Below are 55,507 nucleotides of genomic sequence, written 5' to 3' on the forward strand. Positions count from 1 at the left end.
TCTGCTTTAGTCTTTCTCGCGTAGCCGTGTCCTGATACTTGATATGCTCTTCAAGATTCCAAGTTGGAAAACGTCTTAGCTCCTGCTTGTTGTTATCAGACATGCTCAGAATCGACAAGCGTTAGACAATTGTTCAGTTATTAACCAGCTTGCAAAGCTGTTATAGAACATAGTTCCAATTTGGACTCAATTTGTTTAGATTAATAGATGCTGTGACGTGCCAACTACTTTATCCGTTTCTCCGCATGGATACTTGATTCTGAAGACAGCCAAAGTATTATCCATCAGGAAATGAGGGTTAGCGCTTCAGGCGCTTTGCTCTTCCCTAACGATTCCTAATCTGACATCAAAAAGGCCATTTCTTGTTCTTTGGCTAGCTCTTTGCCAAGTGCGTCCGAATATGCTTTGTCCGCTCCTCAATGGCGATCGGCTTTTTCAAAAAACAAAAGTTCTTCAAGTTGGTGAGCGTTTTCTTTGCTTCTGATTCATAGATTTCAAATGCTGTGAGAAAGCAGATTTGCAAACCTGGATTCTTTTTCCACAGCGCTCGTGCTAATTCAAAGCCGTTCATTCCAGGCATCTTAATGTCTAAAAGTGCAAGGTCGTAGTCTGCAGGGTCATAGTTCTCGAGTGCCTCTTCCGGTTTGTTAAATACCGTAACATTAAACCCCTTTGATTCAAGGCCTCGTTTAAAAACCGACAGGATGTCTTTCTCGTCTTCTACAAGTAATATTCGACTAGCGGCTGCTGCCATGCCCAATCGCCAGAGTTGCTCTAAGGCAAAGTAACCGAGGCATTCCTTTTAGTAGCAACTCGCAGTATTTATCTTTAAAAAAGATTCAGACTTTAGGCAGCCATTCCGTCTTCAAAACTTCTTCTTGTTATCAGTGAGTACGCGCATTCAAGGTTGCAGCAATTGCAATCAGACTCAACACATGCTATTCGTGACTCATGGTCACACTGCTTGCATGGACATTTGGCGACAAAGCCTAAGTTAGCAATGGCATCGTTTGAGCAAACTGGTATATAATGAGTATAGCGATTCATGACCCACTTTTTCACTGTCAAATACACTGACTTTCGATGATCAGGTTACACTTACCCAGAACCGGTTAGCGCTTGAACTCCGGATCATGGCTGCCTTTTCACTAGATGAACGAGGAATCGGTTATTCCGTCGCCAGCTGCTTCTCTACAGTTTCTGCCAGCTGTTTCAGAGAGAGGGGCTTGTCCAAAAATCCGTCCACTGGCACGTCAGGAAGTACAGATTCAAATTCCGATGGATTGATCTCGAAAGCACTTGTCAGAACTACCTTGACCTTTGGATTTATCTCCTTGACCTTCCTGGCCAGCTGAAATCCGCTGAGCCCGGGCATGCGAACATCAGATATTATCAGCTGACATTCATTCGGAGAATATCGAAAATGCTCAAGAGCCGTCACTGGATCGGAAAAAGCATGAACATTATACCCGTCTCTTTTAAGGCTGGTACTAAAGACACTCAGCGAGTCCTCCTCATCGTCCACTATCATTACCAAGGCTTTCTTTTGCTGGTGTTCTTGTATCATTCATTCAAGTTGCGAGCTCCAAGTATATAGCTACTAGGAATTTTTTGTGCGTAGATGAAACAAATGTTTAGCCGCGATGGAAAACTCGCCGTTGTCTTACGATTGTGTGGTTTGTGTGAATCAGTTTGCAGAGCAAACACTTTATAAAACACCGTTTCCATTACTAGACGGATGGCTTCCAAAACAAGAAGCATCAACAGGGAAAGTCCGGGTTCTTCGGGGACTGGAACATTTCGCCTGGATTCTCGATTGCTAGATAGCCTGAAGGAAGAGGCAGAGCAAAAGAGGACAAGCCTCAACACCCTTGTCACGCAGGTGTTGCGTTCACACTCTGAATTTCATTCCCTTGCCGCGAAAAGTGGCATGATACCGATGCAAAAGTCTCTGCTGATCAGGCTCATGGACAGATTGAGCCAGCAGGAAGTAATCCAGCTCTCAGAGTATATCGCAAAGAACGAGCTCAAAGATACAATCCTTTTGATGAAAAGCAGGTACACTTCGGACACCGTAATGGAGTACATCGAGTCGTGGATTAGAGTGGGAGGTTTTCCATTCAAGCACCATATTGGAGACGACAAGTCAAGAAAGAAGCACCTGTTCGTCATGCAGCATGACATGGGCGAGCGTTGGTCGCTCTACTTTGTCGAGCTATTTCGCTTTGCGTTTGAGGAAACAGGCATAAAGATTGATCTTCAGCACACGGCAAACACAATCTCGTTTGAAGCCGAATATTGAAAATTAAGGCCTTCGACCAAGCCAAATGAACTAAGCTCTAGATGTCAAGCTGTTTTCGCTAACAAACTCTAACTATTGCACCCTTGAGAATAGCATAAGCCAACTGGCCGCGCCGAGCGCCTCTACCATTGCCAGATCCTGAAATAAATAATAAGGATGTGGACAAACCATTGCTAGTTTTGACCTCAGCACACGCTGTAGATGCAAAGCTAATGGTCGTAGACGATGAGAAGGATATTGTAGATCTGGTAGCAAAACATCTTAAGAAAAACGGCTTTGATGCCATTGGCTTTACCGACCCACTTGCGGCGCTTGAAGATTACAAAGCCCATGCCAGCAAGTATGCACTCGTAATAACTGACATCCGTATGCCGGGCATGAATGGCTTTGAGCTTGCGGCTACTATGCAAAAGATAAACCCAAGTGTCAAGGTGATAATAATGACGGCTATCGAGGTATTAATGCATGAAGCCAGAGTCCATCTGCCCGTCATAATTTATGACGACATTATACGCAAGCCAGCAAAACTGCCACAGATTTGCAGTAGGGTGAGACAGGCTCTTCAATGCTGACACTTTGGATAGACATGTAATACTACCCTGCCGCGCTGAAAAAATGCTTGCAATAAGAAAGCGATTTTATCCCCTCAGGCCACGATCACATCAGCATTAGGCTTCTGACCAACGTTTTGCAGCCGGCCATTTTCCTATTTTGTTTCCTTAAAGCAAACTTGGCCGCCTTTTCTTTACACAAAATGGGTTTTATATAGCGACAATTAGAGTACGCTGCAAGGATTGTCATATACCGAACCGGGCAACCCAAGACTGTTGCTTGTAGAAGACGAGCGGGACATCAAGTATCTGCTAGAAAGGTCACTGACCAATTCAGGATTTCATGTTGAAGCATTTCTTGACCCATCAGAAGCCCTTGCAAACTATGAGCCCAAGAGTTACGATGGCATTATCCTTGACATAAGGATGCCAAAGATTTCCGGCTTTGAGCTTGCTCGCAAGATATGGGACATAGACCCTAGCGCTAGAATTTGCTTTCTGACAGCATATGAGCATTACAGAGAAGACGCAAAATGGGCAGTACCGGGCGATAAATCGTTATGCTTTATGGTAAAGCCAAAGTCACCATCAGAAGTAGTCGAGCACCTAAAAAGCCACGGCATTACACCGGATAGTAAATCAAAAGACGCAAAGAGTCATTGCTAGTACCAAAGTTGTTCAGTATGCTGCGTATGCGTTCTGACTTGATAAATGGCACTCTATAAGGTGTCTGGGAGATGGTCGCCGAAACTTTGGACCAACTGTTGGAGCTCAAGCACTTTTTCGATGTTCTCCTGAAGAAAGGCCAAACTAATGGCTTCTTTTGCTCGCCCACGATACATCCTGGCTGTCAACCAAGAGGCAGGGATGCCATCCTTGAGCATTCTTTATCTACTCGTTACGTTTTTGGTCAACCTAATGCCAAAGGCTGACAAGGAGCATGTGGTAAGCGAAAAGAAATGGTCATTTATTACTCAAATCGACCCGAAGAAGCGGCAATTAGGAATCGACAAGCTCGGCCTTGAGATTTTATCATTGATGGTACGGCCGCACCATAACAATGCTTCAATTGCACGGGAGATTCGCAAGCCGCTTAGCACTGTTCAGAGAAGAACAAGAAAATTAATCCAAGATGGCTTTGTCAAGCCAGGCAACGAGCCGAACTTTTACGCACTTGGATTCAGGAAGGCTCTGATAATAGTATCGCTAGATATCGCTGATCCTGCAGCTATTTGCAACAAACTCGTGGAAATAGACGGAGTACTGGAGGCAAGTGCATATCTCGGTGCGGTAGAGGTTCTGGCAACTGCTATTTTCGTCGATACGAGACGCATGATGGACATAATTACTCAGATTAGAAGAATTGATGGTGTAAAGAACACAGAATGGGCAGAGCGAGTATACTCGGTACCCGGACCGTAACAGCATCACTCCGTAAGCTCGCTGGCTTACCGGGATATAGGCAGAGCCGGTTACAAGGGACTCATCCTTAGTCGAGAGACCAAAGGTCATGGAGTCTTAATCTTTGCCATCACATGCAGTTTTGTAATCCTGATAATAGGTCTGCTTAATGTTGTCTGTCAGGTCTCGAAGCTCATCCGGGTCGTTGAACTCGTTGAGATGTTTGGCCGCAATACCTAGAGATTCTAGCTCCCCTCTCAGATTGCCGATGTACTCTCTCCGATTCAAGTATTCACCTTTCCAGTGTCATTACAGATATGCCACTTAATGCTATTCGAAAACTATTCTGGGTAGGGGTTTTACAGCCAAGAAAGGCAATCGGACGGTAGAAGTTTGTGCCTAGTTGCCTGAGCGAACATACTTTTTTAAAGTGCCCTTCGATCGCAGATATTCCCTCACCGTTCTCCAGAATTCCTTCTGATCATGGAAACCAAGGTAGTCCTTAATGGCTTCCGTGTTGTCTGAGTTCTCCTTGGTCATATGGAACGATCGCAAGAATGTTAGTTAAAGGCTGCTGTATGTTTGAGCATGAATTATCCGAAAGCACGCCCATCTCGAACTCCCGCTCGCCGCCTTATTCAATGGTTAACCACTTTACAGACGGGGCCGCCTTTAATGATAAATAGACTGCAATCCTTTCAGTTATTGTACATTCGATGCTTACCTAGGCAGCCTTTGCCGAGCGCAGCTTGCTTCTAGGGTTAGAATACTTGGGTCTTGTCAACCGAAATCCGTCGTACCAAAAATTGTTAGCCTAAACCCGCTGACTCGTAGGCGAGTTTCAGTCGTTCTCGGTGGTACTTTCGCTCTGAAAAAAATACTGTCCGCGCTCGGCATAGGCTATATATGTAAACTATTAAAGAGCTGCATTACAGGTCGATGTCACGCTTAGGAGCTCTAAAGTCGCGAGCCGCGGTCTTTTACGGACCGGGAGACATTGCAGTCGAGCAGCGCGATTTTCCGGAATTCCATGACCCCTCTGCTCGGGGTGCTCGGCTCAGGATCAGGTGTTGTTCTGTATGCGGATACGACGCTCGAGTGCTCAAGAGCGGGCATAGAAAGGTAAACCCGCCTGTCGTTCTGGGTCATGAAATTTGCGGTGAGACAATTCACGATGTCGATTCCATAACGTCAGGCACACGAGTGGCGGTCTACCCGGTCGCCCCCTGTCTCCATTGTTCCTACTGCAAAATGGAAAGGTACAACCTGTGTTCGAATTTGAAGGAGATTGGTTCTTCAATCGACGGCGGATTTTCCGAATTTCTCGCAATCCCAAAAGAGATTATTAGTATTGGAGGGCTTGTCCCTACGCCGGACAGCATGACGGATTCAGAGGCCTCACTTGTTGAGCCTTTGGCCTGCTGCGTAAATAGTGTTTCAAATGTCGCTGCAATGAGGACCCGGGGCAGGATCGATACGGTGGCCATTATTGGCGACGGCCCGATGGGCATGATGCATGCCATGCTGACCCGCCGGATGCTTGGCGCCAAGACCGTGGTGGTTTTAGGCAGAATTCCAAACAGAATCGCGTTTGGACGGTCACTTGGGATCCAAACGCATTCGGTAGTGGATAGCCCGATTTCTGACATTTTGCAGCCCTGCGGCGATGAGGGCTATGACGTAGTATTTGTTGCTGCAAGTGACCCGTCGGCGCTGGAGCTTGCAAGGAAAATAGCCGCAAAGGGTGCGTGTATTAGTATTTTCGCGGGCATTAGCGGCGCTTCCGCTGCCATTGACCCGCATTTCGTCCACTACAGCGAGGTAACAGTCACCGGTACGTTTAGCAGCACTCCGGCGCATTTCCGAACTGCTGTAGAACTGGCATCAAGAAAAGACGTTGACCTGTCAAAACTTGTAACGCACACATTTCCTCTTGAATCCATAAGCGAGGCCTTCAAAGCGACGTCCGACTACCGAGGAATGAGAATATCTGTAAGGCCATGATTGCGTTAGCTAGAGGCGTTCGTTCTTGAAGGCGCGGTTCAAAGTGGCCGGGCTCTATTGCACGTCCTGCAAGGGCGTCATTGAAAAGTCTCTCAAGGACAACGTTGCTGTCAGGGAAATTTACATCGATCTTGTCACCGATTCTGTTATCGTTGATTACGATGAAACGGTCACGAACCCGGAGCAGCTCAAATCGGAGCTTGAAAAGTCAGGCTATCACTTTACCCGATTGGCGAATTGGCTTCCGGCGCCATGTCGCCAGCCTTTGCCGGGGAAAGCGGTTTAACGTCGTCCGAGAAATGAAGATACCGCTTCGGTTTGTATCTGCCCAACAAGAGCGAGTTTGCAACAACCGTTACAGAGCTGAGCGCCATCGCACCTGCCGCAAGGTAGGGAAGCCACTCGTAAACTCCGGCGCCGGCAAAAGGTACAAGCGCTCCGGCAGCAATAGGAACCAGGCCTACGTTATACGCAAACGCCCAGAAGAGATTCTGCCTGATTTTCGACACTGTCTTGCCGCTCAGCTCAAATGCCGTAACTACATCGCGAAGATCGCTTTTGAGCAGTATTATCCCTCCCGTCTCTTTGGCGACGTCAGTTCCAGAGCCCACTGCGATCCCAAGGTCGGCCCGCGCGAGTGCGGGCGCGTCGTTGACGCCGTCGCCAATCATTGCGACCGCCTTTCCGTCGGACTTTAGGTCTGCAATGATCTGCTCCTTCTGCGCGGGCAAGAGGCCGGCAAAAACCTTTTGAATGCCAAGCTTAGACGCCACAGCCATCGCTGTCCTCTCGTTATCGCCGGTGAGCATCACTATTTCTATCCCCTGCCGGTTCAGGTCAGCGAGTGCCTCTCGGGCGTGTTCTGCGGGCAGGTCGGAAAGAGCAATAATTCCTGCCAATCTTCCGTCAACGGATACGATAGTAACGGTCTTGCCCTCTGCCTCGAGCCGCTGCATCTGTTGCTCAATTTCGCCCGGAACTGCGGTGCCTGCCGCGCTGATCGCGCTCCGGTTTCCGATTATTACTTTGCTGCCGGCCAGGGTTGCAGTCAGTCCACGGCCGGGCAGCGCCTCGAATGATTCAGGCTTTTCGGCGCCGGCTCCAGTGTTTGCCGCTTCCCTCACAATGGCACGTCCGAGCTGGTGCTCCGAGGCAGATTCGACGGCTGCTGCAAGCCTGAGAAGCTGCTGCGAACTATAGGGCTGGAAAGGGACGACATCGGTCACCTGCGGTCGGCCCCTCGTAAGAGTGCCTGTCTTATCAAAGGCCGCGACTTTGACCTTTCTTGCAATTTCAAGGTACTCGCCTCCCTTGAATAATATCCCGTTTTCTGCGCCCTTGGCCGCTCCTATCATAAGTGCGGCAGGAGTTGCGATTCCAAGAGCGCATGGGCAGGCGATGACTATCACGGACACGAATACCAGAAGGGAATGAGCCAGGCCGATCCCTCCGATAAAGTACCATGCAAGGGCGGCCACAGTTGCGATGGATGCAATCGCCGGTACGAAATACTTGGCTATTTCGTCTGCCATGCGCTGCATTGGAGCCCTGCCGACCCTAGCCTGCTGGACAAGATCGATAATCTGGGACAGCACGGTGTCCTGACCAATCTTTGTGGCCCTTATTCGCAAGAGGCCGAACTTGTTTATGGTAGAGCCCATGACCTCAGATCCTGCCAGCTTTTCTACGGGAGCGGACTCGCCGGTCATTGCCGACTCGTCGACCCAGGAATGGCCGCTTACTACGACCCCGTCAGTCGGGATCCTTTCACCCGGCCGGACCAAGCAAACGTCATTTTCCGCGACTTCCTCGACCGGCAGTTCATGCCCCTGGCCTTCTCTTTCTACCCTGGCCATCGTCGGCTGCATCTCTAGTAGCTTTCTCACCGCATACGATGCACGTTCCTTTGTTCTCGTCTCTATCAGCCTCCCTACGAGAATCAGGGTTATGATAATGGCCGAAGTTTCAAAGTAAACATGGTCTGAAGTAAAGATTGCCGGGGCGATTGTTGCAGCGGCACTGTAGAAAAATGCAACGGAAGTGCCGACGGCTATCAGCGTATCCATGTTTGAGGATCTCGCCTTCAGGGCGTCCCAAGTGCCCCTGTAAAACCTCAGTCCAGCCCAGAACTGGACGGGGATTGTCAGAGCTAGAAGCACATAGTTGTTGATTGCCTGAGGCAGCAGCGTGAAATAGGATAGCAGGATAATAGGAATGGCAAGTGAAATGCTCGCGGCGACGCGCAGCTTGAGGCTCCGGAGTTCCCTCTCGGGCGCGGTGAACTCGTGAAGGCACTGGGTGGCGCAGAAAAAGTATTCCTGTCCGCCTACGGAGTGCCGTATGGTATCCGGCTTTTCTTCAACAAACATTCCGCAGACAGGATCTTTTGCCATTAGACGATGGTTTTACGTGCGCTCCATCTATATATTAACGGGGCAATTTCATAGTCAGACCGCTGAATAACACAACCCACAGCGGGTCGAAGAGCAAAGAGGCCAGGGGAGCGTTGATGAACCGGGCGAAACAGTTGGCAATCGCATATAGTGACAGTGACGCTCAGCCTGGCCCCGGGCTGGAGATTTGGGGTTCTCATCTGGAAAGATAAGTCTAATGGTATGTAAAACTAGTACAATGTTCGGGCTTATATCATCCCCGTCCTGCCGTGTCTCGTCTTCAGCTTTACTACCATAATCACCGATGCGGGAACCATCACCGCAAAGAGGATAACAGGAATTGGATTTGAGAAGAGCCTTGAAACGTTTGCCAGAATTGCTTGGGCGCTGAGCATTACCGAGACTACTAGGAGGACTATTCCGATAGCAAAGAAAGGGTACTTGGCCCGCCTGAACCTTCTCTGCGTGCTGGGCTTAAAAGCATGCCTTGCAATCTCGCCTGAAAAGAACAGGCAGAGCACGGCGGCGATCCCTACGCTGACCCCAAGATAATTTAGCGGCGGCGATTGGACGTAATGGAAGAAATGCGGCAGGTTCCCCGGCGCAAAGTACCAGATAATCACGGTCCCCACGGATACTGCGAGAAATATCCTATCAAGAATCTGGCCGTTGACGCCAAACCCGTAAACGCGCCTCCACGGTAGCGGATTGCATTCGTGCTGGTCCTGCAGGTCGGGGTCGGCTTTTTTCACAAGCCCCGGCGGATCTTCCTGATAATAATAGACTCGCCGGCCCTTTTCTATGGGCTGCTCCTCGCCCGTGCAATTGAACCTGCCGCGCTTCGCAAGCCTGCTCGCAGGGAAGAACCACTCTACACCCCTGTCCTTGACTGTGGTAAATGAGTCGGCCAGAATGTGCAAAAAAATTCCAAGCGAGAGATAGGGGCTGACCACGTAAATTAACGCCATCATGAACACGTTATGAAAAGCAGCCCTGTGGAGCTGGTCGTCGGAAAATATCCGCCGGGGTATGAACCAGTACTCCCTGTCGAGATCCGGAATGAGCGAGCCAAGCGCCACCAGGAAGGCAATCTGTGTGTTGTCGGTAAACACGAGGCCGGCGGCAAAGCCGAATGCAAAGTGCGTTGGCAGATCCACTGTACTTGTAATTCTGCCGCTTTTCAGATAAGGCTCTTCATCAGGGATTTGTCGCGATTTAAGAAAGAGGAAAAAGTTAGCAATGCAATAAAAGCAGATGCGGTCCTTGACTGACGGAATATTCAGGGTAGAGATTTATTCACTCTGATTTCATAGGACAGCAATTGGAGCACCCTGACGATATCAGCGCAGACAAGGGAAACTCGCATAAACATCACTCGAGGGCGGACAGTCATCACGACAGGCGGACGCGACACAAGGCCTTGGCAGAAGCGGCGAAGAAGCTGATCATTCTGGGCATCGCCCTCGGCGCATTCCTTGCTGCAAGCGGGCGCATTGTGGCCTTCTTTACAATAGACCCGCAATACGCGAGGTACATACAGATTGCGGCTATAATCGTCGTTGGATATTTTGCGGTAAGCGTGCTCAGCACCGCCGCCTTCAAGATAGCTTCACGCCAGTCAGAGCAGACTGCAAAGACCGTAAGGAGCCTCAACAGGATTCTTGGCGCTATCATAATTATCGCCATAGTCATCTCGTATCTCAGCCAGGATCCCGTTGTCGCCATTTCGCTGAGTACAGTAACGGGAATCGTGGTCGGCTTTGCAGCGCAGAATCTAATCGGAAACCTGATTGCTGGGATGTACCTGGTAATTGCCAGGCCGTTTCGGGTCGGAGACCGGGTGAATGCTTTCAACCAGTGGGGTATTCTGAGCAGCGTCGACCTCCTGTATTGCAAAATTATCATGGACAATGGCGACGTCATGCTGGCGCCAAACACAGGCATGGTTACAACAAACGTAATTGTCCACAGGGATTCAGTCCCGAGCTGATCTCTAGGAGATGCTAGAGCCTTCTCATCGGGAATTTTCTGTAAATGAAAAAGTCGAAATAGGTGTTCTTTGATTCTGCCGCCATCAGCGTATAGTACATGCTTTGAGGTACTTCAAAGAACTGGTAGATGTCGCCCCTATGCAGCTCCACTTCCAGAATCTTGCGGCCAAAGTCGTAGCCGACCGACTTTAGCTTGCCTGATCTGATTCTTTGTCGATACAATGTCTACCGGAACAATCGAAGTGTAGGGACGTTGAATAAATATCAGCTCCTAGGGTGCATGGTGTAAGTTGGAGCTGTAATTAACGTCTAGCTGACTATTCCCTCTGATAACACCATAATGCCAATTAACTAAACCTGGCTAAAGCCTAGTAACTATCCCTCATGTACTGACGTCACATCTCCGGGGCGGGGGCCAAGACTCCGCCACCCGGGGTTCTAAAACTTTTCATCCTGTTGTTAATCCCTTCGCAGTGCAACGATTGGATCGAGCCTTGAAGCCTTCCATGCAGGATAAATCCCTGCGAGCAAGCTCAGCGTCACAGACAGAGTCCAGACATACAGCAGGTCTCCCGCCAGGAAAACGGCCGGCTGCGACAGGCCTGCATTTCCGGTAATGCTGACTTTGAAGACATTCGTCAAGACATAGCCTGTTACCACTCCTATCGCTACACCAAGCGAAGCTCCTGCAAAACCGATGATCGTCGCCTCTGCCAGAAACAATAGGAGTATGTCTCTGTTGAACGCACCGATTGCCTTTATTGTGCCAATTTCCCTGATGCGCTCAGTCACCGACGTGTAAAGCGTGGTAATGATTCCGACCGCGCCTACAACCAGCGATACAAGGGCGATGGCCTGGACAAATGAGCTGAAGCCCGAGGAAAAGGCCTGCCTTGATTGAAGCAGTGCCTGGTTTGACGTTACTCCGATGTGGTTTCCGTAGATTTGGGTCACCTCGCCCTGCACGGTCTGGACGTCGTCTGCAGTGTTTGTCACGAGCAGGATTTCGTCATACTTGTTACTCTTGTGCATGAGTGCATTTGCAGCCTCGGGAGAAATGACCACTGCATTGTCAATGTTAAAGTTGCCGGTTACAGCAAAGACCCCACGTACAACGAATGACTTGGTTTCTGTGCTTGACTTGCGCGTAACTGGGTCGGAATAGGTGCTTGTAAGCTGTACGGTCTGACCTACTGAAATAAACGAGGGTTGGCCGGACGGGTTTGCCACAGAATCGCCGACATAAACCGCGGTCGCGTCGTTTAGCGTCGGGAGCGTACCCTGCGCCATTTGCGCGGTAGGCGCGACTTCAAGTAATTGCGAGAAATCCGCAGAGAACACCCTGGCCGAGTATGATGAGCCCTGCGATTCAATCGTGACGCCTCCTTGGTAAACCCCGATGACATCGCTCACCAGCGGCAGCGATTTCAACTTTGAAATTACTGCAGAGTTGAACACTATGGGCGCGACGGTAGTCGACTGGGTCTCTGCGGGCCGAGGACCTCCTCCACCCCCGCCGCCTCCAAAGCCCCCGCCGCCAAAGAAGGTGCGCTGGGATGTTGATAGCGTGAGCACGTTGGTCGCTAGGCTGCTGAACTGCTTCTGGATGAACGTGGAGAAGCCGGCGGTCAGGCCGTTTAGTGCGACCATGAGCGAGCTTCCGACTACGACCATCAATATCGTAAGTACTGACCTGATTTTCCGGTCCTTCAGTGCCTCAAACGCCAGGAGATAGATTTCGCCGATTTTCATTTAGCGGATCACTTGAGCCTGCTATCCTTTCTTGTCGAAGAGCCTTTCTCCGAGCCGGGTTCCTGAAGGATGTCTTCGATGTTTCCCTCGCCTCCAGTGCTGTTCGCAGCTGCCCTGAGTCGCCGGGCTTTTGCCTTTCTTCTCCTTATGACGACAAATGCAATGACTGCGGCAATGACGGCGATAATCCCAATGATTATCGGGATGGCGTAGTCGCTATATGGACCAAAGAACGCAAATGGTCCGGCGGCGCCTCTGTTGCGAAATTCCAGGCCGCTTGACTGCGGAAATACCACCTGTGTCACGGTCATCTGGTGGGGGTTTCTCAGACCGTCGCTGTATGTTATTAACAGCGTAACACGGAGCGGTGCCGCCGTCGTATTGCGAAGGTTATCCAGTGTTATGCTAAATGGCATGGGCGAATCGGCAGTCACGTCACCGAGGTACTGTGGCTGGAGCGCCTGAGACCCTCGTCCTCCGCCAAAACCTCTCCCGCCCGGCGCCTGTGTAGAGTTCTGCCCGCCGAATGCTCTTCCCTGCTGTCCAAAGGGCGGCTGTTGGTCCTGTCCTGCGCCAAACGAGCCCTGCTGTCCCGCCTGACCTGTTCCTGCGCCGAATCCGCCTTGCCTAAATCTTCCGCCGAGGCTGGTCCCGTTCAGATCCTGAACCTGGAGTAGCTGAACGGTGGTAAAGAGCGCTACAGTGTTACCCTTGTTCAGTATATTCCCGGTAAGCGTAGGGGTTCCTGCGCCTCCGCCTGCCGCATTTGTATTGCCTCCGCCGCCAAATCCTCCTCCCCCTCCGCCAATGGAGGGCGCGGCCCCAACGTAAGTAAGGGCCAGGCCATAGGTTGACAGATTGATGTCACCGTCGACATAGGTTCCGATTGTATACTGTTCTGTCTTTGACTGCCCACTTGTCAGGTAGTCAATAGTAACCGAGAAGTTGACGGGCGTGCCTATCAGCGATGGCGAAGCGTAGATACGGGTCGAGAGCGCTGCATTTGACTGGGCGCCTATCGAGTCGACGGTCCACTTGGTTTCGCCAAGGATTTGGACGCTGCTGGAGCCTGATGAAAGGGATACAACCGCATTAGTAATAGGGCTTGAACCCCTGTTGGAAACGACCAGAGTAAAGTTGGAGACGCTGCCGGCAACCACCCTGTTGTCCGACACATTGCCGTTTGTCCCTCCCACGACGCTAATAAGCGAAGGTGCGCTCGGCAAGACAAAAAGGGACAGAGAAGGATTCAGAGTCTGCGTGTTGCCATACGGGTCGTTGTAGGTCACCTGGAGAGTTACGCTCGTGGTAGATGAGCCCGCAGTGTTGCTTGGGAAAAGGCTGGCAGTCAGCGTAGTATTTGACCTTGGAGCGATGGTGCCAACGCTAAAAGTCCTTGCGCCAAAGTTAGTCACCCTGACATCATTGCCGCCATTGATGTTGACGCTGCTGCCTCCTGACGATGACGTGCCGCTAGTGGAAATGCCGGTAATAGAGACAACCACGCCTGTCGCCGGTGCACTCCCCCTGTTGATAATCTGAAAGTTTACGTCATTTGCGACGCCAGGAGTCAGGTTGTGAGTCAGCGCGGCCGTATCGAGTATTACTCTACCTGATAGCTGGAAAGGCACGTCAATTTGGTTGTGAAAATCACTTCCTACGGACAATACCTGCGAGTATTGAACATCGAGGCTGCCAACATAGGCACCTACGCTTGTTTTATTGGTAACATTAACGTCGAAGTACAGCGTGAACGTGTTGCCAGCAGTAACCAGGGTGTTGAAGGTCGCGTCTGCGACATTCGGGCCGAACCTTGCGCCATTAGGCATAAAGCCATAGGGCAAAGTCAGATGGCCCTGTATTGCCGTAATGTCGGAAAGACCCCTGTCAACAAGGACTACGGCAAGAGTGGCTGCGCCGTCGCCGGGCCCAACTTGCTTTCTGTTTACAGTTGATGTAGTCGAAGTGCTGCTGGAACTGGAACTCGAAGAGGACGAGCTACCCTGAGACGCAGACTGGTCAACCCAGTAAGCATTTAAAAATACTGGGCCGCTCAACGCCGTCTTTAGAATCTCGTTCTGCGTTGGCGCCCTCTGGTTGTTATCCGAAGTCTGTGAACTTACCGTCTGGGATCCTTGGGACTGAGCACTGGCATAAGAAATCGAGGGTACCAGCGAACCAACGAGTAATGCCACCAGCATCAATCCCAGGGCAACTGCTGAATTGTTGAGTTTTGCCAACTTACTGAGTTACCTCCTTTTCGACTCTGCCATCGCGGATGTAAATTGCCCGGTCAGTTGCTTCTGCGAGCTCAGGATTGTGAGTGACCATGACAATGGTCCGGCGGTACTTGCGAGTCAGCATCTGCATCAGCGCAAACACCTCGTTACCGGTCTTTGTGTCGAGGTTTCCTGTTGGCTCGTCTGCCAAGAGCATGGCAGGGTTATTCATAAGCGACCTCGCAATTGCTACCCTTTGCTGCTGACCTCCAGAGAGGTTTGTCGGGCGATAGTTGGCCTTGTCCTCAATGCCAAGTATCGAAAGTAGTTTGAGAGCCCGCTTCCGGCGCTCGTCGCGGTCTGTCATGGCAATCATTGACGGTAGCTCGACGTTTCTCAAAACTGTCGTCCTGTTTATGAGATTGTATGATTGGAAGATAAAACCAATGAGCTTGTTTCTCATCGCAGCTATTTCCTGATCGTCAAGCGAGAAAATGTCAACGCCATTGATTATGACTTTTCCAGAAGTCGGCCGATCCAGCGCCCCAATCAGGTTCAGCAGGGTCGACTTGCCGCTACCGGATGGCCCGACAATCGAAACGAATTCGCCTTTCCGGATTGAAAAGTTCACGTCGTTCAGAGCCACAACTCGCCCTGCCGCCGAATTGAAAATCTTGGTAAGGTGTATGGCCTGGAGCGCGATGTCATTTCCTGACGACGAAAAGGTATTGCCAGGCATGGCATCATTTGCAGTTGGGCTCACGGCGTCAAACTTATCCATTCTAAACTACCTCCGCGATCAGCGAACATGAAATGCACACATGGGTGAGGGCAAACCTTGCATTCACGCTAGCGTCGCCGACAGTCGTTACTACCGTCATTGTTGACTGAAACCCTAGAAGCTATATTAAGTATTGATTACCAAAGGGAAGTAACTAAGTTACTTCACACATCTCCCGGCGTCCGAAAACCTTGTATCAGCGTACCTGTTACTCGATTTTCTCAGCATCTTTATACTCTTATACCCCTTACCTAGCAGGAGCGCCAGTCAAATGACATCGCCAGCAAAAGAAAGCACGGGGAAGCAAGACAGTGCAACAGGTTCAGCGCAGGGAGATGTTAGTTACCATGTTGAACCTCACATCAAGGAGAGTAACTACATCAGAGACCTTGTGTTTGGATTTGGAGACGGTGTCAATACTTCTCTGGGAATAACCGCTGGCGTCGGCGGAGCTGATGTGTCTGCAAGCATTGTAATACTCGCCGCCCTTGTCGGCATGTTTACCGGCGCCAAGGCAATGGCTGTCCAGAATTACCTTGCCGTAAAGTCTCAGAGAGAGATTCTGCAGGCAGAGATAAAGCGCGAGGAACAGGAAATCGAGACTATTCCGGACAAAGAGCGTGCCGAGATCGAGGAGATTTACAGGGCAAAGGGTTTTGAGGGAAAAGAACTCGAGATGGTCGTAAACAGAATTACTTCGGACAAAAAAGTCTGGCTCAAGACCATGCTCACTGAGGAGCTTGGCCTGAACCTTGACATCCTCGGCAATCCTATCAGAGGCGCTTTGGTAATGTTCGGCGCGTTCCTCCTCGGAGGCATCTTGCCGATTATCCCGTACTTTATCCTTGGAAGCGGGTTTGTGTCACTTGGAATCGCCATTTCCCTGAGCCTCTCATCCTCGTTTGTAATAGGCGCACTCAAGGCCAGGATAGCAAGAAAGAACTGGGTCATCGGGGGCATCGAGATGGCAGGCCTGGGTACAGGAATTGCCTTGGTCGGATATGGTATCGGTTCGGAACTCGCGGCTTCTGGAGTCGTCAGCCAGCAGCTCTTGAAACAAGGGTCCGGCTAAACACGCTTGAACCGGGGGTAGACTTAATTAGTTAGCCTGCTAATGGTTAGGCATCAAAGTTATGCAGACAGGCCAATTCTACGACAGCAGCACGTTTGTCGTTCGCATGACATCCAAAGCCATCGAGCGAGCGATGGATATCGAACTGCGCCGGCGGTGCAACATGACTATCGGCCAGTCAAGAGTGCTTGCCTGCCTTTATGTTGTGAGAAACGGGATGAGCCAGGCCGAGATAGCTGACAAGCTCGGTATCGAGGCGCCGACCCTTGTGCCGATTATAGACAAACTTGAGGAGTCCGGCCTCGTCGAGCGCAAGCCCGATCCGATGGACAGGAGGACAAAGTTCGTCTTTCTCAGGGCGCCCTCAAAGGCAGTATTGACATCCATCATAGAGTGTGGCAGAAGCATCGAGTTAATTTCCCACAGGGGAATAAATGATAGCGCCATCAAGACCACGCTTAGTGTTTTGAAAAAGATGCGCGAAAACGTCGTCCAGCATATCGGCGACGAAAGGTGGTCAGCCGACGCCTCGCAAAAGACTGACGCCATAGCCAAGTCCGGCCGAAGGGCAGCAGCGGCGAATCATGCTCCCGGCAGGCATAAGATAAGGGCAGCGCGATAGAAAATGGAATCTGAAGACTCTCGCGCTCGAAAGGAGGAGTCAAGGCATGGCGGACGCGACGCAGGCGGACATCCAGACAGTGCCAGGCCTCCCGCGACATCTGAAAAGGTACCGCTTTCCGCCTGGAAAACCCTGGCTATTCTGAGCTCAATCGCGACCATGATAATGTATACTGAGACTATGCTGGTTCCTTCGCTCCCCAATATTATCAAAGAATTCAATCTGCCATACAGCGTTTCTCCGTGGATCCTGACTACCTATCTGATCGTAGGCGCAGTAATGACTCCGATAGTAAGCAGCCTGGCCGAAATGCATGGAAAAAAGAAAATTCTGCTGTCCGTAATGGGAATCTATTTCCTCGGCGTCCTTATCGGAGGGTTCTCGCAGGACCTCTACGTGTTTATCTTAGCAAGAGGACTTCAGGGAGTCGGCATGTCCATGTTTCCAATTGCATTTTCGATCATAAGGGAGCAGTTCCCAAAAAGCAAGCTCGCCATTGGCCAGGGCATCATTACATCCATGTTTGCCAGCGGTGCCATCGTCGGCCTTGTTGTAGGTGCCGCAATTGCCTCGGGCTCCGGCTGGAGGATGACTTTTCTTTCCATTATCCCCATCACCATACTGCTGCCATTTCTTGTTTGGAGGTTTACAAAGATTGGCGAGGTTCACTCTGACTGGGCTGCTGCCAAGTTCAGCCCAGCCTCAAGACAGGGAGGCGCTGCGGAGCCTCCCGCGGCCAGCAACTTCGCGGCAGGTCATCAAGGAAGCGACCAGCGTTCGGGACTCGCTGGGAAGACAGGCCTGGGTGCTCCGAAACCTCGCAGGACGCTTGACATCATTGGCGCAGGACTGCTTGCCATTGCCATCTCGACCTTCCTGATAACACTGACCCTCATTGAAACCACTCAGACCCAGACGACCGGGTCGACCACCATAAGTTCGTCGAACAATTCGGCGGAACTGGCTGCGTTTGCGCTGGCCTGTATTGTGTCCGTTGCCCTGTTCCTGCGGAATGAGAAGCGGGCGGCAAATCCGCTCATAGACCTGGGACTGTTGCGCAACAGGGTGTTATTGTTTTCAAATATCCTGATCCTCATCCTGGGGTTCTCGATGTTCATGGTGTTTCAAACGATACCCATACTTGCTGAAAGCCCGCCACCGGCAGGCTTTGGCGTGAACATAATCGGGGCAGGTCAAATTCAGCTGCCATTTGCGTTAATACTTTTGATTTTCGGGCCAACGTCCGGGTTTATCGTGTCAAGGCTTGGTTCCATTCGGCCTACAGTGCTCGGATATGCCATCAATGCAGGTGGGTTTTTCATGCTCACAGCATTTCACTCTCAACCGTGGATGGTGTCTGCGGCTCTTGCAACCATTTCCACGGGCATCTCGCTTGGAAGCGTTGGACTCATGAATATAATCCTGCTCGCAACGCCGTTTCAGAAAATGGTGACCTCGGTAGGAATGACAACAGTCTTGAGAATACTGGGTAGTGCTGTCGGGCCGGCAATTGCTGGAGTGGTTATGCAGTTGAACCTGACAACAGTGGCCGGCCACGCTGGAAGGTACCCGTCCATGGGTTCGTACACAATTATATTCCTGGCAGCGGCCCTCGTGTCAGTACTATCGGTCGTCATGGCCCTCAGCATAAGGCGGCACCTCATCAAGGGCCAGACTGCAGCGGAAGCAAGTCCCCGTTCTGACACGGCATAGACCTAGTGAATTGCGCGTGAATATCCGATAGACGCCAATGAATTAGTGCAATGGGAACAAATCCTGGAGTCGGCAAGATGCCAAACAGGGGGCTTGGCAGGCAGATCGGAACTGATGACCCTGAAAGGGACAGCCGTGATAAAGACACCAATGTCCAGGAGATATCGACGGACATGCACACGGGAAACAATCCCGGCGGAGGGACGAACTTCCAGCATCAAAGGAAGGACTCGTCTAGCTGAAGCACGCGGCCTTTCCCGCAAAGCGAAGTAGGCAACTTCTGAGCACGGTACTATTTTTGAAAATATGACAACGCCTCGTGGATATTTGAGACTTCAACGACCTTCATCCCGTACTTGGCAGTCGTAATGTCAGAAAGCGGCTTCAGTTCTGACTGGCAGGTTCGGTAAACTATTGGTCCCTGCTGGCTTTGCGAGCATGTCTCCGCAGGGTACGATGACTGGCCGGGGGGAACAAGGAATATTTTGGCGCCGTACTGCCCTGCAGCTTCGGCCTTTTGTTCCACCCCTCCGATCTGCCCGATTGAGCCGTCAGGATTTATTGTTCCGGTCATGAGCACGTCTCGGCTGATTGACTTGTTCTGGAGCTCCGAGGCAAGCAAGACAGTCATTGCGCCCCCCGCGCTGCCTCCATCAACCGACTGCAAGTCCGCAGCGTTTCCTCTCGAACTGATAGAAAAAATAATGTCGCGGTTTGACAGGTCTGTTCCTGTAATCGACTGGGCAACCTTTACCGCGGTCTTCGCCGACGACTGAAAATCAACCCCGGTTGGCACTGCAGTATTTACAAGCACCCTTCCTTCACCTCCGTCCTTAATGTCAACTACTATCTCCATCACGGTCCCCTGGTACTGCACTGATTGGAAGAAACCGTCGGTCACAGGTATGGTCTTTACAGCCACAGCAGTAATGGACTGGTGCTGGCCAGTTATCCCGGCACCCTTTACAGGTGGCGTCACTGTAACTGAGGGTGCTGAAGCGTTCGCGGCTTTGATAACAGTCTCGTTAGCCGAAGCCGAACTTGCTATCTGCTTTCGAAGGTTATCGTTATCTGCATGAGTCTTTGTCACTAGCTGTGCGAGGCTCTGTGCCTGCTGGTAAAGAAGCGCATTGGCGATAACTGAAATCACGAGCACGGCTGACAGGAGGACCGTGACAGTATTTGCCATGGAACATCCTTTCCTAGCTACCATTCGAAATTATTTATGTTTCTGCGCTATAGAATCCCGAAAGAGGTTCGGTCAGACTGAGGCGATACGCTTTATTTGTGTCCTCCCCAATGTTGCTTGATGACGTCCGACAGCATATCAGATCTTGCAGGCCAAAAGTACCTCAACGTCGAGACTTACCGGAAAAGCGGCAGGGCTGTTTCGACACCCGTTTGGTTTACCGTTGAAGGAGGCAGAATTTTCGTCGTAACAAGGTCGGACACCGGGAAAATAAAGCGCCTGAGAAATAACAGCAATGTGCGGTTCATGCCATGCGGTTCAAGGGGACAGCCAAAGGGCGAATGGAGAAATGGTACTGCCGCACTGTGCAATGCCGAAGAATTGGAGATTGCGGTCAGGGGCCGGAACAAGAAATACGGATTTCAGGCAAAACTGACAGGGCTCTTGTCAAGGTCGAAGGGCGATCTGGTGGCTTTTGCGATATCGCCAGCCTAGGTTTTTCGTTGGCAAGTTGTCTCGCATTATTGTGGTTTTGACCGCATACGCATAATTCCAAAGGGCAATCGCGCCTGCTGCAGTAGGAGTTTAAAAGAAAAAACAATCTCGGCAGCAGAAGCGGTATTAGGTGAAATCCAGCAGCATCAAGGCGATAGTAGTTTGTAAGATTCCTAGTATGCATAATAGACGTACGCGCCGCTTAATACAATTCATTCCATGAATTACTTTGATTACAATGGCTCTTGTCGGTTTTATTTCCGGGAGCGTTCTTTCGGAGGTAAATGAGTAGATGCCGAGGTACCTCGGTGTCATGATTCTGGCAATCGCCATAATGGCCATAGCCTACGTAGGACGAGACCACCCCGGCACGCTCCTTCAGGATTCGGTCAGCTACTTTAGTTCAATTGGAGCAAGCGCTGCAACTTCCTCTTTGACGGACAAGCCTGATGGCAGCCTTCCAAACCGGTTCGACCAAGGACAGGTGAAGCAGTACGTCCAGGAAAAGTTTACTCAAGGACTCGGTCAAGGCGCTGCTGGAGAGGACACGGTCTCTCAGGCAATTGCATCTGATTCAGCAGTCCTTTCGGCAACGGCGGATAACACCACATCGGCGGATCAGTCCCTGCTAAGTTCGCTAACGGGCACGGCCGGCTCACCTCCCAACGCACAAGATCAACCGGCGATAAACTCGTATATAGTGCAAAAATTTCACGAAGGTGAGGCTTCCGGTTCTGCAGGCGCAAGACACTCGCTGAACTAGCCTGTTGATGTTTTGACAATTAAATCCGTGGCCCCCCTCCCCCCAGGGTGCTTCATGCCTTATTACATGCCCGTTTCAGATAACTAGCAACCCCGCAGGCGCTTGATGTAGCCAACGCATTCTGATTGTTCAGGCCGCGGGGGTCCTCCCCCATTCCCGACAGGAATTGGAATGTCAACTCAAGCTCGATGTGCAAAAACTTGTCTATGTTAGATTGTAACCAAAGCAATACATAATACGTCTGACTCGAATCATGTGCAGCCGATGGCCCTGCTCGAACTCTTGCAGCCGCTCGTTACGGCGATCACTTCTTGGATATCAAGCCTCGGGTATATCGGGATCTTTGGGCTGATGGTACTTGAAAGCGCCCTCATTCCGATTCCAAGCGAAATTATAATGCCGTTTTCAGGTTACCTTGCTTCCACCGGCAGGTTCGAGCCCTGGGCAGTGGTGCTTGCCGGTACCCTTGGCAATCTTGTCGGGTCTGTCCTTACATACTACCTGGGATTAAAAGCGGGGAGGGCATTGATCCTGAGGTACGGGAGGTATGTGCTTTTCCGCGAGTCGCACCTCCGAACCGTCGAAGGCTGGTTTTCAAAGTACGGTGACAGGACTGCCTTCATTGGTAGGCTGTTGCCGGGTGTGCGAACCTATGTCTCGCTGCCGGCAGGAATTGGTGAAATGAGGATAGGCCGGTTTGTGGTATACACTTTTGTCGGCTCGCTTATCTGGAATTCGATGCTGACTTTTGTCGGCATGCAGCTTGGTGAAAACTGGAAGAATATTGACAAGTATTCAATCTACCTTGACCTGGCCGCGGCTGCAGCAGTTCTGGGCTTTGTCATATGGTTTGTCAGGGCGAGCAGAAGCTCCGGAAAAGACCCTAAGGCTCGACAACCGTCAAAGGAAAAAAGTCAGAATTAAAAAGAGAGGATATGCCGCCCGCCTGTCAAGGAGGGCAGAATATTTTCCTGCGTTCTAGTTCCTAGCCACTAGATGCACCTGTTTCTTCTGCGACCGTGGTTCTTATGAGGTGGTAGTCAAACAGCGAGTGGCTTCCTGCCAACTTTAGATCAAAGGTCTGCACGCCGGACCAGCCAGAGCTAATTACCATGCTGCCATCCAGGTGTGACGCCGGGTTCTTTATCGAGTGCGAGGCCACTGAGAGCAGGGTGATGTTCTGGGTCACAGGGCTGTTGTCAATCGCCGTTTCGGTTCCGTTTGTATTAGAAGCAGACACATGGGCGAGAGTTAAAGACACGGTGTCCGCCGACTTTTCAACGACTCCCAGCACCTTCACTCCGGGGACCAGACTGTAGCTCTGCTCCGTAAGGCCTCTCCATCTCAGGTTTCGTTCCGCTCTGTCCTCCATGGCCATCAGTCTCTTTATCTTGGCGTCAACGTTTGGTTTTGCATTCCCGCCTGTGGCTGCACCGGTTGTGCTCGTGCTGTTGTTCGTATTGTTTGCATTCTGCTGCTGGGCAAATGCCTGCCCCGTGCTAAGAGACGCGGCGGCAATTGAACCCAATACGGCGGCGACTATTACTGCTGCCAGCGTCGCCTTTCGTGCGTTCCATGTTTTGTTTGCTGACATTTTTTGTCGGCAACAGTAAGCTGCCTGCAGATTTAAGAAATTGCGAAACCTTGGAAACTAACATGGTTAATGGAGTTCGGCTCTATGTCGCCAAAGATTGCATGTAATTATCGTGACACCAGGAGACTCTTGCCGCAGTAGGGAAATCGTGCCCCGAGCGGTGCACCTATACAGGTTATCTCAATAGCTTGTATGTGCCGTATGCCATCCTAAGCGCAGGGTGGGCATGAGCGATGGATTCCGCAAGAATTCCCGCACGCTGCCGCACAAACTCGACGATACTGTCAAAAGTACCGAGGCTGCGCTGAAGGGCAGCAAGGCCAGCAGGCGTTATTATGAAATAGGTTCTCCTGATAATCCTCATGCGCCGCCTGTGGACGGTATCCACGTAGCCGTACAGCATAAGGTCATTGAGGATGGAAGAAAGAGCATACTGGTCCACTTCGACTAATTTTGACAACCGCTTCTCGGTTCTGGCCTGTTTTTTTAAAATTTTCAAGATGCGGAGCTGCAGTGCGTCAAGAGGCATTGTATTGTCCAGCTCAATCTCTCGATAGCTCAACGAGTCTTTAATCGCGCTCCTTGCTTATGACTATTTGCCATAGTTGCGGTTTGATCGGCCGGGCGATGATGTTTTGTCGAGTCTATGCTTCCGCTGCAAACTCGCTTTCGCGGGCGGCCAAGTCGTGGGAATTTTCAGGGTGAAGTATTGCAAGAGCATGCTCCAAGCCGCAGCATGAGCACTGGGACTCGATGCACGAAGTCCTGGAATCATGGGAGCATCCGCTGCAAGTGCAGTGATACACTCCGGAATTCGGGGTCTTTGAATTTTCTAGCATTGCCGTTGACAAACCAAGTGGTAAGTTGTCTGGAACGGATTTTAAGCTAATGTAGAATATTTCTTACTAAAATAATCAGTATTTTTTTACCTAACTTAGGCCGACCGTATGCGCCTGCAATACGGGCAAAGCGGTGGACGGGTCCCCGAAGAAGCACCAAAGTTTTCACAACGCTTTAGCCAGATAATGAGCTGTAGCTCTAGCTCCAGCTAACCCTTAGCTTTTATTTCTTAGCTGGCATTAAATTCATTATCGAGCTCAAGGTAAGCTGGATGGCGGGTTCGGCTCGGAGCCTTTGGAAGGGCAGCATTTCTTTCGGACTAGTCAATATACCGGTCAACCTATATTCCGCCACAGAGGACAGGAGTTTTTCCTTTAACCAGCTGTGCAAGAACGGCCACAGGATCCAGTACAAGCGCTGGTGTCCTGTAGAGAACAGGGAGGTCCCCTACGACGAAATAAGAAAAGGGTACGAGGTTTCTAAGGACAATTACGTGCTGATAGACAAGGCGGACTTGAGGGCCGTCAGGGTCGAAAGCACCAAGACAATCGATATCCGTGAGTTTATTGACATGGAGGAGCTGGACCCGATTTTTGTTGAAAAGAGCTATTACGTCGGCCCCGACTCTAGGAAGGGAGTCGAGAAGGCCTATTCTCTGCTCGTCAGCATTCTGGGGAACACGAAAAAGGCGGGAATAGGCAAGGTCGTCCTGCGCGACAGGGAGCAGATAGTTGCGCTGAGGGCTTACCAGCGTGGAATTGTAATGCATGTGCTTCATTACATTGACGAGATACGGCCCATCGACGAAATAAAGGGCATCGGTGAGGCGGCAAGCGAAAGGACAAAGACTGACGACAAGGAGATGCAGCTTGGCAGGACCCTCGTTGAGCAGCTCGCAGCAAACGGGTTCGATGCGAGCCAGTATACCGACGTATATAGTAAAGAGATTCAAAAACTCATTGAGGCAAAAGCCAAGGGCAGACAGGTCTTGGTCGCTCCCGAAGGTGAAGGCCGGCTTTCTCCTACCCCAGACTTGCTAGAGGCGCTAAAGGCGAGCATAAAAAAGACGTCGTCCGGCAGGGGCAAAAAATAGCGATTTCAGGCACCTGACTCCCTCAGGCGACGTCTGACGTCCCGACTAGCAGCCCGTAAAGATCCTGCCTGTGATCGAAAATATCGCGCCAGGGGTCTCCATAATTTTTCAGATAGTCCGGTGCCGTCAGAATGGTATAGTCTGTCGGAAGTCTTTCTTCGAGCCGGTTCCATGCCAGAGGCATAGATACCGTCGCATCTGCAGTGGGCCTGACGGACAGGACCGACGCGACCGTCTTGCCGCGCGCATTCTGGTTGTAGTCAAAGAACACCTTTTCCTTTCTTTCCGACACGTTCCATTGCATGGTCATTCCCCGGGTTCCGTTCGCCAAAAGCATTCTCCCGATCACCTCGGCAAAGCGCCTAGTCTGCTCAAAGGTATAGGACCGGACAACAGGGATGAATATGTGGAGTCCCGTTTTGCCGCTGGTCTTTACGTACGACACGATATGGAGGCTGTCGAGAAGCTCCTTCAGATCCAAGGCCACGTCAACCGTCGCCATGTAAGCCTTCTTGTTGTACTCGGGTTCCTGACCTGCACGCTCCTTGCCCGAATAGATGTAAGGGTCGAGGTCAAAAACGATAAAGTCCGGACTTGCGAGCCCGCACTTGGACTCGTCCAGCATTCCATCATCTGCCGCACCTTCCCGCTTTGCTGCTGCGTGGCTGGCACACGCAGACCTGTCAGAAACGTGGCTGTACCATGGATGCATTTCGATGCACCCAAGGTTTGCTAGCCAGAGAAGCGTGTCCACGTTATTGCATAAGATGTAGTTGATAACGTCTCCCCGCGAGTCAGAATAGACTGTCATGGAATCCACGAATTCCGGCCTTGACTGGTTCCAGTTCTTGTGAAAAAAGGACTTGCCATTAATCCCGTCTGGGTACCTCTTTAGGGAAAGAGGCCTGTCGCGGAGGTGAGGCAGAATATGCGTTGCGACGCTCTGGTAGTAGTCTATTAGGTCTTTTTTTCTAAGGCCCGCCGGATTTCCCGCGCCGGGTGCCTGCGGGAAAAAGACCTTGTTCAAATTGGTAAGATAGGGCGCTGCCCTTCCTTGGGCCGCATTAGCCGGCCGGGAATCTATCGATATTTCCCTTGCATCATCTTTGCTTTCAGCTGCATCCTGAAGGACTTTCTCCAAATCAGCTGGAGAATCAAGCGTGCAATCCCGGGGCTGCTTGTCGTCTCTGAAGCGGAGAAATATTGGCGCTCGCATAATGCCCTCCCTCGTCCAGCCGCTAAATTTTATCTCCGCGATAAGACGCGGTTTAAGCCAGACTGCCTGCCTGTTGACATGAGGAACGTCTCCTATTGGACACGCCTCAACCCTCAGAGCGGACATAACATTGAGCGCTTGTCGAAGCTGCTGCGTTCCAAAGCCGCTGCCGGAATGCCCGACAAAGCGGAATCGATTCAGTTTGCTGTCAAATGCCGCAAGAATAAGCGAGCCGAACAGTCCTTCCCGGTTTCCCTCGCCTTTCGTGTAGCCAATGACCACGCAATCCTGGGTCAAGACACCTTTTATCTTGAGCCAGGCGGAGGAGCGCGCGCCCTGTTCATAGGTGCTCTGTTTTCTTTTTGCAACCAGCCCCTCGAGTCCCTCCTCAACGGCGTTTCGGAAGAGCTGTCTGCCGTCACCTTCAATATAATCAGATATTCTGATAAGCGAATGACCGTTGGATTTGTGCTGAACTACTTTTGAGAGAATTTTACGCCGTTGCACAAAGCCCAGTTTCTGGAGGCTGCGGCCGTCCAGATAGAGGATGTCAAATACGAAATAGGTTGCAGGCAGCTGACGGGAATAGCGCTCGATGTCGCGTTCTGAGTCCAGATTCATCCTACTTTGATGGCTTTGAAAATCCGGTACTCCCCTGTCGTTGAGCACGACTATTTCGCCGTCCAGAACCGCCGAGGAATCGCAGTGGATTGAAGAATCCACTTCGCGTATCAACTCGGGATACCTGGATGTTATCTCCCTCTGGTTTCTGGACTGCAGTCTTACGACGCCCGCATCCTTGTCATAGAAAAGGACCGCCCTCACTCCGTCCCATTTTACCTCAAAGACCCAGTCCTTGCTGTCAAATGGCTGGTCTATTGCAGTCGCCAGCATGGGCCGCACCGAAGACGGAATGCGCGAACCAGGCTTACCGGAGTGCCTACCTTTTGAGCGTGTGCCAGCATTCTGACGCTGATGTGATTTATCGCGCCCGGCGGAGTCCCTTGTGTTGATTGAACCAGTCAGGCTCCCGGCGTCCGAGTCATTTGTATGCGCAAATTTATCTGCTGTTTTCACTATGAGCCACTGATTCTTGGCGCCGTCTGCGGAGCGTTTCATCCTAATCATGGAATACTCCCCCTTGAACCTTTGACCGTGCAGGATGAATCGGACTCTGCCGGTGGCCTGCTGCTTTCGTATCTCATCGCCGAGCGGCTCGTACTGTCCCGTGTCCCAGACAATGACGGTACCTGCCCCATAGTTTCCTTCGGGTATAGTCCCTTCAAAATTGATATAGCTTAGCGGATGGTCTTCAGTTTCGACTGCAAGGCGCTTGTCCTTCGGGTCAAGCGACAATCCCTTGGGTACGGCCCACGACATTAGCGCCCCGTCAGCGGTCTCCAGTCTAAAGTCGTAATGGAGCCTGCTGGCCGAATGCTTTTGAATTACAAAACGGAGAGGCGCTGATTTTTCCCGGAAAAGATTCCTGTCACCGCTGGGCTCCGGAGTATTTGTGAAGTCGCGTTTTTCCTTGTATTCCCTTAACATATCGCTTGGCAGACAGAAGCAAACCGCACGAATTCAAAATTAATGACAGCTATAGATTCTCACTAGCTTTTCCTCGGATTCACCAGAAAATGTGTCGGATATGGAAAGATCCGGCTTGCAAACCGGCAGGCAAAGGACAGAATAATCGCGGATAGGATATTGGTAAAGCATTGAAACGCGGTGGATTTACATGAGACACACCACAGCATTTTTCCACCCCAGATCCTGCTCGCTCATTAAACCGAAATAGATTACCCCTTTGTATATGAGCAAAAGGCTAACCTACCCATAAATACTCAATTTGGACCGATCCGCCGATGCAGAAGAATACGGCATATGTAATAGGCACGATTGCAGTTTTCCTAGCAGTAGCTGCAATGATACCGAAAACAACGACAATGAATGCAATGGCACAACCATCAAACAGCACTGGGGCAAATGTCACGGCCCTTTCCAACGCGGTTTCCAACGCCGTGAATTCGGCACAGAGCAGTAGCAGCAGCTCGCAACCAGTCTGTGGAGAGGTCATCAAGCACAATGTCATGCTGACAGCCAACCTGAACTGCAGCGGCGACGGACTTATCGTCGGAGCCGACGGCGTCACAATCAATCTCAATGGCTTCTTTATCACCGGTCCGGGATCTGGGACCTCAACCAGAGGCATCATAATCCCTAACGTGGGAGATGTCAAAATCATAGGCCCGAGCGTGATTAGCGGCTTTGGAACAGCGATCGACTACACCGGCGGACCTGGCGGAGGAAACGTCACAGCAGTGATCATCTCGAACAATGGCAATGGCATTTCGCTTACTGGAACCAAGGGAGTATTCATCCAGGATGACCTCATAAACCACAACAATGTAGGCGTCTCGTCCCAGTCTAGCAGCGGTGGCAACGTCTCGTCCAACATAATCAATAACAATGCGCAGTCAGGCGTAGTACTTGTAAACACGCAGAACATGGGAGTATCTACGAATAACATCATCGGCGACGGCTCAAGCGGCGTGTTCGTCGACTCTCAGAGTGGCGGGAACAACATCGGATTTAACAACGTGTTTGGCAACAACGTGGACATCAACAACGCAAACGGCCTGCCGCTTAACATCAACAACAACAGCATGCACGACAACAACTGCTTCAACAGCAACCCTGGCGGCTTGTGCATAGGCAGATAAGCAGAGGTCAGAGAATGACTTCTTCCGCCCTTTCTTTTTTTCAGGATGTCCACGGTCTGGGCAAGGCTAGGCACCAATTTTTCCCGACGAGTATTGTTTAGAGGTGGATTTTGTGAGAGACGGATTCAACCACCTTAAAGTAACCGGCATAATCTTGTTGCTTGGAATTTCTCTAGTGCTTCTCGTTCCTGCTTCGGGCATCGTAAGCACCGCGTTTGCGCAATCAAGTTCTCCCGCTACTCCATTCAGCCCGGACATTTTTTCAAAGCAGTTTACCGGGAACCCGCTGTCGCAGCCAAGTAATTCTCAAAACGCGCCACAGGCTCAGCGCCCCGTAAATTCAAGCGCAGCGGCAAATTCAACCGCGGAGCAATCCTCTGCCAAATTGCAGAGTGAAATATTTGCTGCGCAGTCGCTGAACAACGCCCTTGGTCAGCAGTCTGTCAATCAGAGCAAGACTTTGCAGGCAGAGACACAGCAATCAAGTGCCTGTGGACAGAAAATCTTCAAAAACACTACGCTTACGTCAAACATCATTTGCAACGGCAGTGCGTTTATTGCTGCTTCGAACGGGATAACCATCAGCCTGAACGGCTATACAATCACCGGGATGGGAATAACAAAGGACAACCCCTCGAACTCGAAGGGCATAGGGATTACAAACAAGGCAGACGTAAGGATTTTGGGACCCGGTGTAATCAGAGGCTTCGACAAGGGTGTAGCGATTTCCGGCGGCAGGGGCTCTTCCGTGGTCGGGGTCATACTCCAATCAAACAACAACGGAATCGGGCTTTCTTCGACCAACAGCACGGTCCTGTACGGAAATCTAATCATGAACAATAAGGCCGGAATTGCGTCGCAGTCAAGTAATTCGGGAAACATGTCAAGCAACATAGTCACAGGCAACAAGGACAAAGGGATCTCGCTATCCGATTCAAACGGGTTTACGATTGACAACAACGTACTGAATCAAAACGCAAACAACGGCGTAATCCTCGATTCCCAGAGCACAAACAACCAACTTGCACGCAACGCGTTTGTGTCGAACAACATTGACATTAACAATGCATTCGGTCTGCTGCCAAGCGTAAATGACAATTCATTCATCGACAATAACTGCCTGACGAGCAGCCCGACCGGGCTGTGCTTTGGGAGATAATGTGAGCAAAGCAGCTGTCTTTAGACCAGTCAGCAACTTACTGTAATAGTCTTTGCCCTGCCGTCAAGGCAGACCTTGTAGTTATCCAGGATGTCTCTTCCAAGCAATGCTTTAGACGGCGTCTGGTCGGGAAGCTCCAGACACCCAACGTGCATGTTCTCATATAGGTCGCCGAACACCTCAATCGAAACCTCGTAATACGGCATGTCGATTATGCCCGCGCCAGTTACTGTCTGGTCGCTCCCGGCAAATGACAGATTCATTTCTTCGGCAATGCTCGTTGGAATTATGGTCATTGTTGATGCAAAGTCCAGGTGGGCGTCGACTGCAAAAGACTTGTTGCATCCGGCGTCTATAACCTTCATGACCACCAGCGGAAGGTTGTTGGTGTACCTAATTTGAAAGACTTGATCCGATTTCAAGACTTTATACGTCATAGTATACGCGCTAAACGCAAATAACAATGCTTGGGTTTTTGCTGCCCCGGCGCCTCTCGATAAAAGCTGGCAGCATAACTGCTTGGTCACAAGCGTCTTATAGTGCCGTTTGAAACCGGTCGGTATGAAAAAACGCGCGACGATTGCATTTGTCGTTTCCCTCGCAATCGCAATTCCGGTGATGGGGATTTTTCTTTATTACTTGGGTGCCCTGACTGTATCGAGTAACCAAGAAATAGACTCACTGAAGGCTAATCTGAGGCAGAACTGCATGCAGCTGAGGACAGATGTGACCAATCAGACGACTGACCAGATTGCCTCAAGGGAGCATGTCGACCCGGCTCAGCTGAAGGCTGTCATCGATGAGTGCAAGTCCAACGGCTACTGGTTCAATAGCACCACAGGCCTGCTTCAGCGCTAGCCGACCCGTCAGCGCTGCAGAACGTGCTGTGCTCACTCTGCAACTATGCGCACCAAGAAATTCTAAATGCCGTGATGGTGTGGCTTTGATCAGCGCTCCCCCGTTGTTCATAGCAATTTGAGTGAACATCACGAACAGGCCCTTGTGGCTCCAAGTTTTACCGGCTGCAGAATGTCGCAGTCATTGAAGGCTAGACTAACTCAGCGCGGGGAGTGGGATTCGAACCCACGGGTCTTTTCAGACATGGGATTAGCAATCCCACGCCCTACCAGGCTAGGCGACCCCCGCTCCGCAGTTTCAATAAGTGAAGTAGAATAATATCGTTCCGCGAGCAAGAATCAAACCCCTACTGGGTGCTCTCGAGGATCATTTCGTTCCCACACGACCGGCAGCTGCCTTTCGAATAGTCTGCCAGGGCGCCGCACAGACTGCAGATATTTTGCTGGCACCGCGCGCTGATTTCCATTAACATACTAGCTGAACAATTTGGATTTAGAGCGTGCTGCAAATCAGGCACGATTTCTGCCAGCAGAGAAGGAATAGTAAGCGCGGTCCTGCGAGCTTAAGATCATTTCATAATTTTCAGTCCAGTTCGAAATAGTATACATCCGCGGCTATTGCACAACGTCGGCAAGAAAGAATAGGGGCCTAGGCCTTTGCCAGTGTAGTCTCGATGAACTTGACGTATGCCTCTTTCGGAGCAGCGCCCACGGTCCTGCCGACCTCCTTGCCGCCCTTGAAGAGCACAAGCGACGGGATAGACCTGACGCCATATTTCAGTGCGATTTCCTGGTTTTCGTCAACGTTCAGCTTTGCAACCTTTACCTTGCCTGCGAGCATCTTGGAGATTTGCTCGACCGCCGGCCCGACCATGCGGCATGGCCCGCACCATTCTGCCCAGAAATCAACGAAAACCGGCACGTCAGACTTGAGCACTTCGGAGTCCCAAGACTTTGAAGTTACATGAACAAGATTGTTTGAGGCGCTGCGAGATGTACTTTCCATGCAAACGTACTGGGCATAAAGGCTATTTTAATTATTATAGTGCCAGCGACGAATACAGGCAGCGGCCTATCTTCCACGGGTGCCCAGGGTGACGAATTCCGCAAGCAGCTTTATGACGAATGCGATGCCTCCTACGGCAGCAATCCCGAGGATTACAAGCCTGAGGTGCTGGATGTAATCGTCTTTGCTTGTCTTCTTTGCCAGCCTGAGGGTCTGGAATATTTCGGTTACTTTGCGTTCTATCATTGCCAAGGTAGCGTTACGTGGCGAATGGGTGCCACGCTGTATATAAAAATTGGCTTATTGTGCTTTCGATGCATGGGCGCTGTAATTAGGTTCCTTGTCCGTCCGCTGCATCTCGACGAACGTCTCGGTGTTCTGGATCCCTTCAATCTTGCCGACCCTTTCGATGACTACGTTGTGAAGTTCCTCGAGCGTGTGCGCGCTCACGCTTACTATCATGTCAAACCTTCCCGTGACCTCTGAAAGCGACCGGACCTCGGGGATTTTTAATAGTTCAGAGTGAATCGACTCCTTCAGTTTGGGGTCACGATTTATCCCAACCGTCGCCTTGACGTTAATCCCTAGCATGCCTTCATTGACTATCACAGTAAATTTCTTGACCAAACTGCGCTTAGTGAGCCGCTTAATCCTGCTGTAAAGAACAGATGCGTTGATGTTGAGCTTTTTGCTCAACCTCGGTACGGAGACGCTGGCATCTTTTGTCAGCTCGGACAAGATTCGCATGTCGAGATCGTCAAACTTGTGCAATAAATTCAGCCGCCTATCCTAGGCGCATTGCGTTAATAAATGTAATTTTTGTATCTTATCCCGATTTTTTGACCAATCCGGTGAGATTTACGAGCATCGAATTCGAGTTCTGTCAAGATTGTCAGAGCGTGCCGGCAGCAAGTATTAATATAATTTGCCTCTGCGTTACCCTGTAGATGTTTGGCCTTGGCCGCAAGGGGATAAAGGCTGGAGATTACGTTTTTGTCGTACATAAAGACGGCGCGGACGACTTTGGCAGGATAGTGATAGGAAGAGTTCAGTCATCGGAGTCGGGCAACTTACACGTTGTTGGCACGTACATATTCCCCCGCGGTGTCGTCGAGCGGGTAAGGGCGGGCAGGGCGGGCTCGCGCTCGTCGGAAGTCCTGTCAAACCCGGACCCTAACAATTGCATTTTTCTGCTGATAGATCATGTTGAAACCGGCCGATTCAATGACAACGTAAGCGAGTCCAAGTCAAGAGTGGTTTGGATAAACCAGAACCGGTACCTGGTTCTTGACGGCTGGATAAAGGAGAACATGCCGGAGATTTTTGCTTCGGCGCTCACGGCCTCATCAGAGGAGGATCGGAGGCATTCACGGCAGATACTAATCGACAAGATGGACTCACTTTACGAAAAGGACCTCAAGGACCACGTCTACACCGTTGCCAGGCTCACCAAAATCCTCTAGCGTGCAGCAAGGATTAAGTTCGAGCAGCACCAGATAGCAGTTGTGTCTTTTTTTGGAGGCCCATCAGATGCTCCAAGCTATGATAAGAAAAAGTACGAACATCTCACCCTGAGCATCCGACAAACCGTCCTGGAACGAGCACGCAACAGGTGCCAGAAATGCTCCGTCAAGTTCGGCCCAAGCGTGGAGCCAAGGTTCGAGCACATCAACAAATCAAAGAAGGACAACCGGCCGGCTAACCTGCGCGCTCTCTGCCCGCAGTGCTTTGGCGAACTGGAGGCCAAAGAGAAGGGCAAGGGGCTTTTCAGCGGCAAGATCAAGGGCATGTTTGGATCCTGAGATCCAGCTGCATTAACATCTAAATAGCATCGGCAGACTTTTCCCAGTGGTATGGGCGTAATCACGCTTCAGCTCGTATGCGACGACTGCAAAATGGTGGTCCTTGAGAAAACCGGCGAGCAGCACCTTCTTGAAGAAAAGTTTCCCATTACAAAGGAAGAGGAAGCCAAGCTTGCGAAGAACCATCTGGGGCACAATTGCCACATAGAGGCAGTTGAAAAAGGCTAGCGGGAAAACTAAAGTTTCAGGCCAAATGAGTCGGCCATTTCCGAGAACTGGCGATACCTGTAGAGGTACTCCTTGCCCTTCGATGTAATGTGGTAGATGCGCTGTCCGTCCTGCACTTCCTCATTCATCATCCCGGCCTGCATGAGTTTTGAGGCGACGTTTGCGAGCCTCCCGTATGACAAATTGGCCTTGCGTAGCAGCGAGGTAAGGTTCACGCCAGAAATGCCCGATTCGTCTGCAATGCGAAGAACATCCCCAACAATAGTCACGCTGTTGCGGTACACCTCGCCCATCTCAGTGTCTAGGGTTTGCTGGGAGAATAATAAACATTGTGTAATATAGCTCTTCACACAACAACCGCGAATCGACGACTGCTCTAAAAATGAGTGAGAGCTTCGATAACCCGAGACTTTTATAAAGGAATTGACAATTCAGAACCGGTTGTCCGCGCCCTCATCGTGGTACAAAGACTTTGTGGGACTTGGCTACAGGTATCATGATGTCTTTATGAACGTGTTTCCCCTCATGTCGGACAAGAAGGAAGCGCATCGGCTCTGGAAAAAGACGATTGACTGGTGGCCCGACGACAAGATAAAGATGCGCTTTGTGGAGGAAGACGGTTACTACTGGTTCATACTCTATGGGGGTTCTGACTATACGGGCGACAATACAGGATTTGCTAAAAAGGTCCAGATTTCCGACAATTACCTTCGCTTCAAGGAAGGCTTCGAAAAGAGGGCGATAGTGAGGTTTGGGATATACAAGCCCAACTCAAAAAAAGGCGATTCGGGTTACGACCTTGAACTCTTGAAAAAGAGCAAATCAGTCTACGATGTGAAATTTCTAAACATGAGCGAGCTTTTGCCCGACAGCACCGAGGCCGCATGCATCCGGGTGAACAAAGATTGAACTCACGCAAAAGTCATGAGTCATCGCCGCCCGCGTTCCAGTGCGTCAAAGGATGCTCCGACTGCTGCATAGAGCGCGAGTACTTTCCGACCGAGCAGTTTGGAAGGATTGGCGTTCTCTTGCTCCCCAATGAAAAGACCGCCATTGAGGCGGAGGCAGAAAGACTCGGAATGACAGTCAGGATTATTCCGAGGCTCGCCGTTATCCCAGGCCGGGCAGGTTCCGGCGAACCGGAGATTCTTGCTTTTCAAATGATGGGCGAAAGAGGCGACGGGAGGCTCTGCCCCTTCCTCGACACGGCCAGCGCCGAGCGCTCACCTCACGGCGGCTACAAGTGCAGGATTTACAAGGACCGCCCGCTTGCGTGCAGGGCGTACCCGCTCCTCTCGATTGGACAAAAGGGAACCATTGAAACGGCAGAGCTCGACGAGCATTGCGCGTTCTGCAAACAAAGCGGTACGAGCAGGGCCAACCTCGCAGGACTAGAGCGCGAGCGAGAGTCGCTTGCCATTATCCAATCCACCGTTACTGCCAAAGAAAACGACACGATTTTGAGGTACGCCACCGCAACAGGCGACGAAGGCGTTTCAATGCTACCCGAAGGCTGGGTCGTCGAGTAGGTGCTTTGTTCCATCGCGTCACTTGCGAGTCCTTAGCGCGTGGCCTTGCTGTACAGGACTTTATCCTGCCGCTTTACCTTATAGATCCTGCTGGCGGGAATCGTTGAAAAGTTTTCAGAAAGCTCGATAAACTCGGCAAGCGGGATTTCAAGCAGGCTCTCAAAATTACGATATGTTACGGTGTAGAGCGACGGATCGTCTGCATGCATGGCCCGGCTCAGTACCTCCTCAAGTACGCCCTTTCTGCCCATCGGATCAGTGGTCTGGATTTCTTGTTATATATCATGAGGAGCAATCTCTAGACAAATAGAGATGGCTTCCAAATCAGGCTCTACCCGTACGCGCAAGAGCCGCGCGGCAAAGAAATCGAGAGTTAGCCGGAGGAAGAGTTCGCCTGCCAGATCGACGAGGCGCACAAGCCCAAAGCTGTCGGCGGCGACAAAGAAAAGAATAGACAGCCTCCCGGAGCACGCCAAGCATATTTACGAAAAGGCGCATGCGAGCGCCCTGCGGGAGTATAAGAATCCGTCAAAAAGACGCGGAGGCAAGTCGCAGAGTAGCGAGCAGGTTGCACACAAGGTCGCCTGGGCAGCTGTCAAGAACGAGTACCAGAAAAAGGGCGACGAGTGGGTCAAAAGATAGGGCACTAGACAGGCAGGGCTGCTAGGTCTTTTTGTAGTGGAGCAGTCCGCCAGCCGCGACTATTTTTGCGATAAGGTCCGGAAATGGCTTCATTGCATAAACCTCACGGCCCTTTGTAAGATTCGTAATCTCGTTCTTGGCAAGGTTGATTTCAAGCTCGTCCTTGTCGGATATTTTTTCTAGGGTAGCGCTGTCAATTTCGATTGGAAGCAGGTACCCGCCGTCCACTGCATTTCTGTAGAAAATGCGGGCAAATGAGGGCGCAAGGATCGCCTTGATGCCTGTTTGAGACAGCGCGATCGGGGCATGTTCTCTGCTTGACCCGCATCCAAAGTTCGAGCCGGCCAGAACAAAATCCCCCTCGGTCACCTTTTCAGAGAACTTGGGGTCAATTCCTTCCATCGCATGTTTTGCGAGTTCCTTGTGGTCGTGGATCTTTAGATACGGGCCTGGAATAATGACGTCGGTATCGATATTGTCCCTGCCGTATTTGTGAACCCGGCCCCTGAGAAGAGAACTGCTCATTTCGAAATGTCCCTCGGGTCCGTGATTTTGCCGCTGACAGCTGATGCAGCGACTACGAGCGGCGATGCAAGGTAGGTCTTTGATTCGACGTGGCCCATCCTTCCGGGAAAGTTACGGTTAGTCGTGCTGATGCATACCTCGCCTTTGCCGAGTACTCCCATGTGCGCTCCGCAGCATGCGCCGCAGGTCGGCGGTCCGACCACGGCTCCGGCGTCTATAAAGATCTCGACGAGACCTTCCTTGACAGCCTTGGCATAGATCGACTGCGCCGCCGGGAGCACCTCGGTTCGGATCTTTACTTTCTTTCCCCTGAGCACTTTGGCAGCCTCGCGGAGATCGTCGAGTTTTGCCCCCGTGCATGAACCGATGTAGGCCTTGTCAAGCGCCGTTCCCTGGACGTCCCTTGCAGACGCGATGTTTCCCGGAGAAAACGGCTTGGCAATTGTAGGCTCCATCTTTTCGATCTCAATGTCCATCACCTCGTCAAAGTGAGCGTCCGGGTCCCCCCTGACCGGCGCGTAATTCGCGCTGGTTCTGCTGCGCAGATAAGAGAACGTGGTTTCGTCTGGTTCGATTATGCCGTTCTTGGCTCCTGCCTCCGTCGTCATGTTGGTGAGGGTCAGCCGCTCTTCCATGCCCAGTTTGTCGATTACCTCGCCGGCAAACTGCATGGCCCGGTAGTTAGCGCCATCGGTCCCAATCTTGCCAATGATTTGCAGAATGATGTCCTTGGCCATTATGTATTCGGGCTTTTGGCCGTTGACCCTGAAGAGCATGGTTTCAGGCACCTTGAACCAGATCTCGCCATTCATGAGGACGTATGCGACATCGGTGTGTCCAAGACCTGCCGCGAACGCTCCCATCGCGCCGGTGGTATTGGTATGAGAGTCGCCGCCAACGTAGACCTCGCCCGGCAGCACCATGGCCTCCTCGTGCGACAGCGTATGGCATATTCCATACTGCCCCAGTCCGTACTTGAAGTGTCTCGATATCCCCATCTTTTTGGTAAAGTTTGAGAGAGCGATAACGTTTTCAGCAGAGACTCGGTCGGCAGCGGGAACAAAGTGATCCTCCGTTACCCAGACTCTGTCAGGGTCCCAGACCTTTTCAAGCTTGATGCCCTTTTTTTCCCATTCGCTAAATACCTTTATCACACCTGGCCCCGAGACATCGTGCATCATCACCTTGTCCACTCGTGCAAATACGACATCGCCCGGCGAAACCCTTTCCTTATCCGAAGCCCTGGCGAGTATCTTTTCGGTAATCGTCATTCCAGTCATTATGAGATAAACAACTTCCTTTGCGTCTAAGGACTGCTCTTGCTCAAGGCGGATTAATACCTTTTGAGAGGTGCGACCCAAAAGAATGAAACGTAAGCCAGCATAGTCACGGTTGGCGACAGCATGGCAATACAACTATTCCCAATCAAGGTCCCTCTCAAAAAGCGCCGGTTCGACCTCTTTGATGCGATTTCAAAGGGCTTTGACTTCACGGCTGATGACATCCTCATCGTCTCAAGCAAGTTCGTGTCCATGAGCGAAGGCGCACTGGTAAAGCTCTCAAGCATAGTACCTACTGCCCGGGCGCGCAGCCTGGCTAAAGAGGCGAGCATGGATGCGAAAATGGCACAGCTGGTGCTTTTGGAGGCGGACTATCTTTTGAGAGGCGTCCCCGGATTTGTACTTGCTGTGAAAGACGGGATGATAGCGCCCAATGCAGGAATCGACAGGTCAAACGTTCCAAGAGGCTATGCAATCCTTTATCCCAGAAAACCGTTTGAAAGCGCGCGCCTCCTGCGGCAGCGGTTTTCTGAGGAACTTGGAATCCGCACTGGTGTTGTCATATCTGACAGCCGCCTCATGCCGACTCGTGTGGGAACAACAGGGGTATCCATCGCGGTTTCAGGATTTGAGCCGGTCGAGGACATGCGCGGGAAAATGGACCTATTTGGAAATCGCCTGAGAGTCACCCAGAAGGCAACTTCGGACGGGCTGGCGACCATGGGCGTGGCCCTGATGGGCGAATCAAACGAGGGGGTACCTGCAGTCGTGGCGAGAGGAGTACACGTAGTCTGGACGGACAGGGAACTGACCTGGAAGGACATGGCAGTCGCGCCTGAGGTCGACATTTACCTGAGCGCGCGTAAAGATCTGGTAAAGGTGAGGTAGAAAACTGTCCAAAGACAGGCTTACATAGAGTTTTAATACTGCCTCTAATGGAACAAACTTAAGCAGGATTCTTAATGTCTGAATTTCTGACTAGCTATCCCAGAACGAGCATCGTCAGGGGTCTGCAGGACTTGATTCGAAAAGAGGAAATCGAGTTGGACCATCTCAGCCTGATGGTCAAGACCAAGAAGGATGAGATTATCAGGATGCTTATCGAGGAAGGCTTTCGGAGCGTCAAACTAGAGAACAAAAAGCCGACGCAGATCGGTAGCGGCTTTTCAAAGAGGCTGAGCAAGCCCTGGGAGATGCATGTCCGGCTTCTTGAGCTGCAGCAGGGCCTGATCGCGATTCAGGCAGAAGTTGAGATATCGCGCAAATACATCCAGCACATCAGGTCTGTGAGAGTGCCGGTGATTTACGAAATTGAGACGCTCCTGAAGAAGCATTCCATCGAGTACAGGATCTGGAATGCCAAGGTGCGCGACTATATCACGAGCGTTATCGACAACCACCAAATTAAACTCAGGGGACCTTCGCTACCGCCGGTTTCATGGAAGCACATGGTGGGCTACTGCGTAACTCTGTCGCTGGTTTACCTGCTAAAGTTCACGGGAATTCTTCACTGACAGGGCGGCCTCAAGTCGACGGCCACGGGGCAAAATCCTTTATGGGTTGTTACGTCCTAGCTATGGCGGCCGGGTAAATCAAGATTGTCGAGCGATGCTGCCATATTCCGGCACTACGGCGTGTCTCCCTGGGAGATTGAGGTAATATTTGCCACTCTTCGAAGAACCTTTGTTGTGCAGGAGGAAGAGCTCCGGCCTGACGAATCCGATTATGTCAGCATGATTGAAATACACTTTCCATTCCCATACGGAGAGGCCTTTTTCCAGCAGTTTTCGATGGAAAGTTGGTTTCGGATAAAAGGCGTGCTCAAGGATGTCAAGCGACGCAGGGGGCGAAAGGGCCTGAAGACGTACGTTCAGTTTGAAGGAGTTGCCATGTCCGAGCGGCCTCATGTCATGTTTCCCCTTCTCTCCAAATCAGACAGGCCCTACGAGATGGGGATTGAAAAGCTGGAATACCTGGTTGACATTGTGCCACTGCAGCTGAAGGGGCTTCCCGAGGACGCCCTCGAGGTCTGGTACTCTTTTGACGAAGCATCGTTCAAGTGGTTTCCGGGCGTCGCGAGTGGCAAGGACGGCAGAAAATACGTTTTCGCGTCGGAAGCCTGGCGGCCTTCGGCCTAGCCCAAGGTCCCTTGAGCCATCTCTGAAGTATTTGCGCGGGCTATTTCAGCTGGTCGACTATCTTTGAATCGTTTATTGCCTTGACGAGGTCCTTGTACTTTCTGTCCATGAACTCGAGCGATTCGGCAAGTTTCTTTGATTTTCCGTACTTGAATCGAACAAGCTCCCGATGCCGCCAGAAGTGCTTTCCGTCGCCTATCGAAAGAGTCGTAAAATAGTCCGGCCCCTTTAGCGAATCTGGAAGTTTTATGGAATATGGGAGAAGGTACTCTACGCTGACCCATTCGTCGCCGTCCGGATAGTCGTTTCCAGTTGAAAGGTCGAAGAAAAGGTGCAAGATATCTTCTCTGGTCAGCCCATCATCGGAGAGCACAGGATGCCGGACGCCGGCCGATTTGTGATAATCCATCTTGAGCAATTCTGGCTCAAAATATGACTTGATGATGGCCCGGCGAAAAATCTCGTTGGCATCTTTCAGGTTCAAAGATGCTGGTTAAATACATGAATATTATATAATCTTTTTAAAGCCAATCCTATTTTTTTACATCCTCGACATCGACACCAGTCGGACTCAATCTGAAAAAAGCAGGCTCGACGTATTACTCATGCAGCCTGAGAGCCCGCGGGTTCCAAGAAAGGATTAATACGGCATTGAGAGTGGCTTTACAACCATAATTGGGGAAGAAAGAACTAGCCGCGCTCTTTGCAGCAGACCCCGACAGGTATTACAGGGTCTCGCTATTTGACAGGCTCGGATTCCAAAGGCGCCGCTGCAATCTCTGCGACAAGTTCTTCTGGTCGCTAGATTCACAGCGACTGTCCTGCCCTGATCATGAAAGGTATTCCTTTATCGGCGCTCCTCCAACCGACCGCCGCCTGGATTACGTGGGGGCCTGGAAGGAGACTGAGAAGTTTTTTCGGGACAATAATCACCAGATAGTCCGGCGATATCCCGTCGTGTGCCGCTGGCGAGATGACCTGTATTTTACCATTGCATCAATTGTAGACTTTCAGAGAATTGTCGGCAACCAGATCGTGTTCGAGCTGCCGGCCAACCCGCTAGTGGTGCCGCAGATGTGCCTGCGGTTCAACGACATTGAGAACGTGGGTGTTAGCGGCCGCCATTACACCGGGTTTTGCATGATTGGCCAGACCTGCAACGCGGATCAGGAGGGAGGGTACTGGAAGGACAGGTGCATTGACCTGGACTTTGGCATGCTGACAAACGGCCTTGGCATACGTCCGGAGGAAATCACATTCGTCGAGGACGTGTGGATGGGCGCCGGAGCCTTTGGCTACTCTCTGGAGTACTTTGTCCGCGGGCTTGAACTTGGAAACGCAGTCTTTACAGAGTTTGAGGGCAACGAAAACCAGTACAGGCAGATGCCAAACAGGATTATAGACATGGGAGCCGGCCTTGAGCGGTTCTCATGGATTACCATGGGAACCCCGACCAGCTACGACTGCTGTTTTGGCCCAGTGCTAAAAAAATTGGTCGAGGCAACAGGCACCGATTCCGATGAGCAGATCCTTGCCAAGTATTTTACCACGGTCTCAGACAAACTCGACTCTATTGCAGACATTAAGGAGCTTCGGAGAATTGTCAGCCGCGACATCGGGCTTTCTGAGGAAGTAATCTCAAGACACGTTTCACCGTACGAGGCGATCTATACCGCCGCAGACCACATCAGAACCCTGGTCTTTGCAATCTCTGACGGCGCTCTGCCATCGAATGTTGGCGGTGGCTATAACCTCAGGGTTATCCTGCGCAGGACGCTTTCGATACTTGAACGCATGAAATGGAGCTCCGTCAGGGTCGAGGACATTGCAGACATGCACATCGACTATTTGTCTTCAATCTACCCCGAACTTGAGGAGCACCGCGAAGACGCCAGGACAATACTCCAGCTTGAATCGAGCAGGTACGAAGGATCCCGCGAGCGCATGGATGCCATTGCCGTGTCCCTCAAGAATTCAAAAAAGGGTGGAGAACTCGCGGTTCAGGACCTTGTCAGGCTTTACGAATCAGACGGCATCACACCAGACTTTCTTGTCGAACAGGGCGTCATAGCTTCCGTTCCTTCCAGTTTCTACGTAAAGCTTGCAGAGCTCCACGCCAATTCCGCCGCTGCTGCCCAGGGCCCCGCGATTTCGGCCCGCTCCATTGAGGGACTGCCCCCGACCAAACTTCTCTACTACGAAGACCCGTCAATGATGGACTTTGGCGCGACCGTACTGCGGATAATCGACGGCAAGTATGTGGTGCTGGACCAGACGGCATTCTACCCGCGCGGAGGAGGCCAGGAGCCGGATACGGGGTTTATCGGGAGCCTCAAGGTAGTCGAGGTGACCAAGCAGGCTGACGTTGTCCTGCACAAGATTGAAGGCGCTGCAAAGGGATTTGGCGAACTTGAAGCCGGACAGGCACTCCGCTGCATTGTTAATGCAACAAGGCGCGGCCTGATTACAAAGCATCACACGGCGACGCATGTCATTAATTCGTCATCGCGCAGCAACCTGGGCAGCTGGGTGTGGCAAAACTCGGCATTCAAGGACGAGGGCTACGCGAGGCTCGACATCACGCATCATTCTGCCCTTGCCAAGGAGCAGGTCCAGCGAATAGAGCAAACGGCAAACGAGGTAATCAGGAAAAACCTCCCCGTCGTTATCAAGACGTATGACCGTGGCGAGGCTGAGGAGTCTTTCAGCTTCCGGATCTATCAGGGAGGCGTGGTGCCCAACAATAACGTGAGGATCGTCAATATCGAAGGATGGGATATCGAGGCATGCGGCGGGACTCATGTTTCCCGAACAGGAGAGATCGGTCTCATAAAGATAACCAAGTCCGAGAGAATACAGGATGGCGTGGTGAGGCTGGAATTTGTCGCAGGCGAAGCAGCGATCAACTACGTGCAGAATCAAGAGAACCAGCTTGCCAGCATAGCGCAGTCGCTTGGATCGAGCAGGGAAAGAGTAGTTGAATCTCTTAACAAGACCCTTGAGGCCGGCGAGACGGCCAAGAGAAAAGCCCGCGCTGTTATCCGGAGCGTTGCCGGCGAAATGGCAAAGAAAGCATGCTCCGAGGCAAGAAAGCTCCCGTCAGGTAATACTCTCTACAGCGTAGTCGACGAGGAGCTCGATGAGGAGTACCATATCGCCGTCGGCGAGCTGGCGATAGCAAACGATCCCCACCTGGTATACGTTGCACTGATTTTCAAGGACGCGGGAATCCGCGTGATCGTGCTCTCCGGCACTGAAGCCAGAAAGACCGCTCCCGCGGGAAATGTTTCAAGGAAAGTGTCTGCAGCGCTTGGGGGCTCGGGCGGCGGCGACGCAAGATTTGGTCAGGGCGGCGGAAAATGCCGGGATAAAATAGCAAGTGCAATGGAAGAAGCAGAAAAGGCTGCGGGCGGATAGCCGTCGAAGGGCAGTGGATAGCATTGAGTGAGCAGAAAAAGATTGACTGGGAGTCAATTGAGAAAAAGTGGATTTCAAGGTGGGACTCTGAGCGGCTGTTTGAAGCGGAACCGGATGAAAGCAGGAAAAAATACTTTGTGACCGTCGCCTACCCATATCCAAATTCGCCCCAGCATATCGGACACGGTCGCACCTACACCCTGGCTGACGCTCATGCCCGCTTTATGCGCATGCGCGGATACAACGTACTGTTCCCGATGGGGTTTCACTATACGGGGACTCCCATCCTTGGCATGTCTCGCAGAGTCGCTGCCGGCGACGCGGAATTGCTTGAAACGTTTCGCAGGATATACGAGCTCGACGACGGTGTAGTCGCCACCTTCGTAGAACCTGTCCGGATTGCGAGTTATTTTCACAACGAGATCAAACAGGGCATGAAGGAGATGGGCTATTCCATCGACTGGCGGCGTGAGTTTACCACCATTGATGCTGCCTACTCCAAGTTTATCTCCTGGCAGTTCAGAACCCTGAAAAAGAAAGGGCTGATCGTTCAGGGCTCGCATCCGGTCGGCTGGTGCCCGAATGACCAGAATCCGGTTAGCCAGCATGATACCATGGGAGACGTGGAGCCTGACTTTAACGAGTATGTACTGGTAAAATTCAGGCTAGAACAGCAAGGCGACGGGAATGAGAGGCCAAGGATAATGCCTGCCGCAACTCTCAGGCCGGAGACGCTCTTTGGCGTGACTAACCTCTGGGTTAATCCGCACGTCGACTATGTGCTTGCGCGTGTCGACAAAGTCGAGGAGTGGATTGTTAGCAGAGAGGCCGCAAGAAAACTCGAATTTCTCAATCACAAGATCGAGATTGTGGGCACTATCAGGGGAGGCGATATCGTCGGCAAGCGGGTCATAAACCCAATAAACAGTGAACTTGTGCAGGTCTACCCGGCGGACTTTGTCGAGGAGGAAAGCGGGACGGGAATAGTCATGTCCGTTCCAGCGCACGCCCCGTATGACTTTGATGCCTTGGGCAGACTGCGCAGCGACAGCGAGCTTCGGGCAAAGTACTCACTGGGCCTTGTGGCAGAGCCGGTCAAGGTAATCGAATCGGACAGCTACGCGGGCGAGACCATACCTGCGGAACTGGCAATCTCTCAGGCCAAGTCAGCAGCCGGCGACGTCCTAGAAAAAGCCACCACGGAGCTATACTCTCACGAGTTCTACAAGGGCGTCATGAACGCCAGGGCGGGGCAGTATGCTGGATCTCTTGTTTCGGAGGCCAAGGTGAAGATAAAAGACGAACTGATCAGCCGCGGAAGCGCCGAGATCATGTACGAGCTGGCAAACCGGCCCGTCAGGTGCAGGTGTGGTGCAGAATGCGTTGTCAAGATACTGACGGACCAGTGGTTCCTCAATTACGGAGACAAGGAGTGGAAGTCGCTGGCGCACGAGTGCATCGGCAGGATGGATATTGTTCCGCAAGAAATCAGAGGCGAGTTTGATTATGTTATTGACTGGCTAAAGGAGCGCGCCTGCGCCCGGAGGTCGGGACTTGGCACAAAGCTCCCTTGGGACCCAGACTGGATTATCGAAAGCCTTTCTGACTCTGTAATCTACATGGCATACTATATCATCGCAAAATATGTCAATGCGGGCGAGCTTGCATCCAGCTCACTAGATGGCCTGCACGATTCATTTTTTGATTTTGTGATGCTTGGCTCCGGCAGCCTTTCAGCTGTCGCCAAAGAGAACGGTCTGCCCCAGGAGCTGGTCGCAAGGATCCGTGGAGAACTGAAGTATTTTTACCCGGTAGACTCGAGACACTCCGGCAGGGACCTGGTTCCAAACCACCTGTCTTTTTTCATCTTTAACCACGTGGCGATATTTCCAGCGGAAAAGTGGCCAAGGCAAATCGTCGTAAACGGTTCGGTGCTCATGGACGGAAAGAAAATGTCCAAGTCGCTTGGGAACATTATCCCGCTGCGTGCCGCCATCAAGGAGAACGGGGCAGACCCTATCAGGCTGGCAATGCTGGTGTCAGCAGAGCTGCTGCAGGACGCTGACTTTTCCTTCGACGCTTTACGGGGAATAAAGTACAAGCTGTCAGGCATACTCGACCTTGCATCAAGCGTCGCCGAACGCAACGCAGCAGAAGGCAGGGAAGAGCCGGAAGACCTGTGGCTCGCAAGCAGGCTTGAGAAGCACAAGGAAGAGACCACCCGCTCGATGGAAAAACTGAGGGTAAGAGAGGCCATACACACTATTCTTTACGTGCTGGAAACGGATCTGGGATGGTATCTGAAGCGGGCCTCTGCAAAGGGCAGGAACAAGCGCGATTCCGGCATGGCCAAGATCCTGAGGCAATATTGCGAAACCCAGGTTCAAATGCTGGCGCCGTTTGCGCCATTTACGGCAGACGAGGCATGGCAGCGAATGGGCAATAGCGACCTTGTTCAGAAATCCGGGTGGCCTGTGCCCGAGCCCTCTAGGATAAACTTGGTTGCCGAAGAAGCCGAGTTTCTCACACAGAGCATGATTTCAGACATCCAGAATATTCTCAGGGTCGCCAAAATCAACGCCAAGAAAGTGGTGGTGTATGTCGCATCGCCATGGAAGGTCAAGGTTTACGTCAAGGCCCTGGGGGAACTGCATGCAGGCAAGATGAACTTTGGAGAATTAATGAAGGCGATCATAGCCGACCCGGAGACCTCTAAAGCAAAAACGGATCCAAACCTTGTCAAAAAGATAATGGACGACATCCTGGCAGCGCCTGTCGAGGCCCGCGAAAGGAGGCTCAAGCTAGCCGGTCCGAATCAGGGGCCCTTTGATGAGGCCGCATCAGTCCTTGATGCTGCAAGTCTGATAGGACTTGAGGCAGGAGACGCCTCCGTGCAAGTCTATTCGGAAGAGGACGCGGCAAAATACGACCCCAAATCCAGGGCAAAGGGCGCGAGACCGTTCAAGCCGGCGATTTACATCGAATAGCGCAGGAGAGCTGCATGCATTTTCTGGTAGTATTTCAAAACCGGTCTGGCTGCCGATTACTATTTTCGAATAGCCCGCCTTGCTACCACCGATGAAGCCATGTACAAGACGAACCCGCAGCCGACCATTATCACTCCATAAAGCGACATCGCATCTATGTTCTGGTACTCACCAATTCCCACAATAATTGCCCCGACAACGAGAATTGCGATGCCCAGCCTCGCGGTAGGCGGCATCCTTACCTGAGCTTTTCTGGACATTCCACGGTGCATGCATTGCCTTCGAGGTATATTTCTCCTTCTTTCCCTTTCATACCATCCAAATCGCGCCAATCTTTTTATTGCATCGCAATGGAATTTGATTAGCCTTTGAAGTTAGCTGTCGTTGGTATCGGCGTTGCAGGAGCGTATCTTATGAACCGCCTGAGCGACAGTCACGACGTGCATGTTACTGGTTTTGAAAGGATGCCTGAGGATCAGCACGATGCCGTGTGCGCGTGGGCTACCTGCGACAGCGTCATGTCAGGGCTTGCGAAGAACTGCGGCCTGAACTTTGAGGATTACGTTTTACACAAAGGGAAGACCATGCATGTAGACCTTGGCGACAGGAAAAATATCGACCTTGGACTCAGAGGGATGGTAAGTTACGACAAACTCCGACTTATCCAGGACATGATACGGGGAACAGAAATAAAGTTTGGCCGAGCGCCGAGAAAAAGCGAGCTGGAGGATGATTATGACGTTATCATTGATTCGACTGGTTTTCACAGGAATTACCTCCCGCGACTGGCGAGGGAGATGTGGATCCCCTGCGTTCAGTACAAGGTAAGATACGAGTCGGGAAGGGAGCCCTTTGACGATTTTTACCTAAAGTCGTTTCCTTCGATGTCTGGCTACTTTTGGTATTTTCCGCTCGGCGGTGGCATCGCCCATATCGGCGCCGGCGACTTTAACAGGACGCACAATCAGTTCCTCGACGATTTTCTTGCGACGCACAAGTGCGAAGTGCTCAAAAAAGTCGGCAGGCCCGTAAGGCTAAGCCCTCCGGCAGATTGCGAGCCATTCACAGACGGACACAAGACGATAGGCGTCGGCGAGTCGATAGGCACTGTATTTCCGCTGCTCGGCGAAGGGATAATCCCGTCGACTTGGTGTGCCGAGCTGTTTGTGCAAAATCTGGGGGATTCGGAAGCCTACAGAATGGCGGTACTTCAAAAATTCAAAATTTATTCGCTCGTATTCCGCTTCATTCAGTTGAAAATATCCGGCCAGTTCAGCATGGTCAAACATTCCATGGAGATGCTCAAGATTTACCAGCACATGAAAGCCAATGAAGACCGCTATGGGATGGACATCACGATGTCCAACATGCTGCAAATCTCAAGAATCTAAAGCTTTAAAAATCGTGCAGGAGCAGTCGAGGCAATGAGCGCCAGCGACCCACGTTCCAGTGCCAACCCTAAGCATCACAGTGCCCAGTCAGCCGCTGCGATTGAGCAGCAGATAAACGAACTTGTGCAGCAGTCAAGGGTTTATGAAGCATATCTTAACGATGTCATGACCCGGCAGGTAACCGTAGCACGGATGCTTGAAGAGGCAAGACTGGCGTCCAGTACGATTCAGGCAACCTCGCCCGAAAGCCAGATAGACTCTCTTATGCCAATCGGCATCGGAGTCCATATTCACGCGACTGTGCCGCCCGTCAAGAAGCTGCTGGTTAACCTTGGAGCAGGGGTAGCTGTTGAAAAAAGCCGGGACGACGCTCTGAACTTTGTCGAGGCCCGAATAAAGGAGTTTGAAGTGGCTGCCAGGCAGCTGGAGGCGCAGAGGGCGGAGCTGGCAATGAGAATGCAGCAGCTGCAGTCGCAGGTAAACCAGCTTTTGCGCGGCGCCCAGTGATTCGCGCCGGCGTGCCGCGGAAAGAAATAATGCTTACGGCCTTCCCAGACAATATGGAGACTGCTTGACCATTGTTTGACAAACTCCGAAAGGCGTTTTCGAGCGCCGCAAAGAGCATAGGGCAGAAGGAGATCTCCGCCAAGGTACTCGACGACACGCTCCTAGAGCTCCAGATTGGCCTGCTTGAGAGCGACGTTGCCCAGGAAGTCGTCGATTCTCTTACTGATAACCTCAAAAAGACCCTGCTCGGGCTAAGGCTCGAAAAAGGCCAGACGGCAGAAGAAGTCATTCAATCAAGGTTCAAACAATCCATAGCTGAGGTTTTTGCAAAGGCCGGCCGGCTGGACATTGCGGAAAGGATTAGCGCAAAGAAGGCATCAAAATCGGGTCCTTTTTCAATTGTATTTCTCGGAATAAATGGTACAGGCAAGACCACGACCGTTGCCAAGATCGGGAACATGCTGCGCAAAAGCGGCATATCAGTCGTAGTTGCCGCGGGTGACACCCACAGGGCTGGAGCTATTGAACAGCTTTCCCAGCATTGTGAAAGACTTGCCATCAAGGTTATCGCCCAGAGGTACGGCGCGGATCCTTCTGCGGTTGGAAGGGACGCATTAGAATATGCACGCAAGCACTACATCGACGTTGTTCTTGTCGACACTGCCGGCAGGATGCAGACGTCCAAGAACCTTATGGACGAGATGGCAAAAATTGTGCGCGTTGTCAAGCCGGACATGAAGCTGTTCATTGGCGATTCGCTTGCTGGCAACGATACGATAAATCAGGCGAGAGAATTTTTTCAGTATACGAATTTCGACGGGGCGGTTCTTACCAAGGTGGACGCGGACGCGAAGGGCGGGTCGGCAATATCTATTGCCAGCATTACGTCAAAGCCAATAGTGTATATCGGCGTCGGTCAGGGCTATGACGACATTATTCCGTTCAATCCGGACAAGTTCATAGAAACGCTGTTTGGCGCCGCGGCAGACGTCACGGTGGAAAGCCTTATGACGCCAGGAGCCATTCAGTCCCCACCTGAGCCTGCAGCGGAAGTTCAGCCTCCGGCCATAGAGCCATTGAAGCCGACCGCTGAGCGTGCCTCAAAGGATGAGCGGCCAATTGCTACCCAGGCCTCATCCGGCCCCTTATTCACCATTGGCAGCCGCGAAAAGACAGCAGAGGAACCTCGCGACGTCAAACCTCCGGAGACAATCCCAGGCGGCCTCAAAGAACGTGGTCAGACATCTCCTGTTCAGGAACAGCGCGCAGAAGAAAAGGATCTGCCAAGGGCAACTGCTGAGCAGCCACAAGCACCCGAGCATGTCGAGGCAAAGCCAGGAAAAAAGAGCCGCTTCGGATTCTTTGGCAGAAAATCCAGCGCTGATGACGACAAGAAGGAAGAGAAAGAGAAGAAAAAAAGAGAGGAGCGGGAGAGGGAGAAAAGGCAGGAGGACCTGCAGCTTGCCGAAGAACCCCGAGAGGAGGAAAAAGAAGTTAGAGCGCCTGAATCGCCTCCAAAGAAGCGCAAGGATGATAAAGACAAGGGCGGGCAGAAAGACGAGGTAATCTATCTCTCAGATGAAGACATTGAAGACCTCCTCAAATAAGGGAGGGCAAGAGGTGCGCGGACTGGCCAAAAGGGACGTCCTTTCGATTTCGGATTTATCGTCGGCGGAAATCCTCGAGATAATCAACGCTGCAAGGCAACTAAAGCGCGACTTGAAATCAGGTCGCATGACCCAGCCACTCAGGGGGAGGTGCCTAGGGATGATCTTTCAAAAGCCCTCGACGCGCACCCGGGTTAGTTTTGAGGTGGCAATTAGCCAGCTAGGGGGATACGCCATCAGCCTCAATTCTTCGGAAATTCAGCTTGCAAGAGGCGAGACTATTGAGGATACAGCCAAGACGCTCTCGCTTTACATGGACTGTGTCATGGCCAGAGTCTATGCCCATGCCGATCTCGAGACGCTGGCTTCGCATGCCTCGGTGCCCGTAATCAACGGGCTCTCGGATCATTTTCACCCGTGTCAGACCCTTGCGGACCTCATGACCATCCAGGAATGCTTTGGTCGCTTAAAGGGGATCAAGGTCGCATGGCTGGGGGACGGCGATAACGTGTGTAACGACTTGCTGATAGGCTGTGCCAAGACAGGTGCAGACATATCTGTAGCGTGTCCAGCGGATTATGCGCCTCTGGAGCGAGCTGTCGACATCGCCCGCAAGGCAGGGGATGAAAGCGGTTCGCAGATACAGATAGGAGACGATCCGCGTTTTGCTGCGGCCGATGCTGACGTGATAGTTACTGACACTTTTGTATCCATTGGCAAAGAGGAGGAAATCTCTGACAGGCAGAAGGCATTTTATCCAAAATATCAGGTAAACGCACAGCTCATGTCAACTGCAAAGCCGGAGGCAATCTTTCTGCATTGCCTGCCGGCAAAGAGAGGCCAGGAGGTCACCTCTGAGGTAATCGACGGTCCCGCCTCAAGGGTGTGGCAGGAAGCAGAAAACAGGCTGCATGCCCAGAAGGCGCTGCTTTGTTTTCTCATCGTGTCGAGAGAGCACGAAAGTTATAGTTGAAGCGTCGGGGCTTTGCGCAAGCCAGAGAAATTAAAATATGTGCAACAGGTTCCAGACAACATGGCAAAGGTCGTCGTAGGAAATACCTCTGATATTCCTGAGGGAAAGATTACTCACGTGACAGCAGGTGGAAAGGAAATCCTGGTCGCCAATGTTGATGGGTCATATTACGCGACGAGCAACGTGTGCAACCATGCGGGGGCCGAGTTGCACGAGGGAGAACTCAGCGGCAAGGAGCTCACCTGTCCCTGGCACGGCGCTAAATGGGACGTGACTACCGGATCGCTCACTTGGTTCCCGCAGAAGCTGAAGGCCCTTACCGCTTACAGGGTGAGCGTCGAGAACGGTATTGTCTACGTTGACGTTTGAGGGCATGAGGCCCGGCCAACTATCGCCTCTTTGGCCGGCTTAACTTTCTAGATACAGACTCGATTTTGTCCTCGAGTGTTTGATTCTTGTCCAGTCGTTCATCAATCCTTACGCTGGTAATGATCCTCTGTGCACCGCTTGACCTTGCCGCCATATGGGCTGCCGAAACCGCCTCTAAGACGCGTTCAAGATTCTCAGCCTCGATCTGGGTGCCAAGGGCGGTTAGTGTTGCATGGACCCCCCTGACGCTCCGAATGGCCTTAAACGCAGCTGCTATCTGCGTGCTCATGCTTGCGCTTTTCCTGCCGGTAATGGGCACTATGCTTATCTCGGCATGCACTGCCATGTGCGTACAACTGTTCGTCCGCCTAGAAATAACTAGCTGACGGGCGAAGTTAATTCTTATTATCGACTGGCGGAAGAGGATTCGGTTGGATATCGATGAGTTTGTCTCCAGCCTGCCGAAAGATGTGGTGTCCGGAGACAAAGTCCTGCTTTCCAAACACGTTCTGCAGCGCATCTTAAAATTTGCAGGCCTCAAGCGGACAGACGTCTTTTACCACCTCGGATGTGGAACCGGCGAGGCAGTCGCGATGGCCGCCCTCGAATTTAAGGTGAGAAAATCTATCGGCGTTGAGCTGAATAAGGAATTTGCAGAGGTCGCAGCAAGAAATATCTCTAAAATCAAGCGGGCCGAAATTCGACAAACGGACGTACTTGACGCCGACATTTCGGATGCGACCGTAATCCTGTTTTGGTTTAGCGAACCCGAAGTTGTGAGAAAAATGGAGAAAAAGTTCCGCCGCGACCTCAGGGATGGAGCCCGGGTAATTACAGTCTGGTCTCCACTCGGCATGAACCTTCCAGACAAGGTCGAGTTTCCATTTTTTGTGTGTAAAAAGCCGTTCCATAAGGCCAGGTCAATTCGTGACCAGATAGAAGCCATATACGGCAACAGGTGTATCGACTTCACCGCTGCATGGCTGCTGGCAGAGCGGTACATAGACCAGCTGGGGTCCGTCCAGGCAGAATATAGAAGGTTCCTGAACATGATTCAAAGCATGGTCATCTGGATCAACGCTTGGAATATGGGCGTCGCCTGTGAAAAGGAGATCCCGCCGCCGGTTGAAACGTACATCGGAATCCTGAAGACCTTTTTCGAAATTGACATGTCCGGGATGATAATGCAACCCGAAAAGTCAATCAAACGCGATTAGGGCTTTTCGATTGCCTTAGGACCGGCCGCATTAAACTAAAAGGAATTCGCTTAATATCCGGCACCCTGCTAGGACAGGTGTTTAATGGACAGCCGTGTCAGGGACTCGGTGATAAAGAAGATTCACGAGGCCGCGGATAACAGCGAAGATGCAAAACTTATTGCCGAAGCACTGATAGGCGAAGTCAAAAACCCGCGCGATTTTCTTTTCGGAATTATTGTCGGCAGGATTTACAATTCGTTTCACTACCAGACCAGGAGGATTCTTGGAAGAAGCGAGACAAGGCAAGAGTTCATAGAGTTCAGAGAGCTGCTCGGCAGCAATACCGATGAAATCAGCCGTGCCATCCAGCGATCTTTTCAGGATCGCCAATAGCTGCGTCGCGCTCCCGCGTTTTGGTTGTCAGGGTCAATAAATTGCAACTGGTGCAATTTTCAAGAACAAATTTCTGGTAAATCTTTTTAAGCTACCAGCTTTCACTGACACAAAGCTTGTCTCGTGACTTCTCCGAAGACATGGTCGCCCTGACACCCGATGAAATCAATCGCTTCATATCAAACCTAAGAGACCGATACGCCTCCGATCCGCAGCCCGTAAAACGTCGCTCGTCCCAGCGCCGCTAGTGCATAACTCCGGCCATTGATTGGCGGAAGAGCGGAGATCACGCGAGAGCATCGCAGAACATGCGTGTAAAGTATGATTCCGGCAAACTGGGAGTCATGAAATAAGATGTTGAATTCCGCATTCCGCTCCTAGCAACATTCTTGGAATTTGCTTGAGTGAAGGCTTGTACAGTGTCTCAGTTCAATAGGATTTTTGCTTGCTGTCTTTAAAATTAGTTAGTATAGCCTTAGTGGACATGCTAGTTAGTGACGACCCAAAGATTTTAACTACAGGAATCATACAGCTCGCAGAGATGGAATTTCGTCTCGGCAGGACTCACCGGAATTTGTCGGTTCCTGCGATGGTTGAAACAATTATTGCGAGGAAGGAAGGAATCCTGTCCTCCTCTGGCGCCCTGTCAGTTAATACAGGCAGGTTCACCGGAAGGTCTCCCGATGACAAGTACATTGTTGACGATGAAACCACTCATGACATTGTTGACTGGGGCAAGGTCAACAAGCCTATTTCCGAAGAGAATTTCGAAAAGATCCTTAAGCGCATGCGTGCCCACGCGGAGGGCGGCGAGTTTTATGTCTTTGACGGATTTGTAGGTGCGGACCCTTCCAGCCGGTTGCCGATCCGGGTAATCAATAACCGTGCTTGGCACAACCTGTTTGCGCGGCAGCTCTTTATCCGGCCTTCGAGTGAGGAGCTGGGGCACTTTAGGCCCGAGTTTACGCTGCTTTCATGCGACGACTTTGCCGCGGACCCCAAGACGGAGGGCACAAGAACTGAGACATTCATCATAATAAACTTCAAAAAGAAAATCGTTCTCATAGGCTCGACGTCCTACGCAGGAGAGATAAAGAAGGCAATGTTCTCCATCATGAACTTTCTGCTTCCAAGAAAGGGCACATTTCCAATGCACTGCTCGGCCAACGTCGGATCAGATGGGCACACGGCCCTGTTTTTCGGCCTTTCCGGCACAGGCAAGACCACGCTTTCGGCAGACCCCCAGAGAAGGCTTGTCGGGGACGACGAGCATGGATGGTCAGACCACGGCATTTTCAACTTTGAAGGAGGCTGCTACGCCAAGTGCATAAACCTGAGCAAGGAAAAGGAGCCGCAAATCTGGAATGCCATCCGGTTTGGCGCGGTGATGGAAAACGTCATCGTCAACCCGGAAACCCGCGAGCCGGATTTTGATGACGGCCAGAGGACAGAAAATACAAGGGTAGCCTATCCTCTTGACTATATCGATGGCTCGGTGATACCAAGCGTCGCGGGCCACCCGAAGGTGATTGTTTTTCTGACGGCCGACGCGTTTGGCGTAATGCCCCCGATTTCCAAATTGAGTCGCGAGGGAGCAATGTACCACTTTATGTCAGGCTATACGAGCAAGCTGGCAGGCACCGAGCGCGGAATTACAGAGCCGCGCGAGACGTTCTCTCATTGTTTCGGGGCGCCTTTCATGCCCCTTCATGCGCAGGATTACGCCAAGATGCTTGGAAAAAAGATTGCCGGGCACTCTACTCGAGTTTACCTCATAAACACTGGCTGGTCAGGTGGTCCATACGGGGTCGGGAAGAGGATGAACCTGTCCTATACGAGGGCAATGGTTACAGCGGCTCTGTCTGGTGAAATCGACAAGGCACCATTGAGGCACCACGAGATCTTTAACCTTGACATGCCAACGTTCTGCCCCGGCGTGCCTTCAGACGTTTTGGACCCGCGAAACACTTGGTCCGAGAAGGAGAGATACGACTCGTCTGCAAGAAGGCTGGCCGGACTCTTCATAAAGAACTTTGAAAAGTTTGGCAGCGTGCAGAAGGAAATCGTTCAGGCCGGTCCGCGGGGATAAGATGATTGGTAGCCCGGAGCAGATTCGAACTGCTGTCTCCAGGTATCTTCTCTAAAAGATCCAGAGCCTGGAATCCCTAGCCCTCAACCATGGAGATTGGCCACTAGAATCGGCGCCTGAAACCTTTTAATTTTCAGGCTCGACCGGGCTAACACGAGCTACGCATGACGAAACTAAGATACCGATATTTAACGCTTGGTATTGATTTCCCTAATCACTTGGCCGTATTCCAGCAGCGCTCGCTTGCGCATGTAGGGGATCAGCCTATAATGGATAGAGTAGATGTTCTTGTTTCTCGAAATAATTCCTTTTATCAAAAGCGACACAAAACCTCCTGCCACTTTGGACGGCATTATTCCGCTCTGCCTGCAGTAAGCATTTCGTTTCTGGTGGTATTCGTCCAAGCTGAAGTAAGACCTGTTCAGGTCGAGAACCAGCGGCCATACAACGTATTCCCACACCATCCTCCTATTCTCTGTCGACGACGCGTGCTTGCCCTTCCTCTCCCGAGGCTTTCGGCCGTGGGCCGGGGAGCTCTTGTGCGCAGGGTCAAACCCCTCTGCGAACCGCCCGTCTTGCCTAGTCTGCGGGCTTTGGCGCAAGATAGGGTAGATTTAAACTCCCGGTTTTATAACTCAATAGAGCTTGGAAGGGCAACAGGTCAATCCGGTAGAGCATTCCCTGAAGATTTTATC

At 51.5% G+C, this 55,507-nt stretch carries 65 protein-coding genes and 2 tRNA genes (1 of these 67 cut by a window edge); 38 read left to right on the forward strand and 29 right to left on the reverse strand.

Translation table 11 applies throughout. The features are described 5' to 3' along the window. Nucleotides 1-373: 373 nt before the first annotated feature. The gene (locus tag ABI361_02800; protein MEO9319581.1) at nt 374-754 is read right to left on the reverse strand and encodes a response regulator; all 381 of its coding nucleotides are present in this window, start codon (nt 752-754) and stop codon (nt 374-376) included. A 414-nt stretch (nt 755-1,168) separates the two neighbouring features. Next, nucleotides 1,169-1,567 carry a response regulator gene (locus tag ABI361_02805; GenBank protein ID MEO9319582.1) on the reverse strand — a complete coding sequence of 133 codons (399 nt, stop codon included), beginning with the start codon at nt 1,565-1,567 and terminating at the stop codon, nt 1,169-1,171. A gap of 171 nt (nt 1,568-1,738) precedes the next feature. Here ABI361_02805 and ABI361_02810 point away from each other — a divergent pair, with 171 nt between their 5' ends. The 4 genes from ABI361_02810 (at nt 1,739) to ABI361_02825 (ending at nt 4,275) form a co-directional block, all read left to right on the forward strand. After that, nucleotides 1,739-2,302 (forward strand): hypothetical protein, encoded by a 564-nt coding sequence (locus ABI361_02810; GenBank protein ID MEO9319583.1) that lies wholly within the window; start codon nt 1,739-1,741, stop codon nt 2,300-2,302. 179 nt (nt 2,303-2,481) lie between these two features. Further along, the gene (locus tag ABI361_02815) at nt 2,482-2,874 is read left to right on the forward strand and encodes a response regulator (GenBank protein MEO9319584.1); all 393 of its coding nucleotides are present in this window, start codon (nt 2,482-2,484) and stop codon (nt 2,872-2,874) included. Nucleotides 2,875-3,096: 222 nt separating this feature from the next. Continuing rightward, entirely contained in the window at nt 3,097-3,519 is a 423-nt protein-coding gene (locus tag ABI361_02820; GenBank protein ID MEO9319585.1) for a response regulator, read from the forward strand. Between the two features lie 252 nt (nt 3,520-3,771). After that, complete coding sequence (locus tag ABI361_02825; GenBank protein MEO9319586.1) at nt 3,772-4,275, forward strand: Lrp/AsnC family transcriptional regulator; 504 nt, start codon at nt 3,772-3,774, stop codon at nt 4,273-4,275. Nucleotides 4,276-4,371: 96 nt separating this feature from the next. Here ABI361_02825 and ABI361_02830 read toward each other — a convergent pair whose 3' ends face one another. Further along, nucleotides 4,372-4,542 carry a hypothetical protein gene (locus ABI361_02830; protein MEO9319587.1) on the reverse strand — a complete coding sequence of 57 codons (171 nt, stop codon included), beginning with the start codon at nt 4,540-4,542 and terminating at the stop codon, nt 4,372-4,374. A gap of 111 nt (nt 4,543-4,653) precedes the next feature. Next, nucleotides 4,654-4,794 carry a hypothetical protein gene (locus ABI361_02835; protein MEO9319588.1) on the reverse strand — a complete coding sequence of 47 codons (141 nt, stop codon included), beginning with the start codon at nt 4,792-4,794 and terminating at the stop codon, nt 4,654-4,656. Between the two features lie 399 nt (nt 4,795-5,193). Here ABI361_02835 and ABI361_02840 point away from each other — a divergent pair, with 399 nt between their 5' ends. Continuing rightward, nucleotides 5,194-6,258, forward strand: coding sequence for an alcohol dehydrogenase catalytic domain-containing protein (locus ABI361_02840; protein ID MEO9319589.1), 1,065 nt, complete (start codon nt 5,194-5,196; stop codon nt 6,256-6,258). Between the two features lie 25 nt (nt 6,259-6,283). Further along, complete coding sequence (locus ABI361_02845; protein ID MEO9319590.1) at nt 6,284-6,544, forward strand: heavy-metal-associated domain-containing protein; 261 nt, start codon at nt 6,284-6,286, stop codon at nt 6,542-6,544. Here ABI361_02845 and ABI361_02850 read toward each other — a convergent pair. Together ABI361_02850 and ABI361_02855 are read right to left on the reverse strand one after the other, a co-directional pair. Beyond that, a complete protein-coding gene (locus tag ABI361_02850) occupies nt 6,480-8,651 on the reverse strand; it encodes a heavy metal translocating P-type ATPase (GenBank protein ID MEO9319591.1) in 2,172 nt (723 codons plus the stop codon). The two genes, ABI361_02845 and ABI361_02850, sit on opposite strands and share 65 nt — an antisense overlap. 248 nt (nt 8,652-8,899) lie before the next feature. After that, complete coding sequence (locus ABI361_02855) at nt 8,900-9,808, reverse strand: metal-dependent hydrolase (protein MEO9319592.1); 909 nt, start codon at nt 9,806-9,808, stop codon at nt 8,900-8,902. Between the two features lie 164 nt (nt 9,809-9,972). Here ABI361_02855 and ABI361_02860 point away from each other — a divergent pair, with 164 nt between their 5' ends. Next, complete coding sequence (locus tag ABI361_02860; protein ID MEO9319593.1) at nt 9,973-10,641, forward strand: mechanosensitive ion channel family protein; 669 nt, start codon at nt 9,973-9,975, stop codon at nt 10,639-10,641. Nucleotides 10,642-10,654: 13 nt separating this feature from the next. Here ABI361_02860 and ABI361_02865 read toward each other — a convergent pair whose 3' ends face one another. The 4 genes from ABI361_02865 to ABI361_02880 all read right to left on the reverse strand — a co-directional run bounded on the left by ABI361_02865 (nt 10,655) and on the right by ABI361_02880 (nt 15,394). Next, on the reverse strand, nt 10,655-10,864 hold the full coding sequence (locus ABI361_02865; protein MEO9319594.1) for a KTSC domain-containing protein: 210 nt from the start codon (nt 10,862-10,864) through the stop codon (nt 10,655-10,657). Between the two features lie 237 nt (nt 10,865-11,101). Continuing rightward, complete coding sequence (locus ABI361_02870; protein MEO9319595.1) at nt 11,102-12,394, reverse strand: FtsX-like permease family protein; 1,293 nt, start codon at nt 12,392-12,394, stop codon at nt 11,102-11,104. 8 nt (nt 12,395-12,402) lie between these two features. After that, the gene (locus ABI361_02875; protein ID MEO9319596.1) at nt 12,403-14,634 is read right to left on the reverse strand and encodes a hypothetical protein; all 2,232 of its coding nucleotides are present in this window, start codon (nt 14,632-14,634) and stop codon (nt 12,403-12,405) included. 1 nt (nt 14,635) lies between these two features. Next, nucleotides 14,636-15,394, reverse strand: a complete 759-nt coding sequence (locus ABI361_02880; protein ID MEO9319597.1) for an ABC transporter ATP-binding protein — start codon at nt 15,392-15,394, stop codon at nt 14,636-14,638. 271 nt (nt 15,395-15,665) lie between these two features. Between ABI361_02880 and ABI361_02885 the strand changes: the two genes are divergently transcribed. The 4 genes from ABI361_02885 to ABI361_02900 all read left to right on the forward strand — a co-directional run bounded on the left by ABI361_02885 (nt 15,666) and on the right by ABI361_02900 (nt 19,043). Beyond that, on the forward strand, nt 15,666-16,466 hold the full coding sequence (locus tag ABI361_02885; GenBank protein MEO9319598.1) for a VIT1/CCC1 transporter family protein: 801 nt from the start codon (nt 15,666-15,668) through the stop codon (nt 16,464-16,466). Between the two features lie 61 nt (nt 16,467-16,527). Next, nucleotides 16,528-17,088 (forward strand): MarR family transcriptional regulator, encoded by a 561-nt coding sequence (locus tag ABI361_02890; protein MEO9319599.1) that lies wholly within the window; start codon nt 16,528-16,530, stop codon nt 17,086-17,088. Nucleotides 17,089-17,091: 3 nt separating this feature from the next. Continuing rightward, nucleotides 17,092-18,801 carry an MFS transporter gene (locus tag ABI361_02895; GenBank protein ID MEO9319600.1) on the forward strand — a complete coding sequence of 570 codons (1,710 nt, stop codon included), beginning with the start codon at nt 17,092-17,094 and terminating at the stop codon, nt 18,799-18,801. A gap of 50 nt (nt 18,802-18,851) precedes the next feature. After that, the gene (locus tag ABI361_02900) at nt 18,852-19,043 is read left to right on the forward strand and encodes a hypothetical protein (protein ID MEO9319601.1); all 192 of its coding nucleotides are present in this window, start codon (nt 18,852-18,854) and stop codon (nt 19,041-19,043) included. Between the two features lie 50 nt (nt 19,044-19,093). On the opposite strand, the gene ABI361_02905 is transcribed toward ABI361_02900, so the two are convergent. After that, nucleotides 19,094-20,014 (reverse strand): S16 family serine protease, encoded by a 921-nt coding sequence (locus ABI361_02905; GenBank protein ID MEO9319602.1) that lies wholly within the window; start codon nt 20,012-20,014, stop codon nt 19,094-19,096. A 96-nt stretch (nt 20,015-20,110) separates the two neighbouring features. Between ABI361_02905 and ABI361_02910 the strand changes: the two genes are divergently transcribed. The 3 genes from ABI361_02910 to ABI361_02920 all read left to right on the forward strand — a co-directional run bounded on the left by ABI361_02910 (nt 20,111) and on the right by ABI361_02920 (nt 22,172). Continuing rightward, nucleotides 20,111-20,485 carry a PPOX class F420-dependent oxidoreductase gene (locus ABI361_02910; protein ID MEO9319603.1) on the forward strand — a complete coding sequence of 125 codons (375 nt, stop codon included), beginning with the start codon at nt 20,111-20,113 and terminating at the stop codon, nt 20,483-20,485. A 292-nt stretch (nt 20,486-20,777) separates the two neighbouring features. Next, entirely contained in the window at nt 20,778-21,248 is a 471-nt protein-coding gene (locus ABI361_02915; protein MEO9319604.1) for a hypothetical protein, read from the forward strand. A 264-nt stretch (nt 21,249-21,512) separates the two neighbouring features. Further along, a complete protein-coding gene (locus ABI361_02920) occupies nt 21,513-22,172 on the forward strand; it encodes a DedA family protein (protein MEO9319605.1) in 660 nt (219 codons plus the stop codon). 61 nt (nt 22,173-22,233) lie between these two features. Here ABI361_02920 and ABI361_02925 read toward each other — a convergent pair whose 3' ends face one another. From ABI361_02925 to ABI361_02935, 3 genes are all read right to left on the reverse strand, one after another. Continuing rightward, nucleotides 22,234-22,842: a hypothetical protein gene (locus ABI361_02925; protein ID MEO9319606.1), complete on the reverse strand. Its 609-nt coding sequence runs from the start codon at nt 22,840-22,842 to the stop codon at nt 22,234-22,236. 175 nt (nt 22,843-23,017) lie between these two features. Then, entirely contained in the window at nt 23,018-23,302 is a 285-nt protein-coding gene (locus ABI361_02930) for a hypothetical protein (protein MEO9319607.1), read from the reverse strand. 184 nt (nt 23,303-23,486) lie between these two features. Then, entirely contained in the window at nt 23,487-23,693 is a 207-nt protein-coding gene (locus ABI361_02935; protein ID MEO9319608.1) for a hypothetical protein, read from the reverse strand. Between the two features lie 260 nt (nt 23,694-23,953). Here ABI361_02935 and ABI361_02940 point away from each other — a divergent pair, with 260 nt between their 5' ends. Next, nucleotides 23,954-24,775, forward strand: coding sequence for a Ku protein (locus ABI361_02940; GenBank protein MEO9319609.1), 822 nt, complete (start codon nt 23,954-23,956; stop codon nt 24,773-24,775). 22 nt (nt 24,776-24,797) lie between these two features. Here ABI361_02940 and ligD read toward each other — a convergent pair whose 3' ends face one another. Further along, nucleotides 24,798-27,539 (reverse strand): non-homologous end-joining DNA ligase, encoded by a 2,742-nt coding sequence (ligD, locus tag ABI361_02945; protein ID MEO9319610.1) that lies wholly within the window; start codon nt 27,537-27,539, stop codon nt 24,798-24,800. 317 nt (nt 27,540-27,856) lie between these two features. Between ligD and ABI361_02950 the strand changes: the two genes are divergently transcribed. After that, nucleotides 27,857-28,714 (forward strand): right-handed parallel beta-helix repeat-containing protein, encoded by an 858-nt coding sequence (locus ABI361_02950; GenBank protein ID MEO9319611.1) that lies wholly within the window; start codon nt 27,857-27,859, stop codon nt 28,712-28,714. Between the two features lie 112 nt (nt 28,715-28,826). After that, the gene (locus ABI361_02955) at nt 28,827-29,873 is read left to right on the forward strand and encodes a NosD domain-containing protein (GenBank protein ID MEO9319612.1); all 1,047 of its coding nucleotides are present in this window, start codon (nt 28,827-28,829) and stop codon (nt 29,871-29,873) included. A gap of 29 nt (nt 29,874-29,902) precedes the next feature. Here ABI361_02955 and ABI361_02960 read toward each other — a convergent pair whose 3' ends face one another. Then, a complete protein-coding gene (locus tag ABI361_02960; GenBank protein ID MEO9319613.1) occupies nt 29,903-30,295 on the reverse strand; it encodes a hypothetical protein in 393 nt (130 codons plus the stop codon). A gap of 139 nt (nt 30,296-30,434) precedes the next feature. Here ABI361_02960 and ABI361_02965 point away from each other — a divergent pair, with 139 nt between their 5' ends. Next, nucleotides 30,435-30,731, forward strand: coding sequence for a hypothetical protein (locus ABI361_02965; protein ID MEO9319614.1), 297 nt, complete (start codon nt 30,435-30,437; stop codon nt 30,729-30,731). 204 nt (nt 30,732-30,935) lie between these two features. Here the strand turns inward: ABI361_02965 and ABI361_02970 are convergent. From ABI361_02970 to ABI361_02985, 4 genes are all read right to left on the reverse strand, one after another. Then, nucleotides 30,936-31,019 (reverse strand) — tRNA-Ser (locus ABI361_02970). Between the two features lie 360 nt (nt 31,020-31,379). Beyond that, the gene (gene trxA / locus ABI361_02975) at nt 31,380-31,736 is read right to left on the reverse strand and encodes a thioredoxin (protein ID MEO9319615.1); all 357 of its coding nucleotides are present in this window, start codon (nt 31,734-31,736) and stop codon (nt 31,380-31,382) included. A gap of 66 nt (nt 31,737-31,802) precedes the next feature. Continuing rightward, complete coding sequence (locus ABI361_02980; protein MEO9319616.1) at nt 31,803-31,982, reverse strand: protein translocase SEC61 complex subunit gamma; 180 nt, start codon at nt 31,980-31,982, stop codon at nt 31,803-31,805. Between the two features lie 54 nt (nt 31,983-32,036). Beyond that, nucleotides 32,037-32,483 (reverse strand): Lrp/AsnC family transcriptional regulator, encoded by a 447-nt coding sequence (locus tag ABI361_02985; protein MEO9319617.1) that lies wholly within the window; start codon nt 32,481-32,483, stop codon nt 32,037-32,039. A gap of 200 nt (nt 32,484-32,683) precedes the next feature. Here ABI361_02985 and ABI361_02990 point away from each other — a divergent pair, with 200 nt between their 5' ends. From ABI361_02990 to ABI361_03000, 3 genes are read left to right on the forward strand one after another with little or no spacing between them, the layout of a single operon-like run. After that, the gene (locus tag ABI361_02990) at nt 32,684-33,199 is read left to right on the forward strand and encodes a hypothetical protein (GenBank protein MEO9319618.1); all 516 of its coding nucleotides are present in this window, start codon (nt 32,684-32,686) and stop codon (nt 33,197-33,199) included. A gap of 42 nt (nt 33,200-33,241) precedes the next feature. Then, nucleotides 33,242-33,538 (forward strand): HNH endonuclease signature motif containing protein, encoded by a 297-nt coding sequence (locus ABI361_02995; GenBank protein MEO9319619.1) that lies wholly within the window; start codon nt 33,242-33,244, stop codon nt 33,536-33,538. A 51-nt stretch (nt 33,539-33,589) separates the two neighbouring features. Continuing rightward, entirely contained in the window at nt 33,590-33,766 is a 177-nt protein-coding gene (locus ABI361_03000; GenBank protein MEO9319620.1) for a hypothetical protein, read from the forward strand. A gap of 8 nt (nt 33,767-33,774) precedes the next feature. Here the strand turns inward: ABI361_03000 and ABI361_03005 are convergent, their stop codons facing one another. Continuing rightward, the gene (locus ABI361_03005; GenBank protein ID MEO9319621.1) at nt 33,775-34,059 is read right to left on the reverse strand and encodes a winged helix-turn-helix domain-containing protein; all 285 of its coding nucleotides are present in this window, start codon (nt 34,057-34,059) and stop codon (nt 33,775-33,777) included. A gap of 148 nt (nt 34,060-34,207) precedes the next feature. Between ABI361_03005 and ABI361_03010 the strand changes: the two genes are divergently transcribed. Then, on the forward strand, nt 34,208-34,675 hold the full coding sequence (locus ABI361_03010; GenBank protein MEO9319622.1) for a hypothetical protein: 468 nt from the start codon (nt 34,208-34,210) through the stop codon (nt 34,673-34,675). After that, entirely contained in the window at nt 34,672-35,295 is a 624-nt protein-coding gene (locus ABI361_03015; GenBank protein ID MEO9319623.1) for a YkgJ family cysteine cluster protein, read from the forward strand. The genes ABI361_03010 and ABI361_03015 overlap by 4 nt, the downstream gene beginning before the upstream one ends. A gap of 32 nt (nt 35,296-35,327) precedes the next feature. On the opposite strand, the gene ABI361_03020 is transcribed toward ABI361_03015, so the two are convergent. Then, nucleotides 35,328-35,546 (reverse strand): DUF504 domain-containing protein, encoded by a 219-nt coding sequence (locus ABI361_03020; protein MEO9319624.1) that lies wholly within the window; start codon nt 35,544-35,546, stop codon nt 35,328-35,330. Nucleotides 35,547-35,607: 61 nt separating this feature from the next. Here ABI361_03020 and ABI361_03025 point away from each other — a divergent pair, with 61 nt between their 5' ends. Beyond that, a complete protein-coding gene (locus ABI361_03025) occupies nt 35,608-35,937 on the forward strand; it encodes a ChaB family protein (GenBank protein MEO9319625.1) in 330 nt (109 codons plus the stop codon). A gap of 21 nt (nt 35,938-35,958) precedes the next feature. On the opposite strand, the gene ABI361_03030 is transcribed toward ABI361_03025, so the two are convergent. Together ABI361_03030 and ABI361_03035 are read right to left on the reverse strand one after the other, a co-directional pair. Beyond that, nucleotides 35,959-36,462, reverse strand: a complete 504-nt coding sequence (locus ABI361_03030; GenBank protein ID MEO9319626.1) for a 3-isopropylmalate dehydratase small subunit — start codon at nt 36,460-36,462, stop codon at nt 35,959-35,961. Then, nucleotides 36,459-37,733, reverse strand: coding sequence for a 3-isopropylmalate dehydratase large subunit (locus ABI361_03035; protein ID MEO9319627.1), 1,275 nt, complete (start codon nt 37,731-37,733; stop codon nt 36,459-36,461). The genes ABI361_03030 and ABI361_03035 overlap by 4 nt, the downstream gene beginning before the upstream one ends. Nucleotides 37,734-37,865: 132 nt before the next feature. Between ABI361_03035 and cofE the strand changes: the two genes are divergently transcribed. The 3 genes from cofE to ABI361_03050 all read left to right on the forward strand — a co-directional run bounded on the left by cofE (nt 37,866) and on the right by ABI361_03050 (nt 39,880). Continuing rightward, complete coding sequence (gene cofE, locus ABI361_03040; GenBank protein MEO9319628.1) at nt 37,866-38,630, forward strand: coenzyme F420-0:L-glutamate ligase; 765 nt, start codon at nt 37,866-37,868, stop codon at nt 38,628-38,630. Between the two features lie 74 nt (nt 38,631-38,704). Further along, nucleotides 38,705-39,256 carry a hypothetical protein gene (locus tag ABI361_03045; protein MEO9319629.1) on the forward strand — a complete coding sequence of 184 codons (552 nt, stop codon included), beginning with the start codon at nt 38,705-38,707 and terminating at the stop codon, nt 39,254-39,256. 84 nt (nt 39,257-39,340) lie between these two features. Next, complete coding sequence (locus ABI361_03050; protein MEO9319630.1) at nt 39,341-39,880, forward strand: hypothetical protein; 540 nt, start codon at nt 39,341-39,343, stop codon at nt 39,878-39,880. 40 nt (nt 39,881-39,920) lie between these two features. Here ABI361_03050 and ABI361_03055 read toward each other — a convergent pair whose 3' ends face one another. Continuing rightward, a complete protein-coding gene (locus ABI361_03055; protein MEO9319631.1) occupies nt 39,921-40,364 on the reverse strand; it encodes a hypothetical protein in 444 nt (147 codons plus the stop codon). Between the two features lie 191 nt (nt 40,365-40,555). On the opposite strand from ABI361_03055, the gene alaS reads away from it, so the two are divergent. Next, nucleotides 40,556-43,297, forward strand: a complete 2,742-nt coding sequence (alaS, locus tag ABI361_03060) for an alanine--tRNA ligase (protein ID MEO9319632.1) — start codon at nt 40,556-40,558, stop codon at nt 43,295-43,297. A 23-nt stretch (nt 43,298-43,320) separates the two neighbouring features. Beyond that, on the forward strand, nt 43,321-46,284 hold the full coding sequence (gene leuS / locus ABI361_03065) for a leucine--tRNA ligase (protein ID MEO9319633.1): 2,964 nt from the start codon (nt 43,321-43,323) through the stop codon (nt 46,282-46,284). A gap of 59 nt (nt 46,285-46,343) precedes the next feature. On the opposite strand, the gene ABI361_03070 is transcribed toward leuS, so the two are convergent. After that, nucleotides 46,344-46,544, reverse strand: a complete 201-nt coding sequence (locus ABI361_03070) for a hypothetical protein (GenBank protein MEO9319634.1) — start codon at nt 46,542-46,544, stop codon at nt 46,344-46,346. 108 nt (nt 46,545-46,652) lie between these two features. On the opposite strand from ABI361_03070, the gene ABI361_03075 reads away from it, so the two are divergent. The 5 genes from ABI361_03075 (at nt 46,653) to ABI361_03095 (ending at nt 51,131) form a co-directional block, all read left to right on the forward strand. After that, nucleotides 46,653-47,675 carry an NAD(P)/FAD-dependent oxidoreductase gene (locus ABI361_03075; GenBank protein MEO9319635.1) on the forward strand — a complete coding sequence of 341 codons (1,023 nt, stop codon included), beginning with the start codon at nt 46,653-46,655 and terminating at the stop codon, nt 47,673-47,675. A 33-nt stretch (nt 47,676-47,708) separates the two neighbouring features. Continuing rightward, the gene (pfdA, locus tag ABI361_03080; protein ID MEO9319636.1) at nt 47,709-48,182 is read left to right on the forward strand and encodes a prefoldin subunit alpha; all 474 of its coding nucleotides are present in this window, start codon (nt 47,709-47,711) and stop codon (nt 48,180-48,182) included. 71 nt (nt 48,183-48,253) lie between these two features. Next, nucleotides 48,254-49,789, forward strand: coding sequence for a signal recognition particle-docking protein FtsY (ftsY, locus tag ABI361_03085; GenBank protein MEO9319637.1), 1,536 nt, complete (start codon nt 48,254-48,256; stop codon nt 49,787-49,789). A 13-nt stretch (nt 49,790-49,802) separates the two neighbouring features. Then, complete coding sequence (argF, locus tag ABI361_03090; GenBank protein ID MEO9319638.1) at nt 49,803-50,762, forward strand: ornithine carbamoyltransferase; 960 nt, start codon at nt 49,803-49,805, stop codon at nt 50,760-50,762. A 60-nt stretch (nt 50,763-50,822) separates the two neighbouring features. Beyond that, on the forward strand, nt 50,823-51,131 hold the full coding sequence (locus ABI361_03095) for a non-heme iron oxygenase ferredoxin subunit (GenBank protein ID MEO9319639.1): 309 nt from the start codon (nt 50,823-50,825) through the stop codon (nt 51,129-51,131). A 19-nt stretch (nt 51,132-51,150) separates the two neighbouring features. Here ABI361_03095 and ABI361_03100 read toward each other — a convergent pair whose 3' ends face one another. After that, entirely contained in the window at nt 51,151-51,477 is a 327-nt protein-coding gene (locus ABI361_03100) for an MTH1187 family thiamine-binding protein (GenBank protein ID MEO9319640.1), read from the reverse strand. Nucleotides 51,478-51,562: 85 nt separating this feature from the next. On the opposite strand from ABI361_03100, the gene ABI361_03105 reads away from it, so the two are divergent. The 3 genes from ABI361_03105 to pckA all read left to right on the forward strand — a co-directional run bounded on the left by ABI361_03105 (nt 51,563) and on the right by pckA (nt 54,812). Further along, nucleotides 51,563-52,348, forward strand: a complete 786-nt coding sequence (locus ABI361_03105) for an SAM-dependent methyltransferase (protein ID MEO9319641.1) — start codon at nt 51,563-51,565, stop codon at nt 52,346-52,348. 84 nt (nt 52,349-52,432) lie between these two features. After that, on the forward strand, nt 52,433-52,723 hold the full coding sequence (locus ABI361_03110) for a hypothetical protein (protein MEO9319642.1): 291 nt from the start codon (nt 52,433-52,435) through the stop codon (nt 52,721-52,723). 541 nt (nt 52,724-53,264) lie between these two features. After that, the gene (gene pckA / locus ABI361_03115; GenBank protein ID MEO9319643.1) at nt 53,265-54,812 is read left to right on the forward strand and encodes a phosphoenolpyruvate carboxykinase (ATP); all 1,548 of its coding nucleotides are present in this window, start codon (nt 53,265-53,267) and stop codon (nt 54,810-54,812) included. A 6-nt stretch (nt 54,813-54,818) separates the two neighbouring features. On the opposite strand, the gene ABI361_03120 is transcribed toward pckA, so the two are convergent. Both ABI361_03120 and ABI361_03125 read right to left on the reverse strand, forming a co-directional pair. Next, nucleotides 54,819-54,962 (reverse strand) — tRNA-Gln (locus tag ABI361_03120). 38 nt (nt 54,963-55,000) lie between these two features. After that, nucleotides 55,001-55,414, reverse strand: a complete 414-nt coding sequence (locus tag ABI361_03125) for a hypothetical protein (protein MEO9319644.1) — start codon at nt 55,412-55,414, stop codon at nt 55,001-55,003. A gap of 43 nt (nt 55,415-55,457) precedes the next feature. Here ABI361_03125 and ABI361_03130 point away from each other — a divergent pair, with 43 nt between their 5' ends. Then, a protein-coding gene (locus tag ABI361_03130; GenBank protein MEO9319645.1) for a YkgJ family cysteine cluster protein crosses the window boundary here: on the forward strand, nt 55,458-55,507 show its 5' portion. The gene runs 682 nt beyond the window's last position; only the first 50 of its 732 coding nucleotides appear in the window; it begins with the start codon at nt 55,458-55,460; its stop codon lies off the right edge, out of view.

It is taken from the genome of Nitrososphaera sp. (assembly GCA_039938515.1).
Lineage (GTDB): Archaea > Thermoproteota > Nitrososphaeria > Nitrososphaerales > Nitrososphaeraceae > Nitrososphaera.

Bases quoted from the DNA above. Each gene is read 5' to 3' on its own strand.
- ABI361_03110 (MEO9319642.1), top strand. From the start codon at position 52,433: ATGGACAGCCGTGTCAGGGACTCGGTGATAAAGAAGATTCACGAGGCC.
- ABI361_02950 (MEO9319611.1), top strand. From the start codon at position 27,857: ATGCAGAAGAATACGGCATATGTAATAGGCACGATTGCAGTTTTCCTA.
- ABI361_02885 (MEO9319598.1), top strand. From the start codon at position 15,666: ATGACATCGCCAGCAAAAGAAAGCACGGGGAAGCAAGACAGTGCAACA.
- ligD (MEO9319610.1), bottom strand. From the start codon at position 27,539: ATGTTAAGGGAATACAAGGAAAAACGCGACTTCACAAATACTCCGGAG.
- ABI361_03045 (MEO9319629.1), top strand. From the start codon at position 38,705: ATGTCTGAATTTCTGACTAGCTATCCCAGAACGAGCATCGTCAGGGGT.
- ABI361_02905 (MEO9319602.1), bottom strand. From the start codon at position 20,014: ATGGTAGCTAGGAAAGGATGTTCCATGGCAAATACTGTCACGGTCCTC.
- pfdA (MEO9319636.1), top strand. From the start codon at position 47,709: ATGAGCGCCAGCGACCCACGTTCCAGTGCCAACCCTAAGCATCACAGT.
- ABI361_03100 (MEO9319640.1), bottom strand. From the start codon at position 51,477: ATGGCAGTGCATGCCGAGATAAGCATAGTGCCCATTACCGGCAGGAAA.
- ABI361_02920 (MEO9319605.1), top strand. From the start codon at position 21,513: ATGGCCCTGCTCGAACTCTTGCAGCCGCTCGTTACGGCGATCACTTCT.
- ABI361_02840 (MEO9319589.1), top strand. From the start codon at position 5,194: ATGTCACGCTTAGGAGCTCTAAAGTCGCGAGCCGCGGTCTTTTACGGA.
- pckA (MEO9319643.1), top strand. From the start codon at position 53,265: ATGGAATTTCGTCTCGGCAGGACTCACCGGAATTTGTCGGTTCCTGCG.
- ABI361_02910 (MEO9319603.1), top strand. From the start codon at position 20,111: ATGACGTCCGACAGCATATCAGATCTTGCAGGCCAAAAGTACCTCAAC.
- ABI361_03025 (MEO9319625.1), top strand. From the start codon at position 35,608: ATGGCTTCCAAATCAGGCTCTACCCGTACGCGCAAGAGCCGCGCGGCA.
- ABI361_02965 (MEO9319614.1), top strand. From the start codon at position 30,435: ATGAAAAAACGCGCGACGATTGCATTTGTCGTTTCCCTCGCAATCGCA.
- ABI361_03020 (MEO9319624.1), bottom strand. From the start codon at position 35,546: ATGGGCAGAAAGGGCGTACTTGAGGAGGTACTGAGCCGGGCCATGCAT.
- ABI361_02800 (MEO9319581.1), bottom strand. From the start codon at position 754: ATGGCAGCAGCCGCTAGTCGAATATTACTTGTAGAAGACGAGAAAGAC.
- ABI361_02835 (MEO9319588.1), bottom strand. From the start codon at position 4,794: ATGACCAAGGAGAACTCAGACAACACGGAAGCCATTAAGGACTACCTT.
- ABI361_02810 (MEO9319583.1), top strand. From the start codon at position 1,739: ATGGCTTCCAAAACAAGAAGCATCAACAGGGAAAGTCCGGGTTCTTCG.
- ABI361_02880 (MEO9319597.1), bottom strand. From the start codon at position 15,394: ATGGATAAGTTTGACGCCGTGAGCCCAACTGCAAATGATGCCATGCCT.
- ABI361_02825 (MEO9319586.1), top strand. From the start codon at position 3,772: ATGCCAAAGGCTGACAAGGAGCATGTGGTAAGCGAAAAGAAATGGTCA.
- ABI361_02850 (MEO9319591.1), bottom strand. From the start codon at position 8,651: ATGGCAAAAGATCCTGTCTGCGGAATGTTTGTTGAAGAAAAGCCGGAT.
- ABI361_02805 (MEO9319582.1), bottom strand. From the start codon at position 1,567: ATGATACAAGAACACCAGCAAAAGAAAGCCTTGGTAATGATAGTGGAC.
- ABI361_02915 (MEO9319604.1), top strand. From the start codon at position 20,778: ATGCCGAGGTACCTCGGTGTCATGATTCTGGCAATCGCCATAATGGCC.
- ABI361_03030 (MEO9319626.1), bottom strand. From the start codon at position 36,462: ATGAGCAGTTCTCTTCTCAGGGGCCGGGTTCACAAATACGGCAGGGAC.
- cofE (MEO9319628.1), top strand. From the start codon at position 37,866: ATGGCAATACAACTATTCCCAATCAAGGTCCCTCTCAAAAAGCGCCGG.
- ABI361_02980 (MEO9319616.1), bottom strand. From the start codon at position 31,982: ATGATAGAACGCAAAGTAACCGAAATATTCCAGACCCTCAGGCTGGCA.
- ABI361_02940 (MEO9319609.1), top strand. From the start codon at position 23,954: ATGGCGGGTTCGGCTCGGAGCCTTTGGAAGGGCAGCATTTCTTTCGGA.
- ABI361_03000 (MEO9319620.1), top strand. From the start codon at position 33,590: ATGGGCGTAATCACGCTTCAGCTCGTATGCGACGACTGCAAAATGGTG.
- ABI361_03005 (MEO9319621.1), bottom strand. From the start codon at position 34,059: ATGGGCGAGGTGTACCGCAACAGCGTGACTATTGTTGGGGATGTTCTT.
- trxA (MEO9319615.1), bottom strand. From the start codon at position 31,736: ATGGAAAGTACATCTCGCAGCGCCTCAAACAATCTTGTTCATGTAACT.
- ABI361_02990 (MEO9319618.1), top strand. From the start codon at position 32,684: ATGTTTGGCCTTGGCCGCAAGGGGATAAAGGCTGGAGATTACGTTTTT.
- ABI361_03035 (MEO9319627.1), bottom strand. From the start codon at position 37,733: ATGACGATTACCGAAAAGATACTCGCCAGGGCTTCGGATAAGGAAAGG.
- ABI361_02900 (MEO9319601.1), top strand. From the start codon at position 18,852: ATGGGAACAAATCCTGGAGTCGGCAAGATGCCAAACAGGGGGCTTGGC.
- ABI361_02925 (MEO9319606.1), bottom strand. From the start codon at position 22,842: ATGTCAGCAAACAAAACATGGAACGCACGAAAGGCGACGCTGGCAGCA.
- ABI361_02985 (MEO9319617.1), bottom strand. From the start codon at position 32,483: ATGCGAATCTTGTCCGAGCTGACAAAAGATGCCAGCGTCTCCGTACCG.
- ABI361_02895 (MEO9319600.1), top strand. From the start codon at position 17,092: ATGGAATCTGAAGACTCTCGCGCTCGAAAGGAGGAGTCAAGGCATGGC.
- ABI361_02890 (MEO9319599.1), top strand. From the start codon at position 16,528: ATGCAGACAGGCCAATTCTACGACAGCAGCACGTTTGTCGTTCGCATG.
- ABI361_03095 (MEO9319639.1), top strand. From the start codon at position 50,823: ATGGCAAAGGTCGTCGTAGGAAATACCTCTGATATTCCTGAGGGAAAG.
- ABI361_03070 (MEO9319634.1), bottom strand. From the start codon at position 46,544: ATGTCCAGAAAAGCTCAGGTAAGGATGCCGCCTACCGCGAGGCTGGGC.
- ABI361_02870 (MEO9319595.1), bottom strand. From the start codon at position 12,394: ATGAAAATCGGCGAAATCTATCTCCTGGCGTTTGAGGCACTGAAGGAC.